Genomic DNA, 57,671 nt, shown 5'->3' with positions numbered 1-57,671 from the left:
TGATTATTAGGCGAGGGGGCCTTAGACTCTGGCACAGCAGTCGGGGGCGTGACATTACGTTACAGTTCTTCTTTGAGAATCAAATGGTCTCCTCCTTTGAGAGCTTTTACTTGGACCAACCCAGCGGTTTTTCCATTGAAAGCTTTGAAGAAACGGACGTCTTAATGCTGAGCAAAGCAGACTTTCGCCGTATTCAACAGCGTTATCCGACGATTGAGCCGGCCATTACGCGGTTTGTTTGCGAACGGTTCATTGCCTATCGGAATATCTTTTTCACCCAGCTACAAGACTCGCCGGTTGAACGTTATCAGCGGCTTGCCACGGATGAGCCGGAAATCTTGGATCGGGTACCGCTGCGACTAGTGGCGTCCTATCTGGGGATCACGCCGGTATCGCTTAGTCGGATTCGCACGCGGTTGAAGGCGGCCCAATGGACTGCTGGCGAAAATGGAGAGATCTAAGGCGTGAAAAATTGAGTGCCTTACTAATTACTAACGAAATTTTTGCGAGAATGGTCTCATTTATTTTTCAATCTTTTGAAAAAATTTCACAGCTGGCCCGAGGCTAAGGCTGATAGCGCCTTTAAAAGTTCAATTAAGGAATTCAATTTACAAGCGCTGGAAATTACTGTGAATATTGGAGGGCTAATATTCACAATTGAAATTATGTATGAAACATGTTATACCTAGAGTAGTCACTATGAAAGCGAATACATAATTTTGACAAGTCTAATGAAAGTTGGAGGTCAACACCATGCAATTTGATGACTTACTTACAGAACAGAGAAATCACCGGTCAACACACATTGACCGCGAGTCAACGTTGGAGATGGTCGGCACCATCAATCGGGAAGATCACCGGGTAGCACGAGCTGTCCAAAAGCAATTGCCTCAAATTGCGGCAGCCATTGATGCGGCCTATCCCAAGTTTGACCAGGGCGGGCGTTTGATCTATGTGGGCGCGGGGACTTCCGGCCGGCTAGGTGTGATTGACGCGACTGAGCTCCAACCCACTTATGGTTTAACGGAAAAGCAGACGTTTGGCTTGATTGCGGGGGGTAATCAGGCGTTGACGCACACGTTGCCTTCCGTGGAAGACTCGCCGGAGTTAGCCCAAGACGACCTCGCCGCGGTTCAACTCACTGCGAACGACGTGGTGGTCGCCAGTGCGGCTTCAGGTCAGACCCCCTATACGGTAGCTGCCTTGAAGTTTGCTCAGGCTCATGGCGCGACCGGCATCGGTTTTTCCTGTATCGAGGACAGTCCACTAGCCCAGCTTGCCGACTATCCCATTACGCCAGTAGTTGGGCCCGAAGTGATTACCGGGGCGACGCTGCTGAAAGCGGGGACGGCAGAAAAGATGGTACTCAACATGCTGTCGACGGGGATCATGGTCAAGTCGGGTAAGGTCTATCAAAACCTGATGATCAACGTGGTGCCAACCAATGGCAAAACCTTTGAACGGGCCAAGAAGATCATTGCTGAGGCGACTCAGACGTCAACCTTGGCGGCAGAACGGGCCTTGGATCGGGCTGGAAATAATGTGCCGTTGGCGATTGTTCTGATTGAAACCAAGGGGACCATTGCCGAAGCCAAGAAGCTGTTGGATGCGACTGGCGGTCACGTTTCTCAGGCCGTTAAGTTGAGTGACGACGTGCAGCATGCCTAACGCAAAACTTGACTGGTCCACACCAATTCCTTTATACTCGTAAGGAGGCATAAAGGGAAGGAATGTGGCAAATGTATTTAGCAGATGAACATCGTTATGAAAAGATTCCAGTGCGGCGCGCCGGAAATACTGGTTTTCAATTACCAGCCATTTCTTTTGGGATGTGGCACAAATACGGGGAACACGCGAACTATGGTGATACCCGTGATATTATCTTAAAGGCGTTTGACGCCGGTATCTTTAGTTTTGACCTGGCGGCTAACTACGGGCCGGGTTCCTACGAAGCAGAACGTCTTTTTGGTGAAGTTCTGGAACGCGAATTGAAGCCTTACCGTGACGAACTGGTTATTAGTAGTAAGGCTGGTTTCCACATGTGGCCTGGGCCTTATGGACAAATGAGCTCTCGCAAGGCGCTGATGGCGTCACTAGACCGATCCCTGAAGTGCATGGGGTTGGACTACGTGGACATTTTCTACAGTCACCGTTACGATGCAGAAACGTCACCAGAGGAAACGGCCGTGGCTTTGGACGACATGGTACGCCAAGGAAAGACGCTCTACGTGGGAATTTCCAACTACACGGCACCTCAGGCTGAAGCGATGATCAAGATCTTTAAGGATCTGCACACACCATTCGTTGTGGATCAAGTGTCCTACAACATGTTGAATCAAACGGCGAACGATGATGGCCTCTTTGAGATGTTGCAGAAGAACAACGCTGGTGCGATCGCGTACGGGCCACTGTGCGAAGGCTTGTTAACCGACAAGTATTTGGACGGGATTCCTGAAGATGTTGACATCCATTGGTCCAGTGAATTTATCCTGGATGAAGGTCGGGATAAGATGCTGCAAAAATTGCAAGGACTGAACAAAATTGCACACAGCCGCGGCCAGAAGTTATCGCACATGGCCTTGGCTTGGTTACTGCACAATCCCGTGATTACCAGTGTCATCACCGGTGCTTCCAAACCTGAACATTTATATGAAAACGTAAAAGCCGTTCAAAACCTCGAATTCGACGATGAAGAGTTACAAGCCATCGACCGGATTTTAAAGGCGTAGGACAATCTGAAGACTAACCTACGAGTGGAGATACTCGCCGTTAGTCTTTTTATTTAGCTTTCAAGCGACTACGCTTTTTGAAAAGAACGCGTGACTGATTAGTTAATTGACTGTTAAAACCCAAATGTCACCGGTGTTATTCCTCATAATTTTTTCAATAACGAATGCAATTATGATAAATAACGAAAATTGTTCAGCAAATGATGGCGGTGATAGGGTATAATCAAGTTAGTCGTGTGTGGCGGATCTTGAAAGAGGGAACTGATCACATACGTTAGAGACTTAGACAGATTGGTGTGGAGGATGCTATGACACGGAAAGTAACAATTCGAGACCTGGCAGAAGCCGCCGGGGTTTCAGTCACCACGGTTTCGCAGATTTTAAATGGGAAGGGTGAGCGATTCAGCATTGATACGCGCACCCGTGTGCATCAACTCCAAGAAGAGATGGGTTACGTGCCTGACTTCAATGCTCGGAACTTAATTATGCGCTCGGCGCAGACGATTGGGGTTATTGTGCCCAATTTGGGGAACCCCTTTTTCAGTATGTTTATTAAGGGAGTGCAATCAACCAGTCGTGATCGGCACTTTATTCCGCTGATCTTTGGGGCCAATTACGATGAGGACCTAGAAGGTTATTACCTGCAAGAATTGATCAAACGGGCCGTGGATGGGTTGATTATCGCCAGTTCGTCAATCACGGTGGATGCCATTGATAATATCCTAAAGAAGAATGGCATTCCATACCTGCTAATTGATCAAAACGGCGGTCCCAGTCTGGATAGTGTGCGGATTGACGATCAACGAGGTGGCCAGATTGCGGCAGAGTATCTGCTATCTTTAGGGCACCGCAAGATTGCGGTCGTGATGCCGGCGAATCCCACCGATAATTTGGTCGTTCGACTGGAAGGCTTTAAGCATCATTTAGCGCAGGCGGGAGTTGCGCTTCCCGATGAAGCGTACATTATCTCCCCGATGACTAAGTTGGGCGGTTATCAGGCAACGGCGGCCGTGATTAAGCAGGCACCAACGGCTGTGTTCGCGGTCAACGATGAAATGGCCTTGGGCTTAATCCGTGGCCTACATGAACAGGGCGTACGGGTGCCGGAGGACATCTCAGTGTTGGGTTATGATGACATTGATTTGGACGATTATGTTGTGCCCAAGCTCAGTACCGTGCACCAGCCAGTGGTGACCATGGGTGAGCAAGCAACCACGTTACTGATCAATCGGATTCAAAAGCGGCAATTGGCGCCGCAAACGGTTGAATTGCCCGTCGAGTTGCAGCAGCGAGAAAGCACGGCGCCGGTAAGTAAATAAACCAGCAAATGTTAAAAATTATCTGAAAAAAATTTCAAGTTTTACTTGTAAGCCTTTTCGAATCATGATACGCTAGTAGTAATCTGAAACGGGTTGCCGGGTGTGTCGGTAATACGTAAAACGTTTTACGAACGGATAAATGGTTAAGGAGTGGAAGTTAATTATGGCAAACAAAGTAACTGTTCTTGGAAGTCTCAACGTGGATACAACCTTACGGGTTCCCCGGATGCCTTTACCGGGTGAAACGCTGTCAACTGAAAACAAGAGTAGTGCCGCTGGTGGTAAGGGTGCGAACCAAGCCGTTGCAGCAGCCCGTGCTGGCGCTGAAACGCGCTTCATCGGTAAAGTTGGTAACGACGATGCTGGTCGCTTCATGGTTGAATCTCTGCAAGAAGATAAGATCGATACGAGTGCCATCGTGACCGATAAGACGGTTGGTACCGGTTCTGCCTTCATCTTATTGGATGAAGAAGGCCAAAACAGTATCTTGGTCTACGGGGGATCTAACCAACAGATCAAGGAGGCTGAAGTTTTAGCTGTCGAAGATGACATTGCTAAGGCCGACTTCTTGATTGCCCAATTTGAAACGCCACAAGCTGCAACTTTGGCTGCCTTTACGGTTGCCAAGCAACATGGCGTCACGACGATCTTAAACCCAGCGCCAGCTGCTAAGATTGACCCAGCTATCTTGAAGGTGACTGATTTAGTGGTTCCTAACGAAACGGAAAGTGCCGTTTTGACTGGGATTGAAGTCACTGACCGCGCTTCCATGGACGCTAACGCGGAAAAATTCCGCGAAATGGGTGCCAAGAACCTGATCATCACGGTTGGGAGCAAGGGTGCCTACTATGCCACTGAAAAAGAATCTGGCTTTGTGTCAGCTTTCAAGGTAAAGGCCGTCGACACGACTGCCGCTGGTGACACGTTCATTGGGGCTTTAAGCTCACAATTGAAGAGCGACTTGAGCAACGTGGAATCTGCTTTGACCTTTGCGCAACGTGCTAGTTCATTGACGGTGCAAGGTTTAGGTGCTATGCCATCTATCCCAACTTACGATGAAATCATCGCTGCTAGCAAAAAGTAAGCTTTCTGAAAATATCAATTAACTTGGCAATCTTTTCCGAAATTTTCGGAAAAGATTGCTTTTTTTTTACACTTTTGAGACAACCGGTTGCAACATCAACAAATCGGTATATTTGATAATACAGACATCTTGATATTATAAACGCCGCTAGAATAACTTATAAAAGAGGGGTTGCACTATTTGAGTTGAATTGGTATAGTTAGAAAAGTCAAGGAGATGCCGTTGACGATATCGATTAAATCAACGAATGCATGCGCCAAACAAAAATAGCAGCCGTGAATGGTCCGGCCGCTCAAAGTGAGGTTATTTACTAATGTTGAATGAACAGGTTGTTAAAAAAGCAGATTTTGATGAAATTGATACACAAGCCGTTACGGCAGTCCGAATGCTCAGTATGGACATGATTTCACGAGCACGTTCCGGCCATCCTGGGTTACCTTTGGGGGTTTCACCCATGGCATACGTGTTATTCTCTCGGCACTTGCGGATCGATCCTTCCTTCCCACAGTGGTTCAACCGTGATCGCTTCGTTCTTTCCGCCGGTCATGGTTCGGCCATGCTGTACAGCTTGCTTCACTTGAGCGGTTTTGCTTTGAGCAAGTCGGACCTGATGAACTTCCGGCAAATTGGGAGTAAGACGCCTGGTCATCCGGAACATGGGGTTACGCCTGGTGTTGACGCTACGACCGGTCCGTTGGGTCAAGGCATTGGGATGGCTGTGGGGATGGCCATGGCTGAGATGCACCTGGGTGCCGAATATAACCGTGATCAGTTTAATGTGGTTGATCACTATACTTACGCCATCTGTGGCGATGGGGATCTGATGGAAGGCGTGGCTGCCGAATCAGCCAGTCTTGCCGGTCAATTAAAACTCAATAAATTAATTGTTTTGTATGATTCAAATGATGTTTCACTGGATGGTCCCTTAAGCAATGCTTGTCATGATGATGTGGCGGGCCGCTTTGAAAGCTATGGTTGGAACTATCTGCGGGTGGCCGATGGCAATGATTTAGACGCTATCGATGATGCCATTAACACCGCCAAGAACAACCAATCGGGCCCAACCCTGATTGAAGTGAAGACGGTGATTGGTGCTGGGAGCCCTCACCAGGGGACCAACAAGGTTCATGGCGCACCGTTGAATGATGAAGATCTTGCAGCAACGCGGAACTTCTACAACTGGGACAACGATCCCTTCACGGTACCAACAGCAGTGCGTGATCGTTTCCAAAGCACGGTGAAGTCCCGTGGCTGGGCAAGTCACCAGGAATGGTCTAACCTGGTTACCCGTTACTCAGAGGTTGAACCTAAGCTGGCCACCCAATTTGCTCAGGGAATTAGCCAGACGTTACCCGCTGACTACACCAAGAGCTTACCGACGTATTACAAAAAGGATGCATTGGCTTCACGGGCTAGTGGTCATGAAATTCTCCAACGGTTGAGTGCCGCTTGTCCTAATCTGTGGGGCGGTTCTGCTGACCTCTTTAGTTCAAATAAAACCAACGTGGCCGATGAAGACCGCTTTAGCCGTGACAACCCTACCGGCAAAAATTTATGGTTCGGTGTTCGTGAGTTTGCCGAAGCTGCTGCCATGAATGGGATTGCTTTGCACGGGGGCACACGGGTCTACGGTTCAACGTTCTTTGTCTTCTCGGATTACATGAAGCCTGCTATTCGGTTAGCCGCTTTGCAAAAATTACCAGTAATCTACGTCTTTACGCACGATTCTCTGGCCGTTGGGGAAGATGGGCCGACTCACGAACCCGTTGAACAGTTGGCAGCATTGCGGTCAATCCCGGGTTTGGCAGTATACCGGCCAGCAGATGGTAACGAGACGGTAGCGGCTTGGGAACAAGCCATTGCCTCGACGGATCATCCAACGGCGATTATCTTGACGCGGCAGGGGCTACCAACGTTACCTAAGGCGGCTGCTAAGGTTCGCAGTGGTGTAAAGCGTGGCGGTTACGTGGTGACCGATGCGCAAAATGAGGCTGAGGGAATTCTGTTGGCTTCCGGCTCCGAAGTGAAATTGGCTGTGGACGCGCAGCAACGGTTGGCCGAAATTGGTCATGACGTTCGGGTGGTCTCGATTCCTAGTTTTGAAAAATTTGGTGAACAGTCAGCGGATTACCAAGAGAGCGTCCTACCCAAGCACTTGCGGCGGCGAGTGGCTGTTGAAATGGCCAGTGGCGCCAGCTGGTACCGTTACGTGGGCCTGGACGGTGTGGCCTTAACGCAAGAACGTTTTGGGGCCAGTGGTAATGGTTCAGCGGTCGTTGAGATGGCTGGTTTCACGGCTGAAAATGTTGTACAAGCGTACTTGGATTTGCTCTAAGGATAAAGTTTCTTCTATAATATATGGATCTTCGGCCACACTAGGTTTGGACAACTAGTGTGGCTTTTTTTGAAAAGCGGTGTGGTGCAGTCACCGTTTAATGGCTAGAGAAGTCAGAGAAGAAATTCAGAACAATCTAGTAAGTTGCCCGAATTATTGGTAAGATTGGGGTAAAGAAACTGGAGGCGGTTTTAATGGAGATTCGACGGATTAAGGTTCCCACGGCATTAGTGTGGTCCGCACCGACGGCAGCCACAAAGACTGATCAAACGTACTTGAAGGATGGTAATCTAACGGCTTGGTTGGCAGCGCTTCAACCGGCCGATCGGCAGCGTCTCGCTGATAATGATGGGATCGTGACGGAGGCCCTCTTTAATGATCGTGTGATTTTAGATCGGCAGGATGGCGATTGGGCACACGTCTTCGTGACGCGGCAGTCCAACCGGTCGGAACGGCGCGGTTATCCAGGATGGCTGCCGATGGCACAGCTGACTAAGAGTGATGCTGAGTTGGAGTATCCAACCACGACGGTGCGTCTGGTGCGGCCAACAACGACGCTGGTAGATGCCGATCAGCAGCCCATCTTAGATCTCCCAATGGGGACCATTCTGACGACGACCAGCCAAGATAGCACGTGGATTCAGGTCGTCACGCCACTGGGCGCGGGTCAGATTCCAGCAGAAGCCGCCAAGCTGAGTGTGAACGGGGTTGACGACGGTGATCGCATCTTGGCGTTAGGACGGCAGTTCATTGATACGCCCTACCTTTGGGGTGGAATCACGCCGGCCGGATTCGACTGTTCGGGCTTCGTATATGGCCTGCATCGGGCCTTAGGAATTCCGGTACCACGGGATGCTCAGGATCAATTTGCCAATGGTTATCCCGTTGCTCCCGAAGAATTAACGGCGGGTGACCTGGTCTTCTTCGCTACCAATCACGGGACGGGGGATATCCATCACGTTGGTTTGTATGCGGGGGCTGGCCAGATCTTACACGCACCTAAGCCGGGTGGTAAGGTCGAAGAAGTCAGCATGGCGAAGTCGGCTTTTGCTCCTGAATACGCCGGTGCACGGCGCTTTTGGCAGTAAGCAAGTCTGAAGAATTCTCTAAGGTCACGTTGAATTTGGCTACCACGGATTTTCGCGTGCTATACTGATTTTACGGGGGAAGTTAAATTCAAGTGAAGAGAGTGTGCAAACCATGAAATTTAAACGAATTATTTTGAGCTTAGCTGCGGCTGCTTTAGTTGTGGGCATTGGTGGTGGCGTGATTGGCCAGGCTGATACGACAGCAACGGATAGCAGCGCTACCAGCAGTTCGGCGACGAGCGGGAGTACTGTTCAGACTAAGGCGTTATCCAAGGCCTATGTGGTCTATGGTGCCGGCTTAGCCAGTGAGGATAAGGACGCCGTGGCTTCGGCGTTGGGCGTTAAATCTAATTATAGCGAATTAACGGCGACGGGAAGCGACTACGCGAAGTACTTGAACTCGGCGGGAACGACCGACGCCAGTATGATCAGTTCAGTGGCACTAGCACCAGCCGATCCTGGTACGGGTGTGAAGGTCAACATCGCTGATTATAATGGTAGTAATAATATTACGGAAGTTACCTCTCAACAGTATGCCATGGTTGCCACGATGGCCGGGGTGAAGGACGTGATTATTACGGTTACGGCTGACAAGTCGGTTTCCGGTGAATCCGCACTGACCGGGGTTTACAAGGCGTTAGCAGCTGATGGCTTGACTCTGAACTCGGAGAACACGCAAGCTGCTAATGGTGTGCTGGATGCGACTCAACCTGCGATTGATAATAACAGCAGCGATAAGAAGTATCCGGGTAAGTTGATGTCGGCTGTGGGCTCAGTTTCCTCGGATTTAGCTAAGCAACGACAGAATGGGGACGATTTGGCAACCAAGTCAGATATCGAAGCCATGCTAGAAAAGGCGTTGGCTAAGCAGGGGATTGACGGCAAGACGAGTCAAACACAAATCACAAATATTGCGGTTGCGTTGAGTAAAGTTCAACAGGCGCCAGTGTCGACTAGCAAAACTTACATTACGAACGTGACGAATGTGGCAAGCAATTTGGCCAATAGTATTGGTAACAAAATGGCCAATGTGAAAGATTTTGCCAACAGCGCGGATGCTAAAAAAGCAGAAAACTTTCTCGTTCAGATCTGGCACAAGGTTGTTTCCTTCTTCCAAGGGCTCTTCAACTAAAGACAGTCAGAACGGCGAGATTACTAACCAACGGGAGACTTTCTCCCGTTTTTTTGTGCAAAAATTTTTGATTTCACAAAGTCGCAACAAATTTTACCGATTGTAACCTACAGAAAGCGTTGTCAGGGCCAATTTGTATTCTGCAATTATTTTCGGTCAAGCAACTGTTTGAGGCCTTCAACGACTGTGAAATCGCTGAATTTAAAAGTGTCCAGAACAAGGGTTCGTAAAATGTAACCGCTTAAAGGCTTAACACCAGTGCTTTCAGGAGATATGGCTTTTCACAAATTAAAAAATGGGAACAGTCGTTCAGCCTTAAGAATCCGTTATGATTTCCTTAATATTTCACAAGGAACTGGGAAAACGTGTGGTAATATTAATTTGTGATTCGTATTTACTATGAACGACCGGAAGTTAATTGCTTAATGAGCGAAATTTTCGCGTTCATCTGCGTTTGAAAAAAAGTCATAAAAGGACGTGTTGTTGAAAATGAGTACAGGACAACGAAAAACAAAAGCACTGGTTGGGGTTGTTGGGGCCATGGGTGCCTTGGCAGCCGGAGCAACGATTACCGCTAATGCCGATAGTATTCAAGTCAAGCAGGGCGACACCGTTTGGGAACTTTCACAAAAACTCGGGGTTTCGATTGATGACCTCGAAGCGCAAAATTCGATTGACAGTAAAACCGACCTGATTTTCGTCGGACAGAAGTTACAAGTTCGATCTGCTAAGACGACACAGAATTACACGGTTAAGTCCGGCGATACGCTGTGGGACTTAGCACAGCAATATCATCTCACCGTCGCACAACTACAAAAAGCTAATCACATGTCGGGTGATGTCTTGAGTGTGGGCCAGCAACTGACCATTCCACGGGGGAGTGCAGCGGCTTCCGGCAAGGTAGATTCAGGCAGCCAGACCACCACTACGCGTAGCGCAACCCAGCAGTCAACGCAAAAGGCTAATGCCGTTCAGGCTCAGATTGTGGCCCAGCAGCAAGCCGCTGCCAGCAAGCAACAACAAAAACAGAGTGCCGCCGCTACGAGTTCTCAGGCGACGACCGCATCACAGTCAACGACGAAACAGTCCACAAGCTCTTCTAGCACGAGCACCACACGTTCTGCAGCAACGAGCAGCAGTGTTAAGGACAATCACACGAATGCCGGTGTCACGTCTCGTTCAGGCCTGGCAAGAACGGCCACGAACAGTAGCAGTACGGCACAGTCATCTAGCGTGACGTCATCAGCACCAAGCAGTTCCACCAGCACCTCTTCTGCTAGCTCGAACACGACACCAACAACGTCTGCTACGACGTCGACGTCAAGTCAATCGAGTCAGTCGGTGCAAAGCCAACAACGGCCGACACGTTCTGCAACGCCTGCATCGCGTGTATCTGCACAGTCACAATCCAGTACCGCTCAGAGCAGCACCCCATCTGCAACGTCAACGTCGCCGTCTAGCGCTGTGACGAGCAGTAACAGTCAAGCTCAGAAGCAGACGGGTAGCCAGAATGCAACGGCAACCACGACGACCAAACGGATCAGAACCACGACGCAATCTGCCGTTAAGAAGCAAGCTGCTAAGGCAGCGGCGACAAACAATACACAAACGGCAGCAACCAGCTCTTCATCGACGAGTTCTTCAGCAACGGCTACGACCAGCAGCAGTGCTAAGAAGACCACTAATACGGCTGGTTTGACCAGTGGTTCCGTAACCGGTCTGGCATTGAAATTGTCCTCCGCCAATATTCCTTACGTATGGGGCGGCTCTTCCTTAAGCGGGATGGACTGTTCTGGCTTAGTTGCTTACGTGTACAAGAACGCAATGGGCATCAGCTTACCACATAACACGGTATCGCAAGAAGCCTATGTTTCAACCCATTCAGTTGGTTCAGCTAAACCGGGCGACATTCTCTTCTGGGGCTCAAAAGGGGCCACTTACCATGATGCAATCTACTTAGGCAACAATCAATTCGTTGACGCCCCAACCGTTGGGCAAAACGTTCAGGTTCATCAGATCAGTAAGTACTTTATGCCATCCTTTGCTGGGACGGTTAAGTAATCGGTTGCAGTTGAAAAGTTTATGAAATTCGTTGAAAAAGTTTAAGATAATCGTTAACAAATCCGTTAGCAAGTGGTATGATTCCTTTTAGTCGTTTAAGAAACGGGAATCAAAAACTATATTTGTTAAAGGAGTTGTGTAGTGATGAGTAATCGGGTAGAGATTCTGGAAGAGTATCGGCAGGCTAATTCACAGCTAGCCACGTTGAAAGAAAAGGAATCCGCAACTGTTCAAAGTACTAGGGAAACCGTACAGATTGAACCGCGATATGGTGAGGAAATGAACTACCTCAGTAATAAGTGCGCTCAGCTAGACATGATTCTGGAAGCAATGGATGCTTCGGAAGATTAATCATAAACTATTGACGATTACGGTCGTCAGTGAGTCCTATCGTTGAAAATGACGATGGGACTTTTTTTATGGGGTGGGGTCTGCTAGAGTGGCCGGTTACTTGGAAATGGCCTGTAACCCAGCCTTAAATTGGACGACAAAAAGAGCATCGTCACCGGAAAACTCGGGACGACGCTCTTTGATGACACGATGCTTTTCAGAAAGCAGATTGATCTGGTCTAAATAGTCGTATCAAACCAGAATGGATATTGTTTGAGGCCAACGTAGACATCGAAGAAGCGACCACCCATCTCTTCGCCGTCTAATTGGCCGTATTCGATGGCCGGAACGGTAAGGTGGACACTTGATGCCTGATAGTAGTGAACGGCCTTAGACGTCAAATGACGCTTAAATGCGAGACGAAGCGCCAACCACATCAATTTGAAGAAATTTGGCTTCTCAATGACGACTAGGTGAAGTTGATGATCGTCGATGGTGGCATCGGGAACGATCCCCACACCGCCGCCAAAGTAGGGGTGGTTCGTGGTCGTTACCAGGAAGGCATTGGGATAAATATCACGCTGATTACCCACGTGAACCGTCAGGGTAAAACCGGTCTGGTTGTAATAAACATCGAGTGCTGAGGCCAGGTAGGACAGCTTACCCATGTGGTGTTTGTTGAGCCAAACCTTGGCCTTGGATTGATTGGCCTGTGAAATGATGGCAGCATCAAAGCCAATTCCCAGGTTATTCGTGAAGACACCGCGTTCTTGTTTAATGGTTTCATCGTAGCTGCCGATGTCATAGTCGGTGGCATGGGTACACTGAACGACTTGTTTGAGCGCGTCCTGCCACTTGAGTGCCATACCGGCTCCCCGGGCAAAATCGTTGCCGGAACCAATCGGTAAGTAGGCGACCGGAATGGGGTAAGTCCGTGGTTGTTTGGTGAGCCCATTAATGGCTTCATGCAGGGTGCCATCGCCACCAACGGCGAGAACCACCCAGTTTTGATGGGGTTCATCAGGTAATTGTTTTGCAAATTGCTCGCTTAAAAGAATCGCATGGTTGGCGTATTCTGAAATGGCGAGCTGGTAGGAGACTTGGGCGTCATCGAGCTGTTGCTTGATTTCAGGCCACAAGACCTTAGCGCGACCACTCCCCGCGTGCTCGTTTAAGATGATATAGAACTGGACACTCACCATACTTCTCCTCTCAATTATTAATCCTCACTATTATAAACGAAATCGACGAAACTGCCTAGTGATTCTAGCGTAACTTTGCCGAGTCGTAAGATTCTCCCGAAAGAAAAGGCTTACACTGCTAGATGAGCGTCACCCTTGGGTCATTAGCCCCTATCTGGAAGAGTGGTCAGCGGAAAAAAGATGCGGGGAAGGGGCGGTTATGGGGCCTGAGTGGAAATCGGTTAGGGCGGATTTCACGTTTCAACAATCGTTTGTTAGAAGTGGAGGAAAATGCCGTGCCAAATCAAAAGGGATGCCAGCGATGGCATCCCTTTAAAATCAGATTTACTTGGTCATAATGAACATTGGCAGGATCATTGGGTGACGTTCCGTCTTCGCAAAGAGGAAGTTTTGGAGGTCATCAATGACCGCGTTACGGATTGAAGCTTCAGTTGCCTTCGGATTCCGCATTGCCCGCCGGATCGTCTGGAAGACGCGCCGACGACCTTCATTTAGAAGCTCACCGGATTCGCGCATGTAGACGAAACCACGGGACAAGAGGTCAGGGCCAGCCTTGATTTCTTGGTTCTTGAGATCAATGGTGGCAACGACGACCACGAGGCCTTCTTCGGAAAGCAGTTGGCGATCGCGTAAGACCACATTGCCAATATCACCGATACCAGAGCCGTCGATGTAGACATCGCCAGCGGTGAAGTGACCGGCAACCCGTGCAGAGTCTTGGGTCAGGGCCAGAACATCCCCATTTTGCAGGATGAAACTGTGGTCCAGTGGCACGCCACACTGTTCAGCCAACTCGGTGTGAATCTTCAACATCCGGTATTCCCCATGAATAGGCATAAAGAACTTCGGTTGCATCAGCCGGAGCATCAGCTTCTGTTCTTCTTGACCACCGTGACCGGAAGTATGGATGTTGTTGACCTTACCGTGAATGACGTTCGCGCCGGCTTCTTCCAATTCGTTAATGACCCGATTAACCGAGATGGTGTTCCCAGGGATTGGGTTACTGGAGAAGACGACCGTGTCGCCAGGTTGGATCGCAATTTGCCGGTGGGTCCCGTTCGCGATTCGTGACAAGGCAGCCATGGGCTCACCTTGCGAACCGGTACAGAGGATCATGACTTTTTCGGCAGGGAGGGAACGGATCGTGTTGGCATCCACCAAAGCATCATCGGGGATGTTCAAGTAACCCAGTTCACGACCGTTGACGATAGCCGCTTCCATTGACCGTCCAAAGACGGCAATCTTACGACCGTGAGCCAAAGCAACCTCGCAAGCCGTCTCGATACGTGAGATGTTGGATGCGAATGTCGCAAAGATGACGCGGCCTTCAACTTGGTCGAAAATCTTGCGAATGGATTTACCAACCCATTTTTCTGATTTGGTCCAAATTGGACGTTCGGCGTTGGTACTGTCAGACATCAGACATAACACGCCTTCATCGCCCAGCTTCGCCATCTTTTGCAGATCAGGCGGCTGGTTGGTAACGGGAGTTAAGTCGAACTTATAGTCACCCGTTTCCACAATCGTGCCGACTGGTGTGTGAACAGCAACCCCCAAGGTATCGGGAATTGAGTGGGTCGTCCGGAAGAAAGTCACACTCATCTTCCGGAATTTAAGCACAGTATCATCGTCAATTGCGTGTAGTTCAGTCGATTTAAGTAATCCGTGTTCTTCAAGCTTGTTCTTGATTAATGCTAAGGCCAGGGGACCAGCATAGACTGGTACGTTCAGGGCCTTTAACAAATACGGGATACCGCCAATATGATCTTCGTGGCCGTGGGTAATCACTAGCGCCTTGATCTTGGCTTGGTTTTCAACGAGGTATTGATAATCAGGAATAACGTAGTCGATCCCTAATAGTTCGTCTTCGGGAAATTTAATCCCAGCATCAATCAGAATAATTTCGTCCTGAAATTGAATGCCGTAAGTGTTTTTTCCGATTTCGCCAAGTCCACCCACGCCAAAGATAGCAGTCTCGTTATTTTTGACGTTTAACTTGTTCATTCATTAAACTCCGTTAATTTGTAATTCGGATTCTGTTGTTCGTAAGCGAGCGTGTTCCCCTCGATTGCTTCAATGAATTCGATATTGTGTTCCGTGTGTGCCTCTACTTGGGCCCGAGCTTCAACTTCGGTGTCCGCTTCCAAGTAAAGAGAATGGGTATCCTCGCGCTTAGGATTCCGTTTTTGATCGTTTTGGTAATAAACTTTATAAATCACTGACAAAACTCCTTTAACAAAATAATTTAACTCGTCAGCATTGCGGCGAGTCATGGGTCCTTCCGAACTGCGGGTTGCTTACACAACAATTAGCACAATTTTAGCATAGTTTCAGGCGATTGTATAGAATTACCACTGGCCGGCAAAACATGCTATGATTAAGCTAACGCAAAGTGAACGGAGGAGACGCCATGGCATTAATAGTAGAGATCATCATTGGGATTATCATTGCCATCGTGATATATGAAATGATTCACCGCACCATTGTCCAGCGGGCGACCCGAATTGTTCGGCGCTCTGCCCAGGATGAGACAGATGTGGCGGTCAAGGCGGCCCTTCAGCGGTTAGTTAACGAGGACGTCCTGACCGAACCGGAATGTCAGATTGAAGCGGCCGAGACGGTTGCCGATGTTTGGGGGCGGGGTGTCATGTCGTTTGAGTATAGTTTTCCTGCTGGACTGGATACGGAACGCCGGTTGCCAGAGTTGGAGCGGGCGTTTAATCAGGCCTTAGCGGATTTCTGTGCGGATCACGAGGTTAAGTCGGTGACCACCGGCTCTGCCTTTATCGTGAGTGACATCTGGGTCTATACCGGAGAACTCCACCTTGACGTGGCCTATCTGATGAATGAATCCACCGTTGAATATTTGAAAGATCTTAAAAAGTTGGATGATCCCGTAGTTAAGTCAATAAAATAACTAAAAAAAGTGGTGTGGCCTTCGCAAAAAAATTGTGAAAGCCACGCCACTTTTTTCAAAAAATTACTCAATCATAATGGTATCTTCAGCACGACTGAACGGTTGGTCCTTGTCGATGTGGTCGTAGAACAAGGTCCCATGCAAGTGGTCGATTTCATGTTGACACACAATAGCAGGGTAGTTCTTTAACCGTAGCTGGTGCTTTTCACCGTTGACGTCGTAGTACCGCAACGTGATGCGGTCGTGACGAGGCACGAAACCAGGCACATCCTTATCGACGGAAAGACAACCTTCTCCTTCGGTCAGGGCACCAAGTTGAACGGATTCCGAAACGATGACCGGGTTGATAATCACATCAGTGAAGGGGGATTTACCGTTATCTTCTGCTGGTGGAACCAATACGGAGGCCATCTTTTTGGAAACGCCCACTTGAGGTGCTGCCAGGCCAACGCCGGCGCGCAAGCCATACTTCTTACATTGTTCGGGGTCTTGGGAGACCACCAAGTATTCCATTAAGTCTTTAGCGAGTTGCTGATCCTCTGCGGATAGAGGGAAAGTGACTTCTGCCGCTTCCTTACGCAGTACGGGATCGCCATCTCTGACAATATCTTTCATGAGAAACAAGAGCATTACCTCCGCAAATTATTCATAACTAGTCTATATTCTAACATATCACGGCGACAAAATGAAATGAAAGAAAACGTTTTCCATACATTAAAATTGACGAAAGCGGGTAATCACAAGCACCATCAAAGTTTTATCCTAAAACCTTTATTTACGTTAATGAAAGGGCTTGCAACGGTTGTGAAAAAATGGTACTTTAGGGGTGTAGTCAGGAAACGCAACGTTAACTCACTCTTGTTAACAATTTCATATCAAGTGAAAGGAAAGTGTTACTTATGGCTAATGGAAGCAAACAGATTGTAGACTTTGCCAAAATCAAAGCTACGATGGCCGACCCATATAAGCACCCGGTGCAAGTCATTGACCGGGAAGGGAAGGTTGTTGATCCAGACACGTTGGCAAAATATTCAGATGACCAACTTGTTGACTTCATGAAGAAAATGGTTTGGGAGCGTACGCTACACGAACAAACAATGAACTTCTCCCGTCAGGGTCGCCTCGGTTTCTATGCTCCAACTGCCGGTGAGGAAGCCAGTGAAATGGGAAGTGTTACAGCATTTAAAGAAAATGACTTCCTATTACCTGCTTACCGTGATTTACCACAAATGATTCAACACGGTACAACTGTTGCAAAAGGTTTCTTATGGTCCAAGGGTCACGTTCAAGGAAATCAACATGAAAATCCTAACATGCTCTTCCCACAAATTATTATCGGTGCCCAATACGTTGAAACTGCCGGCGTTGCTTTGGGGATCAAGAAGAATGGCGACGAAGACCGCGTTGCCTTTGTTTACACCGGTGATGGTGGGACATCACAAGGGGACTGGTACGAAGGGGTTAACTTCACCAGTGCCTTCCAAGCACCAGCCGTATTCTTCGTTCAAAATAACGGTTGGGCAATTTCCGTACCACGTTACAAGCAAACTGGTGCTGAAACCTTAGCTCAAAAAGCGGTTGCCATGGGTGTTCCTTCCGTCCAAGTAGATGGGATGGATATCGTGGCCGTTCACGAAGTTTCTAAAGCTGCCCGTGACTTTGCCGCTGCCGGAAATGGTCCAGTCGTGATTGAAACCTTGACTTACCGTTACGGTGCGCACTCCTCAGCTGGGGATGATCCTTCACGTTACCGGACAAAGGAAGAAGAAAAGCCTTGGTTCGATGCTGACCCATTGATTCGGATGCGGAAAGTCTTAACGGACAAGGGTGTTTGGTCTCAAGATCAAGAAGACAAATTAGTCGACGAATACAAAGACGAATTTAAGGAAGCAATGAAGGAAGCGGAAGCAGCACCAGCACAAAAGGTTTCCGACTTCCTGAAGTGGACTTACAATGTTCCTACTCCAGCGGTTAAGAAGCAAATTGCAGAATTCGAAGCAAAGGAGTCGAAGTAATCATGGCTAAAATGACGTATATTAAAGCGATCACTTCTGGTCTGGATCAAGTCTTAAACGACGATCCCAAGACTTTGATCTTCGGTGAAGATGTTGGTAAAAACGGTGGTGTCTTCCGGACCACGGTTGGTCTGCAAGACAAGTATGGTGAAGACCGGGTTTTCGATACCCCATTGGCTGAATCAGGAATTTTAGGTTTGGCAATTGGTTTATCACTGACCGGTTGGCGGCCAATTCCAGAAATCCAATTCATGGGCTTTACGTTCGAAGCCATGGATGGGATTGTTGGCCAATTAGCACGTGACCACTACCGGTTTGGTGGTCAAAAGAACTTCCCAGTTACAGTACGGACACCATTTGGTGGGGGGACACATACCGCCGAAATGCATGCCGATAACTTGGAAAACTACTTTACCAGCACACCCGGGTTACGGGTAGTTACCCCAGCTAATCCATATGATGCCAAGGGCTTGATCATCTCCGCTGTAGAAAGCGATGATCCCGTTCTGTTTATGGAAAACCTGAAACTTTACCGTTCAATGAAGGATGAAGTTCCCGATGAAAAGTACACGGTTCCGCTAGATTCTGCTAAGGTGGTTCGCGAAGGTACGGATATTACCATCGTGGCCTACAGTGCAGAAGTTAACGAATCATTGACGGCTGCTGATGCTTTGGCTAAGGATAATATCTCGGCTGAAGTCATTGACCTGCGTTCCTTGTCACCAATTGACACGGACACCATCTTTGCTTCCGTAGACAAGACCCACAAGGTCGTTGTTGTTCAAGAAGCACAACGGATGGCCGGTGTTGGCGCTGTTGTGGCTTCCGACATTGCCGAAGAAAAGATCATGTCCTTGGACGCCCCAATCGGCCGGGTAGCTGCACCAGATAGCATTTACCCATTCGCCCAAGCTGAAAATGATTGGATTCCAAATGCCGATGACATCGAAGCCAAGGCACGCGAAATCTTTAACTACTAAAAACGCATCATCCAAAAAGAAAAGATAAAACTCGATGTGGGAACATCCTGCATTAAATGAAAGAAAGGAAGTTTTCCCATGGCTTATACGTTCAAACTCCCTGAGCTTGGTGAAGGAATGGCCGAAGGTGAAATTTCTTCATGGCTTGTTAAAGAAGGAGACGCAGTTAAGGAAGACGACACGTTAGTCGAAATCCAAAACGATAAGTCTGTTTCGGAATTACCATCACCCGTTGATGGCACGATTTCTAAGATTGTTGCACAAGAAGGGGACACCGTTGAAATCGGTGATCCACTGATCGTGATCGATGACGGTTCAGATACCCCACCTGACTTAGGTAAGGGTGGCGATGCGGCACCTGCTGAAGAAGCTGCGCCTGCACCGGCTGCTGAACCTGAAGCCGCCGCACCAGAAGCTCCAGCTGCTGCACCAACCGGTGTCCCAGCCGCTTCTGATCCTAATAAATTAGTCATGGCAATGCCTTCTGTACGGCAACACGCTCGTGACAAGGGTGTTGACATTACTCAGGTCACCCCAACCGGGAACCATGGTCAAGTCTTAAAGGCTGATATCGATAACTTTAATGGCGCCGCTGCACCAGCACCAGCTGCTGCCGCCGCACCAGAAGCACCAGCCGCTGCTAAGGCGACGGGTCAAGCCATCAAGCCTTGGAACGCAGACCGTCCTGAACTTGAGACGCGTGAACCAATGTCACCAATGCGGAAGATCATCGCGAAGAGTATGCGGGCTTCTAAGGACATTGCGCCACACGTTACCTCGTTCGATGAGGTTGAAGTTTCAGCACTGATGGCTAACCGGAAGAAGTACAAGCAAGCCGCTGCCGACAAGGGCATTCACTTGACCTTCTTACCTTACATCGTGAAAGCATTGGTTGCCGTTATGAAGGACTTCCCAGAATTGAATGCCTCCATTGACGACACCACCCAAGAAATTGTGACGAAGCACTACTATAACATTGGGATTGCAACGAACACGGATCACGGTCTGTATGTACCAAACATTAAGAACGCGGATTCCAAGGGTATGTTCGAAATTGCCAAGGAAATTAGTGAAAACTCACAAGCGGCTTACGATAACAAATTGTCACCAGCTTCCATGGCCGGTGGGTCCATGACGATCAGTAACGTTGGGTCCATTGGTGGTGGCTGGTTCACACCAGTTATCAACCAACCTGAAGTTGCCATTCTGGGGGTTGGCCGGATTGAAAAGGCACCTTACGTCAATGAAGATGGCGATATCGTCGTTGGCCGGATGTTGAAACTTTCCATGAGTTACGATCACCGTTTAATCGACGGGGCCTTAGCTCAAAATATCTTAAACGAAATGAAAGCATTGCTTCATGATCCAGAAATGCTCTTAATGGAAGGATGACAGAAATATGGCAGATGTTGAAAAAAAGGATACCGTCATCATTGGTGCCGGCCCCGGTGGCTACGTTGCCGCAATTCGGGCTTCTGAATTAGGCCAAAAGGTTACTTTGGTTGAAAAATCCGATACGCTGGGCGGTGTCTGCCTGAACGTTGGTTGTGTCCCTTCCAAAGCATTGATCCAAGCGGGTCATCGGTTAGAACAGGCCAAGAATGGGTCCACTTACGGGATTTCAACCAGTTCGGCTGAAATTGACTTTAAGAAGACCCAAGAGTGGAAACAAAAGAAGGTCGTTGACCGGATGACCAGTGGGGTTAAGATGCTGATGAAGAAGCATCACGTTGACGTGGTCAATGGTGAGGCTGTCTTCTTGAGCGACACCCAATTACGGGTAATGCCAACTGGTGAAAAACAATTCATGTCCACGGATACGGGCCAGACTTTCGAGTACAATAACATTATTATTTCTACCGGGAGTCATCCCATTGAAATCCCTGGGTTTAAGTTTGAAGGTCGGGTTATCGACTCGACCGGTGGGCTCAACTTACCAGAGATTCCTAAGGAACTCGTGGTCATCGGTGGTGGTTACGTTGGGACTGAACTGGCGGGCGCATACGCTAGCTTAGGTGCTCACGTGACGATCATTGAAGGAACGCCATCCATTCTGCCTAACTTCGAAAAGGACATGGTTTCCGTTGTGCTGAAGAACTTGAAGAAAAAGGGTGTTGATGTCATTACCAGCGCCATGGCTAAGGGTTCTAAGCAAGACGATAACGGAGTCGATGTGACCTACGCCGTTGATGGTAAGGAAACCACAATCAAGGCAGACTACTGCATGGTTACGGTTGGCCGGAAGCCAAACACGGATGACTTGGGCTTGGAATACACCAAGGTTAAGTTGAACGATCATGGTCAAATCGAAGTTGACAATCAAGGTCGGACGGCTTCAGAGCATATTTGGGCCATTGGTGATGTCGTTCCTGGTGCAGCGTTGGCTCATAAAGCCTTTGCTGAAGCCAAGACGGCCGCTGGTGCCATTGCTGGTAAGAAGACGGCTAACGATTGGCTGAGTGTCCCAGCGGTATGTTTCGCTGATCCAGAATTGGCAACGGTAGGTTACACGCAGGCCGAGGCCAAGGACAAGGGGATCAAAGTAAAGACGGCGAAGTTCCCATTTGCTGGGAATGCCCGGGCCGTTTCCTTGGATTCTCCTGAAGGATTTGTCCGCTTCGTCTACACGGATGATGACAATAAGAACATCGTCGGTGCCCAAGCGGTTGGTCCAGAAGTCAGCACGATGACGGGTGAATTATCACTCATTGTTAATGGCGGTCTGAATGTGGAAGACGTGGCTTTGACCATTCATCCACACCCAACGTTAAATGAACCAATCCAAGAAGCTGCGGACATTGCTTTAGGGTTCCCAACCCACGTCTAAAGCGACTTGTGACAACTCTAATTGACGAAAAGGGTCTGAGACTGAAAAGTCTCGGGCCCTTTTTGCGCGCCAGAATAGGGCTGAAACGGGTGTCAAAAGGTAACGGGTGCCGCTTCAGATTCACCCGCCAATCGCCTTTTGGCCTACTCTTTTTTAGGGGGGATGGAGCGTTCTAACTTGCTATCCGACAAGGTTCACTTATAATGGGACTATGTGGTTATTTTCGAATGAAGATAGGCGTCTGAGACGATTGCCGGCGACGGACATTGACGTTTGGGTGTTGTCAGTCGTCTGAGATGAAAGCGCATCACCAATTTTCGTTTTGGTAAAAGGAGGGTCACCCATGAAACCAACGTTACTGATTCAAGGGAACTTTGAACAAGCTAGTCAGCTGTTACATCAACTACTGGTGACTGACTTGCCACTTGACTGTGTGGTTATGCCCAATACAACGGACGACACCCCACGCTATCAGCCGCTGGTGGTGGCTAGTGCCTTGTGCCCCCGGTTGACGATTCGGGTCGGGACGGCTGCTGATTACGGGCAAGCCACTTGGCTGGTTGTGTTGGACCGCTATGTTGCGGAGACGCCAGTAATCACCATGGTTGCTGAGCTACGTTTGCTGATGAAGCAGATTGTTGAGAACGGGTTTAAGGGGCAACTGATTTTTTCTGGAGAACAGGATGAATTGTTAACTTATTTTGCTTGGAAATTTTCTGGACTGGCGGCCAGTCAGATCTGGGGTCTCGGCACGTACCCGTTGACGCGGTTGTTAACTTACCGTTTGGCTGAACGACTGGGTGTCGGCGCCACCATGATTCAAGCAACGGTTGTCGGTGCGGCTAAGTCACCGATTGTGGCCTGGAGCCGCACCTACGTGGGACCCGCACCGATCTTGATGTACCTGGCCAATGCGGATGCGGACTTTGATGCTGATGATCTGGGTAAGATGAGTACGTGGCTGGAACGTGAAGCGGCAGAACAACAGGCCACCTTGCGTTACATGGCTATTATCCGACTCATTCGCGCGACCTTGTCGCAGCAACCCTTGATTGCGCCAGTCGCTAACATTCATGAGGAGACGCCTGCGTTTGCGGCGGCTTCTCCCGTATTGGTGGGCGTTAAGGGAATTCAACATTTAACGAATCTGGTCCTATCTGAAGATGAGCAGCAGGCTTATGCCGCACAGATTGCGGCGATTAGAGAACAAATTACGACGATTGAAAATCAACAAACGGAGGGGAAGTAACTCGTGACCCAATCATCAAGCAATTATGAATATCCATTACAGGCCGACTGGTCGACCGCTGACATTGTGGCGGTGACCACGCTTTATCAACGCGTAGAAGATGCCTATGAACTGAATCAAGGGGTGCCGGCAGAAGTCTTGCTGGCAGCTTACCGTGAATTTCAAAAGGTTGTTCCGCAAAAATTCGAAGAAAAACAATTGGGACGTGAGTTTGAGCAGGCTTCCGGTTACAGCATCTACCGGACGGTGAAACAGGCCCGTGAACAAAAAGGGCGTATCAGGATGAAAGGGGTACATTAAGACGATGAGTGAAGATTGGCAGCAGGTAGCACGGGACGTTTCATCATTATTACGTGAGGGTCGCAGACAGGTTATTGCCAAAATGGCAGGACCGATGACGGTCAGTGAAAAGACGAATCGTAAAGATTTAGTGACCAATATCGATAAAAGTAATGAACAATTTTTAATTGAAGGTATTCGGCAAATGGATCCCACGGCCAAGGTGCTGGGTGAAGAGGGCTTTGGCGATAAGTTGACCAGCTTAGAAGGTCGAGTGTGGATCGTGGACCCCATCGATGGGACCATGAACTTTGTGAAGCAACATGACAACTTTGCCATGATGATTGGGATCTATCAAGATGGTAAGGGACAGCTCGGGTTCATCTATGATGTGATGAACGATGTCTTGTATGCTGGTGGCCCTGCTGTTGACGGTGTTTGGGCTAATGACCAACAGCTGAGTGCCCCCGCTAATTTGGCCTTATCGGAAGGCTTAATTGGGGCCAGTGCACCACTCGTTGTTCATGATACGGCGCACATGCAGAAGATCGTTCATGATAGTGCCGGCATGCGGATCTATGGGAGTGCCGGCATTGAAATGATCAATGTTCTCTTAGGAAAGACGCTGGGGTACATTTCATACTTGAAGCCGTGGGATATCGCGGCCGGGCAAATTCTGCTAAACTTTTTGGGTGTTCGGGTCTCAACCATTGACGGCCAGCCGCTCAATATGCTATCATCTAACCTTGTACTAGTAGCGACGGAAAAAGCGCAACGTGATATTCTCCAAATTGAAGAAGATGACGTCTCACTGTGACACGGTCACAGTTTTTTTATGCGGCCGGTCGGTACAGATGGACTTTATTAATCAATCACGCTACAATAAGCGTACTTACTAACGACGTAAGCATGCCGTGATCCATCTAATTCAACAAGCACGAAAGGAAGAAATACACTTGAAATTCAGAGATGATATCCGTAACATTGCCATCATTGCCCACGTTGACCACGGGAAAACGACCCTGGTTAACGAAATGCTTAAACAATCCGATACGTTAGACGAACATACGTCCATTGGCGACCGCGCCATGGATACTAACGCAATCGAAAAGGAACGGGGCATCACGATCCTGTCCAAGAACACCGCTGTTCGTTACGGTGACAAGCAAATCAACATCTTGGATACACCAGGACATGCCGATTTCGGTGGTGAAGTTGAACGGATCATGCGCATGGTCGACGGTGTTCTGTTGGTTGTCGATGCCTATGAAGGAACGATGCCACAAACCCGTTTCGTTTTGAAGAAAGCTTTGGATCAACACTTGACCCCTATCGTGGTTATCAACAAAGTTGACCGTGAAGGCGCTCGTCCTTCCGAAGTTGTTGACGAAGTCTTAGACCTCTTCATCGAATTAGGTGCTGACGAAGACCAATTGGACTTCCCAGTGGTTTACGCTTCAGCTATGAATGGGACTTCTAGCTACGATCCAGAATTGGACACGCAAGAACATACCATGAAGCCTGTCTTTGACACCATTGTTAAGCACATCCCAGCTCCAATTGACAACACTGACGAACCTTTACAGTTCCAAGTTGCCATGTTGGACTACAACGACTTCGTTGGTCGTATCGGGATTGGCCGGATCTTCCGTGGGAAGGTTAAGGTCGGCGATAGTGTTACCGTTATGAAGCTTGACGGTTCTAAGCAAAACTTCCGGGTTACCAAGTTATTTGGTTACTTCGGTTTGAAGCGTTTGGAAATCAAGGAAGCCCAAGCCGGTGACCTGATTGCCGTTTCCGGGATGGATGAAATCAACGTGGGTGAAACTGTGGTTGCACCTGATACGTTGGAACCACTTCCAATCTTACGGATTGACGAACCAACGCTGCAAATGACTTTCCGGACCAACGACTCACCATTTGCTGGTCGTGAAGGTAAGTTTGTTACGTCTCGTCAATTGGAAGAACGTTTAAAGCGTGAACTCCATACCGACGTTTCCTTACGTGTTGACGACACCGACAATCCTGGTGCCTGGGTCGTTTCTGGTCGTGGTGAACTTCACTTGTCCATCTTGATCGAAACGATGCGTCGTGAAGGTTACGAATTACAAGCTTCTCGTCCAGAAGTTATCTACAGAACAGTGGACAACGTTCGTTGCGAACCATTCGAATCTGTTCAAATCGATACGCCTGACGAATATACCGGTTCAATCATTGACACGCTTTCCCAACGGAAGGGTGAAATGAAGAACATGGAAGCCGTAGGTAACGGTCAAACGCGTTTGACTTTCTTGGCCCCATCACGTGGATTAATCGGTTACTCAACTGAATTCTTATCCTTAACTCGTGGTTACGGGATCATGAACCATACCTTCTCCAAGTACTTGCCAGTTATCAAGAACTGGAACCCAGGTCGTCACAACGGGACTTTGGTTTCCATTAACTCTGGTAAGGTAACGACGTACGCTATCATGGCCGTTCAAGACCGTGGGACCATCTTCACTGAAGCTGGGACTGAAGTGTACGAAGGGATGATCATTGGTCAAAACAGCCGTGACAACGATATCTCCGTTAACATCACCCGTGGCCGGAACCAAACCAACGTCCGTGCCGCCGGTTCTGAAGATATTGCCAAGGTTAAGACGCCATTGAAGATGTCTCTGGAAGAATCACTGGAATTCATCAACGAAGATGAATACTGTGAAATCACCCCAGAACACGTTCGTCTGCGGAAGCAAATTCTGAACACCAGCGAACGGGAAAAGGCTGCCAAGAAGCGGAAGACCGCTGCGCGGAAGTAATTTCTAAACTTTAAATTAATGATGAACCGGTAACGACTGCAGGAGACTGTGGGCGTTACCGGTTTTTTGTGTTGCTGCTGGAAAAGGCGAACATTCAGTTGGGTAGGTCACATACCGATTCTGTGCGAAGCCAATTTGTGTGAGCGAGATTGACTGGGATTGCGAGTGTCGGCTGGTAATGGCAGGTAGACCGGTTGGTTTGGACAATCCGCCTTAGGTTTATCACAATTTTAAGGAGAAGCTATGCTATAATATAAACATTCGATTACCGTTTACGGACGGCAGGCTTGGAGCGAGCAAAACGTATGCGAAAGTTAAAATATTTAGATTATTGGCTATTTGTGCCATATTTAATTCTGAGCTTATTTGGTATCGTCATGGTGTACTCTGCCAGTGCGGATATCGGTGCTCAAAATGGGGGTAGTCCTGGCAGTTATCTGGTTAAACAGCTCATGTATGTCATCTTAGGGCTGGCAATTTATACCTTCATGGTGCTCATGAATCTTAATAAATTACGAGATAAAAAAATTCTCAAGTATGCTAGTATCTTGGCCGTGGGCTCGTTATTATTCCTGCTAGTGGTAGGAAAAACCATTAACGGGGCCGCTGGTTGGATTCGGCTGGGACCGATTAGTATTCAGCCGGCTGAATTTGTTAAATTTTACCTGATTGTGTGGCTGGCGCACGTGATTGATCGTCGTCAGGATGCCATTGCCCTGGAAGGCTGGTGGGCGGTGATGCTGCGACCGGTCCTCATCAGTTGTGGTTTGATTGGCCTGATTCTGATTCAACCCGATTTAGGGGGGGCCACCATTAACGCCACCATCGTCTTTGTCATGTTGTTGTCGAGTGGCTTTAATTGGAGACGCGCCGTGGTGTACTTCTTAGGCGCCTTTCTCTTGGTCGTCGGGATTATCTTCCCGTTAGCCATCAAAGTCTCGGAACTGGGATTTGCTAAAAACGTCTACCAACTCCAACGGGTGGTTGCGTTTGTGGACCCATTCAAACACTCCCAAGGGGTTGGCCAACAGCTGGTAAATTCCTACTATGCCTTGAGTAATGGCGGAATCTTTGGGGTCGGTTGGGGCAATAGTATCCAAAAAACGGGATATTTGCCCGAGCCAAACACCGACTTTATCATGGCCATCTTGGCCGAAGAGTTGGGATTAATTACGGCTTTGGCAGTGATTAGCCTGTTGTTTTTGATTATTACCCGAACCGTATTGGTTGGTATTCGTAGCAATTCGGGCTATCATACGTTGATTTGCTACGGCGCGGCCACCTATTTGACGGTGCAAACCCTGTTTAATCTAGGTGGGGTACTGGGCTTACTTCCGATTACTGGGGTGACCTTCCCCTTTATTAGTTATGGGGGATCCAGTACCTGGACACTGGCCTTAGTGATGGGGGTCGTCATGAACATCAGTGCACGGCAGAAACGGTACCGTGCGACACATTAATTAAGGAGGTCATCCGATGGCATTTGAAATTCAACCACGACAGAGTCTGATCGTGTATACCTATAGTTTGAAGCAGACCCGCCAACTGAAACGATACGGAACCGTGATGTATGTATCTAAAAAGATGCGGTACGTTGTGCTTTACGTGGATTGCGCGGATGTCGCTTCGCTGACGGATCAGTTGAATCATTTACGATTTGTAAAACGGGTAGTCGCTTCTCAACGCCCAGAAATTAACGAAACTTTTAACGGTGTCGCTGAAGAAATGGCGGCGGCAAAGGATGATGATGAATGAGAATTGTAGCAGGTGATTTTGGTGGTCGACGGCTGAAAGCAGTGCCAGGCATGGCGACACGTCCCACCACGGATAAAGTTAAGGAAGCCTTGTTTAACATTATTGGTCCGTATTTTGATGGGGGTCGCAGTTTAGATCTGTTTGCGGGGTCTGGCGGATTAAGTATCGAAGCCGTTTCGCGGGGCGTTGCGCAAGCCGTTTTGATCGATAAGCAGTATGCGGCGATTAAGACGATTAAGGACAATGTGGCTGTGACCAAGGCGCCGGAACGGTTTGAAATTTTGAAGCGGGACGCCAATCGGGCTTTGAAAGAATTAGCCGGTCGGGGGGACCAGTTTGATCTGGTCTTTTTTGACCCGCCTTATGCGTTGCAGAAGATTGCGGATCAGATGGCAACACTGCGGGAGCTGAATTTGTTGGCCCCCGGTGCGCGGATCATCTGTGAGACTGATCAGCAGGCCCAGCTCCCGGATGATCTCCCTGGCTTTGACTTTATTGAGCGGCGCGACTACGGGATCACGGAGTTGACAATTTATGCGTTAGGAAGTGACGCGCAATGACCATTGCCGTATTTCCTGGCAGCTTTGATCCTTTGACGAACGGACACTTAGACCTGATTGCACGCGCCAGCCGGATGTTTGATCAGCTGGTCGTTGCGGTGGGACAGAACACGTCGAAACGGGGAGTCTTCACGGCAAGCGAACGGGTGGCGTTCATTGAAGCAGAAATTAAGAATTTGCCCAACGTGACAGTGCAGGTCGAAACGGGCCTAACCGTTGCCTTCATGAAGTCGATTCACGCAACGGTGCTGGTTCGAGGCCTGCGCAATAGCACGGATTTTGAGTTTGAACAAGGCATTGCGGGCATGAATCGCACGCTGGATGCCCATATCGACACGGTTTGCCTGATGGCAGCACCGAAGTATCAGTTCGTTTCGTCTAGTCTTCTTAAAGAAGTTGCCCAATTCGGTGGTGACCTGACGCAGTTGGTCCCACCGGCTGTGGCTAAGGGGCTACGTGAACGATTGGAGCGTGAGTAGTTCATGTGGAAATTAACCCGGCGACAGTGGCGGCAAGTGATTGGGACGGCGATTGTCGTTTTGGCTATTTTGGCGTTCTTTTTCTTGCCACTCCCCAAGTATATTGAGGGTCCTGGTGAAGCCGACAATTTGAAGACTTTTGTGAAAATGCCCGGTCATCCGGATAAAAATAGTGGCAAGTATATGATTACATCGGTCGCCCTGGCGCAAGCCCGGCCCGCAACCTATCTGTATGCTAAGTTGAATTCGTATTACAGCATTGAAAGTGTGGATGCCGTGACGGGTGGCGAGAGCAATGCCACCTATGATAAGGTGCAGGATTTTTATATGCAGAGTGCCATTAACGAATCCATTTACACGGCTTACAAGGCGGCACATAAACCGGTTACCCGGCAGTACCTGGGCATTTACGTGCTGAGCGTGGATGCGAAGTCGCCCTTTGCTCATCAACTTAAGGTGGGAGATACGGTGACTGAGGTTAACGGTCGTCATTTTAATTCGATGGTGGGCTACCAGAAGTACATTCAGAGTCAAAAGGTGGGGGCTAAGGCGACGATTACGTATCGCCACAATGGCAAGACGCGTTCCGCCACGGCTAAACTGATGCGCTTACCGACCAAAAAAGCCGGAATTGGGATCACCTTGACCGACAACGTTAAGGTGAAAGCCCAACCCAAAGTCTCCGTGGATGCGGGGAACATTGGCGGTCCTTCCGGTGGGCTGATGTTTAGTCTACAGATTTATACGCAGGTGACGGGGCAGAACCTCCGTCACGGCAAGAAGATTGCCGGAACCGGAACCATTGATGCCGATGGAAATGTCGGCGAAATTGGGGGCATTGATAAAAAGATCATTGCCGCCAAGCGGGCCGGTGCAACGGTTTTCTTCGCCCCATACGTCAAGCCAAGCAAGCTCCTCCTAAAATACGAGGAGCAGCATCAGACCAACTATCAATTGGCCAAAGCAACGGCGAAAAAGTATGCGCCAAAGATGAAGGTGGTTCCCGTTAAATCCTTTGATGACGCGGTTCATTACTTGAAGACCCATTAAGCGAGAATTCCTCTTTTTTGAAAAAAGGGGAATTTTTTGGTATTTCCAAAAATATTTGGCGAAAAATTACGGAGTTAAGAGTAAAGGGGGCAGAGAAAATTGCAGCGAATGATGGAATGGTGGTTCAGTTTATCGCGTCAACGACAGCTGGTTTGGGGTGGCGTACTGGGCGTACTGGCGGTGGTCTGCTTGGGTGGTTGGCTGGTCATCCATCGACCAACGCCAGCAGCCCTGCCAGCGGCAATACCGCCGGCACAGTCCCAGAGTCAGGCGATTAGTCACGTTGCCACTAGTGGGGCCAAGACGGGGAACCAGGTGAGTAGCCACGACACCCGAGTTTTCGTGGATGTGCAAGGCGCGGTGGCCCACCCGGGTCTCTACGAGTTCACCGCTGAGATGCGGGTCGCAGATGCCATCAAGGCGGCTGGTGGGTTGACGGCCAAGGCCGATCGGCGCCAGGTGAATCTGGCCAGCCGGTTGACCGACCAGCAGCAGTTGACGATTCCACAAAAGGGCGAGCATGTCGCTAGTGCTGGTAGTCAAGCCGCGACATCGGTAGCGGGCAAGACATCACCCGCCGCTGAGAGTGGTGCAACTAAGAGTGGTAGTGGCGGGACGGTTGTTAATTTGAATACGGCCACGGTTAGTGATCTTCAACAGTTGACGGGGATTGGCGAGAAGAAGGCCAAAAAAATCGTGGACTACCGAACGGCCCACGGGTCCTTTCAAACGGTGAAGGATCTCGCCCAGGTTCCCGGTTTTGGCGAAAAGACGGTTGCGAATTTGCAGGATCAACTCACCACTTAATTAGGGGAAACAGGATAGTTAAATTTAGACGTAAGGTGTAAGCTAGTTAGGGTTATGATGGTGTTTTGGGCACCGTCAATAAGCAGACTAAAAATTAATGAAATGAGGACTTTATTATGCAGCGAGAACGAATTCCTTGGGATCAATACTTCATGCTTCAGGCGTTGGTGATTTCCACGCGTAGCACCTGCAATCGCCTTTCGGTAGGGGCAACGCTAGTGCGCGACAAGCGGATCATCGCCGCTGGTTATAATGGGTCCGTATCGGGTGATGATCACTGCCTTGATGAGGGCTGTTACCTGGTCGATGGTCACTGTGTCCGTACGATTCATGCTGAAATGAATGCGATCTTGCAGTGTGCCAAATTCGGTGAAGCCACGGACGGTGCAGAAATCTACGTGACGGATTTCCCGTGTCTGCAGTGTACCAAGATGTTGCTGCAGGCGGGGATTCGTAAAATCACCTACATGCGTAATTATCACAACGATCCGTATGCCCAAAAACTCATTGCGTTAAAGCACGTAGCACTCAATCAGGTCACGGTAGATCCGGAATTGCTGACCCATCTGTCGTTCGAACAACCTAAGCACGATTAGTGGCCAATCACTGGCTATTTGTGAGCTTACCATTAGCTGCGTTGAGCGTCATTCTGGGCGGGCATCCGGTTGCAGGAAGCGTATTGCTGGTGTTGACGTTAAGCCGGGTCTGGGTGTTACGTCATCGCCTGACTTTCGTCGTGACCATTCTGTTGTTATTGGTGGCTGGTGGCTACCTGTTTTGGACCCAGCAGCAGGTTAAATTGCGCCGCGTCTCGCCGCAACAACCCACGAACGTGGCGCTAACGATTCAGTTCCAACCGGATGCGCTAGTCTTTCGGGGCGCCAGTTATTATTTTGTGGCGAAGAATCAGACAAATGGTGAGCCACTCACCGTTCACGGGTGGGCGGACTCTGCCGCAACATTGGCACGACTGAAGGCAATTCGGCGAGCACAAACTTGGCGGATCAAGGGCCAACAGATCGGCATTTTGCCGGCGACTAACTTCAATCAATTTGATGCGGCGAGCTACTGGGCTCACCGTGGCGTGACCAAGTCGATTAAGATCGATCAGGTGACGCGGCAACAAAACGTCCCAGCCACGCTACTGACGTGGTTTCAGAATGGGTGGCATCTGCAGCGAACTCGGTTAATTCGTTACTGTGATCGTCTGCCAGGGGCCTTACGGGTCTATGCATTGGGCTTGCTGCCAGGAACTCGGGCGGCTGAAGCCGTTCAAGAGCTTCAGGGCATGAAACAACTGGGATTACTGCATTTATTTTCGATCTCGGGCTTACATGTCGCCCTGTTGTTAACGGCGGTGGAATGGCTGTGTGTCCACTTACGTATTCAGCGAGAACATTGGGAATGGGGGCTCTTATTGGGTTTACCGGGGTACTTCATCCTGGCTGGTGGCGGTAGTGGCGTTCTACGTGCCTGTTTGATGCGTGGCCTACAACTTGGTGGGCGTAAGTTACGCGTCAAAATGAGTGGACTCGATGCGTGGGCTGGAGCCCTGATCGTCGGTCTTCTACTGAATCCGGGACTCCTATTTGATCTGGGCAGCCAACTGAGCTACGGCCTGTCCCTCGGGCTGATCTTGCTGGTACGGGAAACGACTTGGTGGCGGCAGATCGGGTTGACCTTGCTGGGATTGCCCAGTCTCCTTAACGGGATTTTTCAGTGGCATTTATTGACGCTTTTAGCAAATATGGTCTTGGTTCCCCTGTTTCCGGTCGTCATGTTACCGGTGACGTTGGTTGGGGTATTCAGTTTTACTTGGCTGCCTGGTCTTAGCAGCAGCTGCGCATGGCTATTGGGAACCATGGACGTGGGACTCGCCAAGGTTGCGGCTTTGCCTGGTAATGTGACCTTTGGCAAACCCTGGTGGTGGGTGAGCTGGCTGTGGTTGGGCCTCAGTTGGTGGCTGTTTAGTCGACCGCCCCAACAGCGTCAACGGTGGCTGATTGGGCTACTGGCGAGCTATGGCGTGGTCTATGGCTTGATTCATTTTCCCATTCAGGGTGAGGTGGCTTACTTTGATGTGGGGCAGGGAGACAGTATTCTCTTGCGGGAGCCGTTTAATCGGCGTATCTCACTGATTGATACCGGCGGGCGGTTAGCGCTGCCACAGTCGCGTTGGGTGCCCGCTACGCCGCCCAGCTATGGGGCCGTGCAGACGACGATTAATTACTTGCGTAGCTTGGGCATCGATCACGTGGATGACCTCTACTTGACCCATCACGATGCGGACCACATCGGTGATTTGCCGGCCGTCTTGCGGGAATTGCGCGTCACCCGGATTCTTGTTCCAGTGGGGATGGAAAATGAGCCCGGCTGGCAACACTTAATCAGGGGAAGTCGCTATCCGGTGGTCGTGCAAGCCATCAAATTAGGCAGTCGCGTGCCCCTAGTTGTGCGCCATCCGTATGAAGCCGCACCGGCCGAAAACGGCAATTCGTTGGCTTTGCAGGGGGATTTTGGTGGCTTGAACTTCCTTTTTATGGGGGATTTGGACCAGGCGGGTGAACAAAAAATACTGGGGGATGACCCACAGCTGCGAACGGACGTGTTAAAATTAGGACATCACGGGAGTAAAACGGCGAGCGCACCGGCCTTCATTGCGCAGTTGCGACCGCGTCTGGCCGTTATTTCGGCAGGACGGCGCAACCGGTATGGTCATCCTCACGCTGACACGTTAGCAACGCTACGGGCAACCCATACACCAGCGGTTAGCACGCAGACGGCCGGGATGATTCGCTACCGTTATACCGGGGCCCATGGGGTCTGGCAGACTAAATTAAAAGGGGAACGGGATTCTTGACGATTAATGAACTTTTAAAAACCTTGGCCACGGGTGGCCAATTGGCACCGGTTTATCTGATTATGGGACGGGCCGATTACCTACAACGGCGGCTAAAAGCGGCATTTAAGGCCACCGTTCCTGACGAAGAGCAGACGATGAATTATGCAAGCTATGATATGGATACGGTGCCGTTAGCCGTGGCGTTAGATGATGCGATGGCCGCACCGTTTTTCGGTGAACGACGGGTCGTGTGCATTGATAATCCACAATTTCTCACGGGTGAAACCAAGAAACAAAAGGTTGAGCACGATGTGGCTAGCCTACAGACCTATTTAGGAGCGCCGATGGAGAGCACGGTGCTCGTGTTCTTTGCGCCCTACGAAAAATTAGATGGTCGTAAGAAAGTGTCTAAGCAACTCAAAAAGGTGGCCACGAGCATTGAAATTGGCAACTTTTCTGAGCGCGATGTCCGGCAGTTTGTGACGACACAATTGAAGCAGGATGGGTACACGATGGATCCGGCTGCCCTAGGGGAGCTGATTCAACGGACGGATGCCGACCTGACCCTCATGATGGCGGAACTGCCCAAATTGGAGTTATTTGCCTATCCAGAAAAGACCATCCAGCCGGATGCGGTGACCGGTCTGGTTGCCCAAACGCTGACGCAAAACGTCTTTGATTTGGTTAACCAGGTGCTGGCAAAGGATACGGCCAAGGCCGTTACCTTGTATCGCGAATTGTTGTTGGCCAAGGAAGAGCCCTTGAAGATCAATGCCATTCTGCAAGGACAATTCCGATTGTTGATTCAAACCAAGGTTTTGGCGAAGCAGGGCTATAGCCAGGGGAAGCTAGCAAGTCTACTGAAGGTTCATCCGTACCGAATCAAGCTGGCATTGCAATCACAACGCCGTTTTCGGCTGACGGATCTTAACCAGGCCTACTTAGGCTTGTTCCGGGTGGAAAAACAGATGAAGTCGACCTCGATGGAACCAGAGATGTTGTTTTCACTGTTTATGACGCAATTCGCCGGGGGCCAAACCGCATAGCAGACACAAAAAAGGGGGTCGACCGTGATGGTCGACCCCCTGAATTGCATCATCTAATCTGATTGATTAATTGATTACTTAGCTAAACGTGCAGCCATCCGTGACTTGTCACGGGAAGCCTTGTTCTTCTTGATCAAGCCCTTGGAAGCGGCGCGGTCAACAGCAGCACTAGCTAAACGGTATAATTCTTCCGCGTTGTCGGCACCGGCCGTCTTGGCTTCTTCGAAGCGCTTAACGGCAGTCCGCATCGTGCTTAATTGTGCTGAGTTACGTTCGTTGGCCTTGACGTTGGTCTTGGCACGTTCGATTGCTGATTTGATAATTGGCATGAAAATTTCACCTCCGAATGAGAATTCCTGTACCGGAAATCTTAATTTCAACGTATGTAATTATACAGAACCCACCGCTCGAATGCAATACTTTCACACGATAAATGTAAAGCAATTTTACTTGATAGGTAATTGTGAAGAAAAACTTGCTATTTCGCCGGGAGTTCAGTATGATAGGTAACTGTGCAAAAGCACAAACCCTTAACTTAGTTGGCTCGACAACCACCGTCGACTTACTCAGTTTAGGGCAATTATATGAAGGGTGGTACATTTACCATGGCTATTAGTCCAGAAAAGAAAAACGAAATCATCAAGCAATACGCACGTCACGAAGGCGACACGGGTTCTACTGAGGTCCAAGTTGCTGTTTTGACCGCTGATATCAACGAAATCAACGTGCATATGCAAAATCACCGTAAGGATTTCCATTCCCAACGTGGTTTGATGAAGAAGATTGGTCACCGTCGTAACCTTTTGGCTTACTTACGGAAGACTGATGTTCAACGTTACCGTGAATTAATCAAGAGCTTAGGCCTGCGTCGTTAATTCGCCGCACCTGCGAGTCCATTTCCCTCTGGGAGATGGACTTTTTTTGCGTGGCGTACCTTCGTAGTTCAGTAATTGCCCAAAGTATGGTAGACTGGAGAAAGTTTAATCATGGACGAATCTAGGTAGCGATACCTATAAGAAAAGACTGGTCGGTTGTGATCAGTGATTAACTTAAAACTAGTAAAGATACTTGAGGTGAACTTATGAGTGCGAAGATAAAAATTGTGCCGTTCGGTGGTGTCCGAGAGAACGGAAAGAACATGTACGCCGTTGATGTTAACGGAAGTATTTATATTTTAGATTGTGGGTTGAAGTACCCGGAAAATGAGTTGTTGGGGATCGATGTGGTGATTCCTGACTGGAGTTACTTACGCGAAAACAAAGACCGTATTGTTGCGGTCTTCCTTACCCACGGTCATGCTGATGCGATTGGGGCCTTACCTTACTTCTTAAGTGAGTTTAATGTGCCTGTCTTCGGGTCAGAAATGACGATTGCCTTGGCTAAGCTCAACGTAGCTGACGAACCTAAGGTCAAGAATTATGATGATTTCCACGTAGTTGACGAGAAGACGGAAATTGATTTCGGCGACGTGGTCGTTTCCTTCTTCGCGACGACGCATTCAATTCCCGAATCTTTGGGGATTGATTTGAAGACAGATGAAGGTCAGATTGTTTACACGGGTGACTTTAAGTTTGACCAAACGGCTAAGCCTGGTTACCAGACGGATTATGCGCGGTTGGGAGCCATCGGTCAGGCCGGCGTGTTAGCCGTTTTGAGCGACTCTGCCAATGCCGAGAATCCTAATATGAATGCTTCCGAACAAGCCATTGCAGAATCTATCGAAGAGACCTTCAGTTACCGTGATGGTCGTGTCGTGGTAGCTTGTGTGGCGTCTAACATTTTACGAATTCAACAAGTCTTTGATGCGGCCGCTAAGACGGGACGCAAGGTCTGCTTAACGGGCCAAGACCTGGAAAAGATTGTGAATACGGCGATGAAGCTGGGCAAGCTGTCCTTTGACGATGACTTACTGGTCACACCTGAACAACTGGACAGTTTAAAACCAGCCGAAACGGTGATCTTACAGACGGGTAAGATGGGTGAACCCATCAAGTCCATTCAACGGATGGCCAACAAGCAGGAAAAGACGCTCAACATTCAAGAGGGCGACTTGGTATACATTACAACGACGCCATCACATGCAATGGACACTACGGTTGCCCAAACGCGGGACATGGTCTACCGTGCCGGCGGTGAAGTGAAGGCCATTTCTGATGAAATGAATTCATCCGGTCACGCCTACAAGCGCGACCTGCAATTGATGTTAAATCTGCTTAAGCCAAAGTATCTCGTGCCTATTCAAGGCGAATACCGGTTGCTGAACGCGCATGCGAACGCCGCGATGGAACTCGGTATGCCAGCAGACCATATCTTCATCTTAGCCAAGGGTGACGTATTGACCTATGCCAAGGGCACCATGGGCTTAGGTGAAGGCATTGAGGTTAGTGACACCATGATTGATGGGATCGGTGTCGGGGACATTGGGAACATTGTCTTACGGGATCGGAAAGTCTTAGCCGATGATGGGATCTTCATCGCAGTGGTCACGATTGATCGAAAGAAGAAACAGATCGTTGCGGAACCTAAGATCACGTCACGTGGTTTCGTCTACGTTAAGGCCAACAAGGACTTGATGCAAGAAAGTGGCCAGATCATCCAAAAGGCAGTTCAGAATAATCTGGACAACAAGGAATTCGATTGGGGTCATTTGAAGCAGGACGTGCGTGAGCATTTAAGCCACTACCTGTTTGAACAGACCCACCGACGTCCCGTGATCTTGCCGGTCATTATGGAAGTTAACCAACACCATCGTCGCTCCAGCAGCAAGGACAAGGCGACAACCGGTAAGGCACAGGCTAAGGATACGAAGGCCGCAGCCAAACCTAAAGCCAAGGCTAAGCCAAACAAAAATAATCAGCCGAAAGCCAAAAAAACCCAGGCAACGACGGCTAAGGATGGTCAGGGAACGAGTAAGCCCCGGCGGAACCGGAAACGGCGACCACGAGCTAAAAAGCCAGCAACGACAACTGATAAAAAAGATTAATTAATAGAGGCGGACCGAGACCAGTTTTGGCGTCGGTCCGTTTTGATTCGCTAAAATTTTGAGAAAAGGGAGGCCTCTGTGATGGGAGAATTTACGAGTCCCGCAGCCCGTGAACAAGCGATTGTGAAGGCGCACCAAGCCTTTTCGGCGGGAGAATGGTCAACGGCGACAACGCTCTTCGAAAAGCTCTATACGGACCAGCAAACGGCTGAATTTAACCGCTATTTGGTCGCGAGTCTCTACCATGATGAAAAGTATTTGATGGCTGAGCAATATGCAGCTGAGCAGGATGCCGTTTATTTAGAATCGACTGACACTTTTCAGTTGCGGCTAGATGTGGCTTTAAAGAATCAGCAGTTTATTTTTGCTCGGGAATTTTGTGCATTGCCGGCAGCTCAAGAATGGCGTAGTGACGGGCTAGCACAGATTGAAGCAGCCGAAGTAGCCTCGCGTCAAACCTTGGGGGAAACCCAACGCGTTTTGGCGAGACAGTTTTATCATTTAGGGGATGGCGATTTCACGGAGCAGCAGCAACGCTTGCTACGGGCACGTCAACTGCCGCTACAGGAATTCATGCAGGGCGTTCAGTACTTGCTGGTCGATCCCTTCCTACATCCACTGATGCGGGCAACGTTGCTTGAGGAGCTTCTTCGATTAAGGGTTTCGCAAACGGTGCAGTTGCACTGGTTGGATGACCAGACGTATTCGGTTGACACGCGTCAATTAAAACCGGTAGGGGCCAGTCGAGCAGCCCAGATGATGCAACAATATTTACATGAAAATTTAGAACAGCAAAATCCGATGCTTATGGCTAACATTTCCCAAACAATTACGTTACAATTGATGATGTTGTACCCGTTTATTGATAAAATTATCAAGAATCCAGTGGCTTGGGTTCAAATCGTGGCGCAACAATCGGTGACAGATCAGGCCGATGACGCAGAATTAGAAGAAATTAAGATGTGGCAAGACCGCTTAAATCGCTTCATGACGGCTTTATTCGGTTCGATTGACGATAAAAATCATGAAAAACCGTAAATTCGGCAAGATTTTAGTTTACAAATAATTCCGCAGCATATATACTGGTCAAGGATTCTTTTTTGGGAGGGTTCCAGCTTTCCCTTTCTGAAAAGAAGTAGTATAATTTTACGCAAAGGGTGATTAATTTTCGTCAGAAATGCGATTATCCTTGCGATAAAATACAGGAGGGTTTCATTAATGGCTGAAAAAGAACATTATGAAAGAACTAAACCCCATGTAAATATTGGTACTATTGGCCATATTGACCATGGGAAAACGACGTTAACTGCTGCAATCACTAAGGTACTTGCTGACAAAGGTTTAGCAAAGGCCGAAGATTACGCTGATATCGATGCTGCTCCAGAAGAACGTGAACGTGGTATCACGATCAACACTGCCCACGTTGAATACGAAACTGAAAAGCGTCACTATGCGCATATCGATGCCCCAGGACATGCTGACTACATCAAGAACATGATCACTGGTGCTGCCCAAATGGACGGTGCTATCTTGGTTGTTGCCGCTACTGATGGCCCTATGCCACAAACGCGTGAACACATTTTGCTTGCTCGCCAAGTTGGTGTTAACTACATCGTTGTCTTCTTAAACAAGACCGACTTAGTTGATGACGACGAATTGGTCGACTTAGTTGAAATGGAAGTTCGTGAACTGTTGTCCGAATACGATTACCCTGGTGATGATATTCCTGTTGTTCGTGGTTCCGCTTTGAAGGCTCTTGAAGGCGACGAAGAACAAACTAAGGTTATCCTTCACTTGATGGATATCGTTGATGACTACATCCCAACTCCAGAACGTGAAAACGACAAGCCTTTCTTGATGCCTGTTGAAGACGTCTTCACGATCACTGGTCGTGGGACTGTTGCTTCCGGTCGTATCGACCGTGGGATGGTTAAGGTTGGTGACGAAGTTGAAATCGTTGGTTTACATGACGACGTATTGAAGACGACCGTTACTGGTCTTGAAATGTTCCGTAAGACGTTGGACCTTGGTGAAGCCGGGGATAACGTTGGTGCCTTACTTCGTGGGATTAACCGTGAACAAGTTGTTCGTGGCCAAGTTCTTGCAAAGCCAGGTTCGATCCAAACCCACAAGCAGTTCAAGGGTGAAGTCTACATCTTGAGCAAAGAAGAAGGTGGCCGTCATACGCCATTCTTCTCAAACTACCGTCCACAATTCTACTTCCACACCACTGATATCACTGGTGTTATCGAATTGCCAGATGGCGTTGAAATGGTTATGCCTGGTGACAACGTGACGTTCACTGTTGAACTGATCCAACCAGCTGCCATTGAAAAGGGTACTAAGTTTACTGTTCGTGAAGGTGGCCACACTGTTGGTGCCGGTACCGTTACGGAAATCGACGACTAATTAAATTCATTTAATTAGCGTACCTAGAATGAAGGACTGAAAAGGTTAACTTTTCGGTCCTTTTTTCGTACCTTAATCATGAGCGTTCTTAAGTGACTGATCGGTAAATGGGCAACGTGATTTCGCTGATTCGGGCACATGAGTTTGAGATCAGTGGCGTGACGCGAAAAGAAGCCGGATTACGGTAATGACCATTTTTATGGGCAAATTAGGTTTCTACGAATCGTTAGGAGGACGGCTATTTTTGCGATAGCGCTTTATTTTCTTAACGTTTTGACTGGAAACTTCTAGGAAAGCCGCGTCATTCACGGTATTTGGACAAAAATCATTTTACAATTTGGATGGCATAAGGTACACTTATACAGTATGCAATTGATAGAATTGTAAATAGTAATATCTTTCATTTCGGAGGGAAAATAATGGCTGCAAAATGGGAAAAAAAGGGCTCTAATCAAGGCGAATTAACCTTTGAAATTGCTCCTGATATGATCAAAGATGGTCTGGACAAGGCCTTCAAGCGTACCAAGAAGAACTTGGCTGTACCTGGTTTCCGTAAGGGCCGTGTACCACGTCAAATCTTCGACCAAATGTACGGTGAAGAAGCATTGTACCAAGATGCTTTAAACATTGTTTTACCAGATGCTTACGAAGAAGCTATCAAGGATGCTGGTATCGAACCAGTAGACCAACCCCAAGTGGATGTTGAATCCATGGACAAGGGTAAGGCTTGGGTTCTGAAGGCCGTTGTTACGGTTAAGCCAGACGTTAAGTTGGGCGACTACAAGGGTCTTAGTGTAACGAAGCAAAACACGCGGGTTTACCAAAAGGACATCGACGCTGAATTAGAAAAGCAACGTCAACAACAAGCTGAATTAGTGCTTAAGGAAGACGAAGCCGCTGCTAAGGGCGACACTGTTGTGATTGACTTCGACGGTTACGTTGATGGCAAGCAATTCGATGGTGGTAAGGCTGACAACTACTCCCTGGAATTAGGCTCTAACTCCTTCATCCCTGGCTTCGAAGACCAATTAGTTGGTCACAAGGCTGGCGAAGATGTTGACGTTAAGGTCACTTTCCCTAAGGACTACCAAGCCGAAGACTTACGTGACAAGGAAGCCACTTTCAAGGTTACCATCCACGAAGTTAAGGAAAAGCAATTACCAGAATTGGATGACGAATTCGCTAAGGATGTTGACGAAGATGTTGACAGCTTAGAAGAATTAAAGGCCAAGACGAAGGACAGCTTGAAGGAACAAAAGACGCATGCTGCCCACGATGCTATCGAAGACGAAGCTATTAGCGAAGCCGTTGATAACGCCGAAATCGCTGACATCCCAGAAGCTATGCTGAAGGATGACATCAACCGTCAAATGGACCAATACCTGGCTAACATGCAACAACAAGGTATCGAACCAAAGATGTACTTCCAATTGACTGGAACGACTGAAGACGACTTACGGAAGCAATTTACTGATGGTGCCGAAAAGCGGGTTAAGACTAACCTGGTTCTTGAAGCCGTTGTTGCTGCTGAAAAGATCGAACCTTCAGAAGACGAAATCAATGCTGAAGTTAAGGACTTAGCTGGTCAATACGGCATGGAAGAAAGTGCTGTTCGTAGTGCCCTTTCCGATGACATGTTGAAGCATGACATTGCTATCAAGAGCGCTGTTGACTTGATTGCTGATTCTGCAAAGCAAGACAAGAAGAAGGACTCAGAAGACAACGACTAGTTCATTGTTTGAGTGCTTGACCGGGACGACAGTCGCTGTTGTCCCGGTTTTTCTTTTAGAATTGGGTTTTCTGCTCGTGCGAGACAAATTGATTTTCTCGCGCGCTTATCTGTGGTATAGTACACGATTGATAGGGAAAACCTGGTTAGTTCGACAGGTTTACTGACCGAAAAAGCTTTTTGTAATGAGTTAGGCTTAAGCCTGGAGAGAAAGGGTGAAGTTTATTGTTTGAAAACACCGAAACAAATGGCCCAGTAACTTGTTCTTTTTGTGGAAAATCACAAGATCAAGTTAAGAAGATTGTTGCCGGCCCAGGTGTTTACATCTGTAATGAATGTATTGACCTCTGTAAAGAAATTATTGATGAAGAATTCAGCCAAGACAGCGCTCAAGAAACCTTAGAAGTCCCAACGCCTGCTGAAATCGTCAACACGCTCGACCAATACGTTATTGGCCAAAATGAGGCTAAGCGGACGTTATCCGTTGCCGTTTACAACCACTACAAGCGGGTTAATGAAATGGCTCAGGCTGACGACGAGGGTCCTGAATTGCAGAAGAGTAACATCGCGGTGATCGGACCGACTGGTTCTGGGAAGACTTACTTGGCACAAAGCCTGGCAAAGATCCTGAACGTACCTTTTGCAATTGCTGACGCGACGACTTTGACTGAAGCCGGTTATGTGGGTGAAGATGTTGAAAACATCCTCTTAAAGCTCCTGCAAAATGCCGACTACGATGTTGATCGTGCTGAAAAAGGCATTATCTACATCGATGAAATTGATAAGATTGCTAAGAAATCCGAAAACGTGTCGATTACGCGGGACGTTTCCGGTGAAGGGGTTCAACAAGCCTTACTTAAGATCTTGGAAGGCACGATTGCCAATGTGCCGCCTCAGGGTGGTCGTAAGCATCCGCAACAAGAGTTCATTCAAATCGATACCACGAACATCTTATTCATCGTTGGTGGGGCGTTTGATGGCATTGACGGCATCGTTAAGCGTCGTCTCGGTGATCAGACCATCGGTTTTGGGGCTGACAGCAAGGAACAAAATGTGCTGGCATCCGGTGATAGCTTGATGCAACACGTGATTCCTGAAGACTTGCTCCAATTCGGATTAATTCCAGAATTTATTGGACGGTTACCGATTTTAACCGCCCTTGAAAAACTGGATGAAAATGATTTGGTCCGGATCTTAACTGAACCAAAGAATGCCTTGGTTAAGCAATATGAAAAGTTATTGTCACTCGACGATGTTCAACTGGAATTCCAGCCAGCTGCCTTACGTGAAATGGCCAAGTTAGCCATTGCGCGGAATACAGGGGCCCGGGGTTTGCGGTCGATCATTGAAGATGTGATGCGTGACATCATGTTTGACTTGCCAAGTCGTGATGACGTGGCTAAGGTCGTGATTACGGCGGACACCGTGACGGATCATGCAGAACCTGAAGTTATCTTAAAGGATCAAAAAGCTTCATAATTACCACAGTATGTGGTGTTGCGACCGGCCTTCGGGTTGGTCGTTTTTTTGTTGCGCGCAAATGGGCGCTGTCACGGGCGTTAACCGCTTTATTGGGAATGACCGTGTGGAGAAAGTCTCCAGTCGCGTGACGTTCTGTGTTAAAATGATGAAAGATATTTGGAGAGGATGGCATTAACCAATGGAAGTCAATCACGTGGAATTAGTCATGAGTGCGGTTGACCCCGCACAGTACCCAACAACGGGGTATCCAGAAATTGCGTTAGTCGGTCGGTCTAACGTGGGAAAGTCGTCACTGACGAACGTTTTAATTAATCGGCGGTCGTACGCTCGGACCTCTAGTCAACCCGGCAAGACGCAGACGCTGAATTTCTACAATGTGGAAGATCAGTTATACTTCGTCGATGTGCCTGGCTACGGTTACGCCAAGGTTTCCAAGTCAGAACGCGAAAAGTGGGGGCAGATGATTGAAACCTACCTGACCCAACGCGATCAATTAAAGGGTGTTGTCTCACTGGTTGACGCACGTCATGCACCAACCGAAGATGATATTCAAATGTATAAGTACCTGGCTTACTTTAATTTACCAACGCTGATCGTTGCCACTAAGAGTGATAAAATCGCCCGTGGCAAGTGGAATCAAGCCGTTAGTCAAATTAAGAAGGCCATGGATTTACCGAACACCGATAATATTATTATGTTCTCAGCACCCAAAAAGATCGGTAAGGATGCCGTCTGGAACTGGATCGAACAACAAGCCTTTGGGGGGAATTAACATGGAATTTAATGATTATCAAAAAGCCGCAAACCGGACGTTATATGGCAACGAGCAGGTCTTAACGAACTGTGCCTTGGGTTTGGCGGGTGAGTCTGGTCAGGTCGTTGATCTGGTTAAGAACTACACCTTCCACGGTCAGGACATGGATCATGAAGCCATCGTTAAGGAGATGGGTGACGTGCTATGGTACCTCAGTCAGATTGCCCAGTGGGCCGATATTGACTTTGATGAGGTGGCTCAAGATAACATTAAACGTCTGAATGAACGCTATCCCCACGGTTTTCAACCCGAACGCTAGAATGACGGGTCACCCCGTGCATTATGCCTGACACAAAAAAAGGACCCACGGCGGTTGCCGTGAGTCCTTTAACTTATACCGTTAGTCTTGACTGTGATCCTGTTCGTGTTTAGATTTATCAGATTTGATCAAGCCTTTTGCACGCTTGTTATCCTTGTGGGCGTCATCGCGCTTCAAAAACTTGTCACGCTTAACGTCCGTGGGGTCCATCTCAGCAAATTTACCGAACATGGAGTCAAGGTCATCCTGGCGTTTTACTTTAAGAGCCATTCAAGCCACCTCCTTGTCTTTAGCAGTAATCATAGCAGAATTGCGTGAATTTGTCATTTATCAGGCTGAAGCTTGGCAAAAACCAAATAAAATCCGTTGTTTTCAGGACGACTTGGCGGAATCCGAGAACCAGCGCCGCGACGGGGTAAATTGCTTGCACCAAACAGGTATTCGGCTTATACTTTATTAGCTAATTCGAGAAATGAACGGGAGGTTAGGCCCTTGGCATCGGAATATTTGGAACACAAACTGGCACTATTGCCGGGCCTTCCCGGCTGTTATTTGATGAAAAACATCAACAGCCAGATTATCTATGTGGGGAAGGCTAAAAACCTAAAGAACCGGGTACGGTCCTACTTTAAGAGTAGCCATACCGGTAAGACGGCGCAACTGGTCAGCGAAATCGTTGACTTTGAGACGATTATTACGTCAACGGACAAGGAAGCCTTTCTCCTTGAAATCACGTTGATCCAAAAGCATCAGCCCTACTTTAACATCAAGTTGAAGCGGGGGACGGGTTATCCTTACATTAAGATTACCAATGAACGCGATCCACAGTTGATCCTGGTCAGCGATATCAAGAAGGACGGGGCCTATTACTTTGGCCCCTATCCCAACGTGTATGCGGCGGAGGAAACGATTCACTTCTTGCAGAAAGTCTATCCCTTACGCCGGTGTACGGGCTACCAGGGTCGCCCGTGTCTCTACTATCACATGGGCCAGTGCTTAGGTGCCTGTTTCAAAGAGGTACCCCAAGCGGAATACGATGAACAGATTAAGAAGATTAAGTCCTTCTTAAATGGCAATGTCGGTCACGCTGAGAAGGAGTTGACCGACCGGATGACGGCTGCGGCCGCTGACATGGCTTACGAGCGGGCAGCGGATCTGCGTGACCAGATTCGTTACATTGAAGCGACCGTTGAGAAGCAGAAGATTATTTCCAATGACAGTACGCCGCGGGATATCTTTAACTTTTATCTGGATAAGGGCTGGCTGTCCATTCAGGTCTTCTTCATTCGGCAAGCCCGTTTGATGAAGCGTGAAAAACGGTTATTCCCGATTGTCAGTACGGCTGAGGAAGAATTGGCGAGCTTCATTGTGCAATTCTACCAACGAAAGAATACGGTCTTACCGCGGGAAATCTTAGTACCGGCTAGTATCGATGGTGAGACGATTGAATCCATCCTTCACGTGCCCGTTAGAACGCCGCAGCGGGGCACCAAACGTGATCTGCTTGACATGGCGGGTAAGAACTCTCGACTGGTCTTAGAAGAGAAGTTTCGGCTGTTAGAGCTCGATGAGGGCAAGACCACGGGTGCCATGAAGGAAATCACGGATGCTTTGGGAATTGCCCCGGGGCATAAAATCGAAGCGTTTGACCATTCTCACATTCAGGGGGCTGACCTGGTCTCGGCAATGGTGGTCTTCGTTGATGGTCAACCGAATAAAAAGCTTTACCGGAAATACAAGTTACGAACCGTGGATCATGCTGATGAAACGGCTAGCACGTTGGAAGTTATTCGTCGGCGCTATGGCCGATTGCTTAAGGAGCACGCGCAGATGCCCGACCTGATCTTAATGGATGGGGGCGACATCCAGATGAATGCCGTCAAGGAAGTTCTGGCGGATGAATTTGACCTGCACATCCCGGTAGCGGGGATGGTGAAGAACGATCACCATAAGACGGCCGACCTGTTGTTTGGTCCCGATGACCATCACGTGCATCTGGATCCCAAGAGTCAGGGCTTCTACCTGGTGCAGCGGATTCAAGATGAAGTGCACCGGTTTGCCATTACCTTCCATCGTCAGGTTCATAGCAAGCATTCACTGAGTTCCCGCCTCGATCGAATTCCGGGTGTGGGGCCCAAGACACGAAATAAACTGTTGCGTAAATTTGGGTCAACCAAGAAGATTGGGGAAGCGAGCGTGGATGATTTGCGCGAAATTGGGATTAGTAAGACCGTTGCACAAACGATTCGGCTAACGCTTCAGGCCGAGACGGCGGAAATTAAAAGTCCCCGAACGCCAACGAAGCTTTGACGTGGCGGCCGTTTGCCGGTATACTGGCTAGCAGGATACTTACGAAGAAAGCAGCGCGGGCTGGCTTAGAAAACGAGGAATATAAAATATGTTTGTAGATCAAGTTAAAATTAGTGTGAAGGCCGGTAAGGGTGGCGACGGAATGGTTGCCTTCCGTCGGGAAAAATTCGTCCCGAATGGTGGACCAGCCGGTGGTGACGGTGGTCGCGGTGGAAACATCGTATTTGCCGTAGACGAAGGGTTACGGACTCTGATGGATTTCCGGTACCAACGGAAATTTAAGGCCAAGAGCGGTGGCAATGGTGCAATCAAGTCAATGACGGGCCGTGGGGCAACTGACACAATTATCAGTGTGCCACAAGGAACGACGATTTATAATGATGAGACCGGTGCCGTCATTGCGGACCTGGTGGCCAGTGACGACTCCGCGATTGTGGCGAAGGGTGGCCGTGGGGGTCGAGGCAACATTCATTTTGCCTCACCCAAGAACCCCGCCCCAGAAATTGCCGAAAATGGTGAACCCGGGCAAGAATTTGAAATTCGTTTGGAATTAAAGGTCTTGGCCGACGTTGGTCTGGTTGGTTTTCCTTCAGTTGGAAAATCAACCCTGTTATCAACGGTTACGAGCGCTAAGCCAAAGATTGCTGAATACCACTTCACCACGTTGGTTCCTAACCTGGGGATGGTGCGGCTACCCGATGGTCGTGATTTCGTGATGGCCGACTTACCCGGATTAATTGAGGGTGCGGCTAACGGGGTTGGCCTGGGCTTCCAGTTCTTACGCCACGTTGAACGGACGCGGGTTATCCTGCATCTGATTGACATGAGTGGGTTGGAAGGTCGCGATCCTTACGATGACTTTGAAAAAATCAATGAAGAATTAAAGATGTATGATCCAGATATCTTAAAGCGCCCACAGATCGTGGTTGCTAACAAGATGGATATGCCAGATTCTGCTGACAACTTGGCCAAGTTCAAGGAAGACTTGAAGCAGGATGAGTTATTGGCAACTGCACCTGAAGTCTACGCGGTTTCAGCGTTGACGCATGACGGCTTGACGCCACTCTTGCAACGGACGGCTGACATCTTGGCCGCAACGCCGAAGTTCCCAGTCAAGCAAGAAGAAGTGGTTGAGAAGGCTGAGTATGACTTTACGCCAGAACCAGACTTTGAAGTTACTCAGGATGCTGACGGGACTTGGGTCTTGACCGGTGATAAGCTATTGAAGCTCTTCCGGATGACGGATATCAACCATGATGAAAGTTTGTTGCGCTTTACGCGGCAGATGCGGGGCATGGGTGTCGACAGTAGCCTGCGTGATCACGGTGCTAAGAACGGTGATCTGGTTAAGATCGACGACTTTACCTTCGAATACATGGCCTAATTGATTGGCAAAGAATCAACCTAACTAATCAAAAATGCCGTTTTAGGATTAGAAAAAACGTGATCAATCAGGATTAGAGTCTTGATTGATCACGTTTTGATTTTTCGGGAATGGCGGTTACAGGGACAGCTTCAACCAGCTGGTTGGCTTGACGACCTGTTTCTTATCCGCGAAGGCACCAGCAAATTTGATGGTGACGGTCTTAAATGTGGGCTTCGTCTTTTCACTGACGAGTCCCGTGGCAAAGGTTGCCAGTTGGCCTTTAGCCGGGATCGCTTTCCCGGCACTGGCGTCACTCAGCTGATTGGCCGCGTTCAGCTGTCGGTTACCGCTGAGCCGGATGGCTTGGATACCATCGGTCGTGACGGTCTGTTTACCCCGATTGTAAATGGTAAACTTGACCTGCAGCGTGTAATAAGGACTCTTGATCTGAGCCAGATTCAACGCCTGAGCAGCCATTCGCTTGGCAGCAGCCGTTTTGGCCGTGTTCTTAATGATCCGGACGGTTGTGACCTTGTAAGTCAGGTTGCCGGATTTTACGATGGTCTGTGGATGACTGACCTTGGCTAGCGTGAGCTGGGTGCCCACTTTATCAAAGGTATATTGACCAGTCTTCTTTAAATTACCGGACTTGATGTAGTGGGCACTCTTGGTCTGTGCCGCTTTAGGATGATAGGTTTGCGCTTCTTCCTTCTGTGAAGACGACGAAGACGCGGTCACCGCCGCATCGGGTTCCTTGGCGCTATAGCTGCTAGATTGGCTGCTACTGTCCTTGAAACTGGCCGTACTCTTCTGACCGCTTGACTGGCAACCGGCCAATCCTAACGCCAGAAGGCTCAGACTGAGAAGCAATGATGCTTTGATGTAACGCATGGTAAAACTCCTTTCAACCAAATAAAATTTGATGGGGCACTAGACGATAGCCGTAGAGCCGTTGGGGTGGATCCTGAGCGACAAAGAGGGCCGTCTGTGGGTCAACCTGCTGACTACGCGTGCGCAGTTGGTCAAGCGTTAAGGGACGCCCTGCACCCGTTAAGAGGCGAAGCTGGTGGTTTTCAGTTTGTAGGTCGATCACCGGGGTTTGCTGCCCGTCATGCTCCCAATAGAGGCGCAGGGCGGGGTGCAGATCGATGGTCGAGAGGTTAAAGTCAATGAGCCGCATGTTTGATTCCCCCGATCACAAGCTTAGTTTAATTATACCGAATTTTGGGGGAGAACCCTAGTGATAATCCCGTTTCTCAGGAAGCGGTCAGTTTTGAGAGTTGCGAATTCAGCTAAAATCCCCTAAAATAGTGGACGGACTTTAATTATAGAATAGGAACGAAAAAAATATGGAAATTCAATTTTTAGGGACGGGCGCCGGGTCACCCGGAAAGTTTCGGAATGTGACCAGTACGGCGTTACGCTTGCTAGACGAGCGTAATTCAGTGTGGCTGTTCGACGTGGGTGAAGCCACCCAGCATCAGATTCTGCGGACCACGTTAAAGCCGCGGAAAATCGATAAAATTTTTATTACCCACTTGCACGGGGACCATATTTTTGGGTTGCCGGGCCTGCTCAGCAGTCGGTCGTTTCAGGGCGGTAATGAGCCACTGACGATCTATGGGCCAAAGGGCATCCGGGACTTTGTTGAGGTCAGTATGCGGGTTTCCGAGACCAAATTATCTTACAAGATCCATTACCGTGAGTTGTCGGCGGATGGCATGATCTTTGAGGATGGTAAGTTTCGGGTCTATGCCCAACATCTGGATCACCGGATCGAGTGCTTTGGCTACCGAGTGGTTGAAAAGGACCACCCTGGTGAACTGCAAGTCGATAAGCTGCGAGAAGCACAGATCCCATCCGGTCCGGTCTATGGTGAATTGAAGGCGGGTAAGACCGTCACGCTTCCCGATGGCCGAACGATCAATGGGCAAGACTTCTTAGGGCCCAGTCAACCTGGGCGAATTGTGGCCTTCTTGGGTGATACGCGGCAAACGCCTAATGCGGCGCGATTAACCCAGGATGCCGATGTGCTGGTTCACGAAAGCACCTTTGCTAAGGGTGAGAGTCGGTTGGCACGTTCCTATTACCATTCAACCAACATTCAGGCGGCTGAATTAGCCAAACGCACGAATGTGAAGATGCTTTTACTCAATCACATCTCGGCACGTTACACGGGCAAGCTGGCCCTGGAATTACAGCATCAGGCACGCGAGGTCTTTAAGAACACGCGTGTGGTCAAAGATTTTGATGAGATTAACGTTCCATTTCAGAAGACGACACAGGAGGGTGCTCAACAATGAAAAATCAATGGCGAATCGTCCTTACCATTCTATTAGTGATCATCGTGGCAATTTTTGCCATTTTGAACGTGGAAAGTGTGCCGGTTTCATTTGGCTTTACGACGGTTCACTGGCCATTGATTTTGATTTTGTTGGTGTCCATTCTGATTGGGGCCGTTCTGATGATTCTGTTCTCGACCATTACGGTCTTCCAGCACAATCGGGCCTATAAGGACTTGGAACAGACCAGTAATGACCGGATTGCCGCACTTACACAGGATAACGAGCGCTTAACCAAGCGGTTGCAAAATTCCAAGAGTAAGCAGATTGCGGGACAACAGGAAAAGCAATTACAAGATTTAGAAAAAGAAAACGCTGAATTAAAAGCAAAGTTGGCTGCTAAGTAAAGAGTCAATGATGCCTTGAATCAAAGAACTCGTAGAGGGGAGCGGTGCCACTGACACCGCTCTTCTCCCGTTTAGAAAGGATGATTTGCTGGTGATTGCCGCACAATACCAATGGAATATAAAGAATGTTGATCAGCCATCGGCCGAGGCACAACAGTTGGCGCAACAGGAAAAGATTTCGCCGATTGTCGCCCAGATTTTATGGAATCGGGGCTACCATACACCGGCTGCCGCGCATGACTTTTTGAATCCTGGGCCGGAGCAACTACATGATCCGAACCTCTTACACGATATGCAAAAGGGTGTCGATCGGATTGAAGAAGCAATCGGTAGTGACCAGCAGATTACGATTTACGGGGATTACGATGCTGATGGCGTCACCAGCACGTCGATCCTGTATGAGACGCTCAATGAAATGGGCGCTAAGGTGAACTATTACATCCCCAATCGCTTTACTGATGGTTATGGGCCAAATGTTGCGGCGTTTAAGAAATTAATCGCGGCCGGCACCCAGCTGCTAGTGACGGTGGATAATGGGGTCGCGGGTAACGAAGCGATTGCGGCTGCCAATGAGGCAGGCGTTGACGTCGTTGTGACGGATCACCATGAGTTGCCGGCGGAGTTACCTGCGGCATACGCCATCATTCATCCCCGGTATCCTGGAGCCGAGTATCCCTTTGGGGGATTGTCCGGCGCCGGCGTGGCGTTCAAGGTCGCTCAGGCCTTACGTGAAGAGATTCCCCAGGATGTTCTGGACTTAGCTGCGATTGGAACCGTTGCGGATCTGGTGCCCCTGGTTGATGAGAATCGGGTTCTAGTTTACTTCGGTTTACAGTTGTTAAAGCAAGACGAACGCCCCGGGCTGCAGGCGCTCATGACGGGTGCGGGAATCAAGCCTGAAGAATTGACGGAACAGTCGATTGGGTTTGGGATCGCACCACGGTTGAACGCCCTGGGACGCTTGGAGGATGCTGCACCGGCAGTTGAGTTACTGACGACCCCTGATTTTGCGGTGGCGAAGGACTTAGCCCAACAGACGGAGGATAAGAATCGTCATCGTCAGGAACTCGTCCAGCAGATCAGTCAGGCGGCCTTAGCACAGGCGGAGGACGCCGATCATCGCGATCGCCATGCCCTGATTATCAGCGGCCATGACTGGCATGAAGGTGTCTTGGGGATTGTGGCCAGCAAGGTCGTTGAGACGACGGGGAAACCCGCCTTGGTCTTAAACGTGAACGCGGATGGTCGGGCCAAGGGCTCGGGACGAAGCGTGCCCGCATTCAACCTATTTGCGGCCTTAGACCCTCATAGAGACCTGATGACGGCGTTTGGGGGTCATCACATGGCCGTGGGCTTGACCGTACCTAGTGAGCAGCTAGCGGCCTTGGCGGATGCCCTTGATCAGGAGGCTGACCATCAGCATCTCGCGGAGAGTGGTCCGGCTGAGGTGCCGGTTGCGGCAGCCTTGGATGTGGCGGCGGTAACGCCAACCCTGTACCAGGAGCTGGCCCAGTTGGCGCCATTTGGGACGGATAATAGTCAACCGCTGTTTGCTTTTGAATCAGCCACGCTAACCCAGATTAAGGCGATTGGTAAGGATAGCTCACACTTGAAGTTCCAGCTTCAAGAGGGCCCGCATCAATTGAATGCCATTCAGTTTGGCGCCGGCAAGTATGTCCCTGCGCTGACCGCGGCACCGAATGATGCGGCGGTTCTGGGAGCGATTGAGGACAATGTTTGGCAGGGCCGGCATTCCTTACAATTGATGGTGAAGGATTTAAAGCTGACCGAAAGTCCAATTCGGGATGAACGAACGACGCAGCTTCACCAAAGCATGTTCCAAGAACCCGGCACCTACGTTTTCTTTCATCAAAACGTGTTCCGGCAGTTAGCTAACCAACTGCCGGAAACCGCGACACCGCTCCTTTACGACGGGAGTGCGGTAACCCCATTGTCAGCGAATACAACCGTGTTTATCGTGGATTGCCCCGATGCAACGTCGGATCTGGAGACGGCATTGCGTCAACTCCAACCGGCAAAAGTTGTCGCTTATCTCTATAAGAAAGAAAGTCTTTCGCAATTAGGGATGCCAACTCGCTCGCAATATGCTAAACTATTTAAGTTCGTTGCAACACATCAACAAGTAGATGTGGGGCACCAGCTGGCGCAACTGGCCACTTTCTTGCAGATTCCACGGACGCAGTTAATCTTCATGATCCAGGTGTTCTTCGAATGCGGCTTCGTCACGATCGACCATGGGTTGATGACGGGGGTGACTCATCCGGCGCATAAGGATCTCACAACGGCCCCGAGTTACCAGCTTCGGCAACAGCAAATGCAGACGGAGACGGCACTCTTGGCCTGTCCGACTGCGGCTTTAACGGCGCGTCTCGCCCCATTGATATAAAATAAAGGAGCTACTTCAATTATGGCAACTGATTTTTCAAAATATATTGCTTCCGTTCCGGACTACCCAGAAAAGGGCATCATGTTCCGGGACATCTCCCCATTGATGGCGGACGGTGAAGCCTTCCACGCCGCAACCGACGAGATCGTCGCTTACGCAAAGGACAAGGGCGTTGAAATGGTCGTTGGCCCAGAAGCTCGCGGATTCATCGTGGGTTGCCCGGTCGCTTACCAAATGGGTATTGGGTTTGCCCCTGCCCGTAAAGAAGGTAAACTTCCTCGGCCAACGGTCAAGGCTTCTTACGACTTGGAATACGGGACTTCTGCCCTGTACCTGCATAAGGATGCCATCAAGCCTGGCCAAAAGGTCTTGGTTACCGATGACTTATTGGCAACCGGTGGGACCATTGGCGCAACCATTCAACTCGTTGAAGACTTGGGTGGTATCGTGGTTGGGACGGCCTTCCTGATCGAATTGAAGGACCTGCACGGTCGCGATAAGCTTAAGGGCTACGACATCTTTAGCTTGATGACTTACTAAGATAAAATAAAATGACGTTTTCAGCGGTTAAAAGCTGGAAACGTCATTTTTATTTGTTGTCAGAAAACACGACTGGGTTTGCCTGGTCCATTAATTTTTAAGCATCCCGTGGCGCTGGACAATGATGCCGGTTGTGGTCAGTGCGGCGGCTAGGATGGCTAGTAGCCAGATGACCGGCACCCAGGACTGACTGAACTGTTGCAGATAACCGAAAAGAATTGGGCCGACTGCTGCTAGGAGATAGCCGGCAGATTGGGCCATACCGGAAATAGCGGCCGTTTGGTAGGGATTGGTCGTTTTCTCCGTGAAGAACATGATGGCCAGGTTAAAGGCAACCCCAGATCCCAGTCCGGTTACTAACGAGATCAGGGTTAAGAACGGCACGGAGTTGGTGTTGATCAGCCACGTGAGGGGAGCAACGACGTAGCCCAAGGACATGATCCCCAAAAGGATGGCCACCCCGTGACGCTTGTTGAAGAGCAAGGGGACCATGAAGGACAGGGGGAGACCACTAATCTGAAGTAAGGTAAGTAAATTACTTGAGGTGATGGTCGAGACACCATGGGCGGCCAAGATAGCGGGCATCCACGTGATAATGGCGTAGTAGACCAGGGATTGCAGGCCGAAGAATAAGGTAATCAACCAACCCAGTGATTGGTGCCAGACACTTTGATAGTGAGGGATGTGGGTGCGTTGTTCGTCGGTCAAAGGCGTCTCGCGTTTGGTACGCACGTTAGGGAACCAGGCGATGATGGCAATAATGCTAATGATCCCTAAGTAAGCTTGCGTGGCGGCCAGACTGGTCCGAGAAATCAGGATCCCAGAAACGGCCGTCCCGATGGCTCCGACTAGCAGCATGGATAAGGTATAGAGGCTGGTCCCCAGGCGAATCTTATAGGGCATATGCGCCTTGATCAGTGCGGGCACCAGAACATTGCCACTGTCGATCCCGATGCCGATCAAGAATGTCCCAAACAGGAGGGCCGGTAGCGTCGGAATAATACGCAGGTAGGTCCCGGCGATCAGTAAGAGAAACAGGGCAAAGACGGTGCGTTCATTTCCCCATCGTTGCGCCAATTTGACGATAATCGGTGAAAAAATAGCAAAAGTGACTAAGGGAATTGACGTGATTAAACCAGCCATTGAGCTGGGCAAGTGTAAGGCCTTCTCAATGCTGGGTAGCAGTGGCGGAATAATGGTGATCGGTAAACGGAGGTTGGCTGCGATTAGCATCATACCAATCAGAAACCAACGAGGTTTAGGTTGTTTCAAAATAAATACCTCCTAAAAAGTTCATCCACTCATTATAGCCCGGGCAGCGGTGGGAAAAAAGAGGTAGACCGTTTTTTTTTCATGAAAATAGCAGCGAAAAAAGAGAACTTTTCTGAAATATAGCGATCCTTTTGAAACACAAAAAAGCAGAGAGGGGAGGACCTCTCTGCAGGGTTTAACTGACAACTTAAGGTGAAAAGGACTTAGTCATGTGGTGCGGGACGATCATTGACCACGATAACAGCGGGTTGAGCATGCTGGACAACGTGGTTGGTGGTGGATCCAACAATCATGCGGGAAAAGGCGTTGGTTCCGGATTTTCCCATCACGATCAAGTCAATTTCGGCATCTGGTGCATGTGCAATCTCGACAATGACTTGTTTCGGTGCGCCTTCCCGAACCACCATGACGGGTGCCAGGCCGGCTTCTTCGGCGGCGTCCCGAGCCTCAGTGAGGATTTCCTGACTGGTGTCTCGAAGACTCTTAATGACGGCGGCGTAGCCACCACCGAGTCCCTGTGGTGAGAACTGGGTAATGTCGATCACGTGAAGTAAGACCAATTTGGCATGCCAGTCTTGTGCGAGGGCAATTGCCGTCTTAAGCGCTTCATTAGCGTTGCTGGAACCATCGAGTGGAACGAGTAGGCGTTTATACATGATGTTACCTCCTTCATGCGGTTGGGGGCAGCAAACAATATGTGGTGAAACCTGGCCAGTGGAACAAGTTACCTGGCGTCAAGTACTTCCTGGGAGTAACGCCAGGTAGTTTATTAACTAATATAATATATTAGTTAATAATTATATTATGCCTGAAAATAATCAACTTGGCAAGCAAAATGCCAGCAAAAAAGCCAGTCTGATGAAAGAATGGCTTGGGTGGTCAAAAAGGTCAACTGACTATTGATTTTTGCGGGAGAGGAAGTAGCTGTAAAGCGCCATTCCGAGGGCAATGACCAGAATGATCAGCCCGATGAGTTTAAGCACGGGAGAGGCCTTCTTTCATGAGAATTGGTTAGGTTCAGTATAAGGGGATTTGGGAGCGGTGTAAATTGGTTTCTTGTTAAGGACAGTTATAGACAAGCTCCAGGCTGCTTATTCTGGGTGCAGTTTGTCAGGGCGTTATCATTGCTAACTAGGGGTTCCGGAAATTCAATTTAATTATAGTGTATTAATTTATTGATTTGTGGCTTAATCGGGATCATTTAGGCTGGAATTGAGGTAAAAGCCGTTTAGAATTGGTAGCTCTGTTATATACTGGCTGTGTTACAGAATGGAGGAAGTGAAATGAAAATTAAACGGTTTATGTTTGCCTTGGTGTTGCCCTTATTGGGCGTAGGATTGGCAATGCCGGTAACGGCTCATGCGTCGGGATGGAAACGGGGAACCCCGAAAGCTGTTAGGGGAAGTTGGTTCAATAAAGGCGTTCACAACAAAAAGAAAAATATAGGCTGGACGGCATTTGGCGCAGACAAACATTCTTTTGGTGTTGGCCATATGGGAATGCCGTCAGTGACGGTGTACCATCCATTTTATAAATATGCACATCATACATACTTCTTGAAAGGCTATGCGCCTAAAAATGGCCTGTGGCTTGGCAGCAATTTATTATTTAAGGTCGTGAAGAAGGGAAAACACCTGCATCTCGTTTCTAACAAAGGCACTTATGAGAATGTGACGCTGTATAGAGATAAGGTTAGGCGTTAAAGTAAAATGGATGCGCAAAATGGATACAAATGATAGTGTTTTTCTATGGATTCAAAAAATGAGAACCTCACCAAGCGTTGATCTGGTGAGGTTCTCATTTTTAAAAGTTCCTATCGATTAATTAAAAGGAGAGTACAGGATTTGAACCTGCGCGCCGGTATTAGCCGGTTCGACGGATTTCGAGTCCGTTGCATTACCACTCTGCCAACTCTCCAAGTCACTACTTAATATATTTTACCAATAATGACTATAAATGCAAGCGTATTTTTAAAAAGTCGTCTGGGTTAGAATCTCGGGATCGAATGGTTCAATCCAAGCGGGGTCCGCCGCTAACAACTCAATTGGCGAAATATTGGCACTATCCAACTTGGCGGCTAAAACTTGTTTATCGGCTTGCCGGGCCGTTGCAATTTCCCAATCGGCCCATTCCGATTGCCAGGTCTCACGGCTGATAATGATCAGAATGCGGTGGGACCGTTTGATTTCTCTGCGGAGACGGCGTTTGGTACTTGCCGCCCGTAAACCCATAAACTTTTCGGGCAAACGTTGTTCATGGAAACTGAGGGTTGGAAATTCCCAGTGTTTGGCTGCCCACTCGCGGAGTTGCACCTGAAAGGACAGCGCTAATGGATCGGCTGACTGATAGCTGATAAATAAATCACTCATAGGGCAAACTCCCTTTCTGCATATCAACAGTGTAGTCCGTCAAGAAGACAAAGCCATGACAAAAATGTTTATTTCTTATGAATTCAATATAACAGAACTAATCCTCAATTGTCAAATCAAGTGCAACACTAAGAATCTATTCTTAGAAGTGGTCT

General features: G+C 48.9%; 54 protein-coding genes and 1 tRNA gene (1 of these 55 running past the window's edge). 43 read left to right on the top strand and 12 right to left on the bottom strand.

From position 1 onward, the window contains the following. The 10 genes from FD28_RS06405 to FD28_RS06360 form a co-directional block, all read left to right on the top strand. A protein-coding gene (locus tag FD28_RS06405; RefSeq protein WP_057733747.1) for a Crp/Fnr family transcriptional regulator crosses the window boundary here: on the top strand, positions 1-461 show its 3' portion. Its footprint begins 139 nt before the window's first position; the window shows 461 of its 600 coding nt (coding positions 140-600); its start codon lies beyond the left edge, outside the window; its stop codon occupies positions 459-461. Positions 462-753: 292 nt separating this feature from the next. Then, a complete protein-coding gene (gene murQ / locus FD28_RS06400; RefSeq protein ID WP_057733745.1) occupies positions 754-1,668 on the top strand; it encodes an N-acetylmuramic acid 6-phosphate etherase in 915 nt (304 codons plus the stop codon). Between the two features lie 71 nt (positions 1,669-1,739). After that, entirely contained in the window at positions 1,740-2,729 is a 990-nt protein-coding gene (locus tag FD28_RS06395) for an aldo/keto reductase (protein ID WP_057733840.1), read from the top strand. Positions 2,730-3,037: 308 nt separating this feature from the next. Further along, positions 3,038-4,048 (top strand): ribose utilization transcriptional repressor RbsR, encoded by a 1,011-nt coding sequence (rbsR, locus tag FD28_RS06390; protein WP_057733743.1) that lies wholly within the window; start codon positions 3,038-3,040, stop codon positions 4,046-4,048. 163 nt (positions 4,049-4,211) lie between these two features. After that, on the top strand, positions 4,212-5,132 hold the full coding sequence (gene rbsK / locus FD28_RS06385; RefSeq protein ID WP_057733741.1) for a ribokinase: 921 nt from the start codon (positions 4,212-4,214) through the stop codon (positions 5,130-5,132). Positions 5,133-5,445: 313 nt separating this feature from the next. Further along, complete coding sequence (gene tkt / locus FD28_RS06380) at positions 5,446-7,467, top strand: transketolase (RefSeq protein WP_057733739.1); 2,022 nt, start codon at positions 5,446-5,448, stop codon at positions 7,465-7,467. A 194-nt stretch (positions 7,468-7,661) separates the two neighbouring features. Continuing rightward, positions 7,662-8,555 (top strand): C40 family peptidase, encoded by an 894-nt coding sequence (locus FD28_RS06375; RefSeq protein ID WP_057733737.1) that lies wholly within the window; start codon positions 7,662-7,664, stop codon positions 8,553-8,555. A gap of 112 nt (positions 8,556-8,667) precedes the next feature. Beyond that, entirely contained in the window at positions 8,668-9,687 is a 1,020-nt protein-coding gene (locus FD28_RS06370; RefSeq protein WP_083478133.1) for a DUF1002 domain-containing protein, read from the top strand. A 489-nt stretch (positions 9,688-10,176) separates the two neighbouring features. Next, positions 10,177-11,748 carry a LysM peptidoglycan-binding domain-containing protein gene (locus FD28_RS06365; protein ID WP_235806859.1) on the top strand — a complete coding sequence of 524 codons (1,572 nt, stop codon included), beginning with the start codon at positions 10,177-10,179 and terminating at the stop codon, positions 11,746-11,748. A 144-nt stretch (positions 11,749-11,892) separates the two neighbouring features. After that, positions 11,893-12,099, top strand: a complete 207-nt coding sequence (locus FD28_RS06360) for a hypothetical protein (RefSeq protein ID WP_057733735.1) — start codon at positions 11,893-11,895, stop codon at positions 12,097-12,099. 218 nt (positions 12,100-12,317) lie between these two features. Here FD28_RS06360 and FD28_RS06355 read toward each other — a convergent pair whose 3' ends face one another. The 3 genes from FD28_RS06355 to FD28_RS06345 all read right to left on the bottom strand — a co-directional run bounded on the left by FD28_RS06355 (position 12,318) and on the right by FD28_RS06345 (position 15,499). Beyond that, entirely contained in the window at positions 12,318-13,280 is a 963-nt protein-coding gene (locus FD28_RS06355; protein WP_191982160.1) for a diacylglycerol/lipid kinase family protein, read from the bottom strand. A 324-nt stretch (positions 13,281-13,604) separates the two neighbouring features. Then, positions 13,605-15,284, bottom strand: a complete 1,680-nt coding sequence (rnjA, locus tag FD28_RS06350) for a ribonuclease J1 (RefSeq protein ID WP_057733733.1) — start codon at positions 15,282-15,284, stop codon at positions 13,605-13,607. After that, entirely contained in the window at positions 15,281-15,499 is a 219-nt protein-coding gene (locus FD28_RS06345) for a DNA-directed RNA polymerase subunit epsilon (protein WP_057733731.1), read from the bottom strand. The genes rnjA and FD28_RS06345 overlap by 4 nt, the downstream gene beginning before the upstream one ends. A gap of 191 nt (positions 15,500-15,690) precedes the next feature. Here FD28_RS06345 and FD28_RS06340 point away from each other — a divergent pair, with 191 nt between their 5' ends. Beyond that, positions 15,691-16,197, top strand: coding sequence for a hypothetical protein (locus tag FD28_RS06340; RefSeq protein WP_057733729.1), 507 nt, complete (start codon positions 15,691-15,693; stop codon positions 16,195-16,197). 63 nt (positions 16,198-16,260) lie between these two features. Here FD28_RS06340 and def read toward each other — a convergent pair whose 3' ends face one another. Beyond that, entirely contained in the window at positions 16,261-16,821 is a 561-nt protein-coding gene (def, locus tag FD28_RS06335; RefSeq protein WP_057733727.1) for a peptide deformylase, read from the bottom strand. A gap of 275 nt (positions 16,822-17,096) precedes the next feature. Between def and pdhA the strand changes: the two genes are divergently transcribed. The 17 genes from pdhA (at position 17,097) to holA (ending at position 34,887) form a co-directional block, all read left to right on the top strand. Then, the gene (gene pdhA, locus FD28_RS06330) at positions 17,097-18,212 is read left to right on the top strand and encodes a pyruvate dehydrogenase (acetyl-transferring) E1 component subunit alpha (RefSeq protein WP_057733725.1); all 1,116 of its coding nucleotides are present in this window, start codon (positions 17,097-17,099) and stop codon (positions 18,210-18,212) included. A 2-nt stretch (positions 18,213-18,214) separates the two neighbouring features. Then, complete coding sequence (locus FD28_RS06325; RefSeq protein ID WP_057733723.1) at positions 18,215-19,192, top strand: alpha-ketoacid dehydrogenase subunit beta; 978 nt, start codon at positions 18,215-18,217, stop codon at positions 19,190-19,192. 78 nt (positions 19,193-19,270) lie between these two features. Continuing rightward, positions 19,271-20,584: a 2-oxo acid dehydrogenase subunit E2 gene (locus tag FD28_RS06320; RefSeq protein ID WP_057733721.1), complete on the top strand. Its 1,314-nt coding sequence runs from the start codon at positions 19,271-19,273 to the stop codon at positions 20,582-20,584. A 7-nt stretch (positions 20,585-20,591) separates the two neighbouring features. After that, positions 20,592-22,019, top strand: coding sequence for a dihydrolipoyl dehydrogenase (gene lpdA / locus FD28_RS06315; RefSeq protein ID WP_057733719.1), 1,428 nt, complete (start codon positions 20,592-20,594; stop codon positions 22,017-22,019). Positions 22,020-22,362: 343 nt separating this feature from the next. Next, positions 22,363-23,268, top strand: a complete 906-nt coding sequence (locus tag FD28_RS06310) for a Rossmann-fold NAD(P)-binding domain-containing protein (RefSeq protein ID WP_057733717.1) — start codon at positions 22,363-22,365, stop codon at positions 23,266-23,268. Between the two features lie 3 nt (positions 23,269-23,271). Further along, on the top strand, positions 23,272-23,568 hold the full coding sequence (locus FD28_RS06305; RefSeq protein WP_057733715.1) for a UPF0223 family protein: 297 nt from the start codon (positions 23,272-23,274) through the stop codon (positions 23,566-23,568). A 4-nt stretch (positions 23,569-23,572) separates the two neighbouring features. Then, positions 23,573-24,364, top strand: a complete 792-nt coding sequence (locus tag FD28_RS06300; RefSeq protein ID WP_057733712.1) for an inositol monophosphatase family protein — start codon at positions 23,573-23,575, stop codon at positions 24,362-24,364. A gap of 139 nt (positions 24,365-24,503) precedes the next feature. Next, the gene (typA, locus tag FD28_RS06295; protein WP_057733710.1) at positions 24,504-26,348 is read left to right on the top strand and encodes a translational GTPase TypA; all 1,845 of its coding nucleotides are present in this window, start codon (positions 24,504-24,506) and stop codon (positions 26,346-26,348) included. A 305-nt stretch (positions 26,349-26,653) separates the two neighbouring features. Beyond that, positions 26,654-27,808 carry an FtsW/RodA/SpoVE family cell cycle protein gene (locus tag FD28_RS06290; RefSeq protein ID WP_057733708.1) on the top strand — a complete coding sequence of 385 codons (1,155 nt, stop codon included), beginning with the start codon at positions 26,654-26,656 and terminating at the stop codon, positions 27,806-27,808. Between the two features lie 16 nt (positions 27,809-27,824). Then, positions 27,825-28,103: a YlbG family protein gene (locus tag FD28_RS06285; protein ID WP_057733706.1), complete on the top strand. Its 279-nt coding sequence runs from the start codon at positions 27,825-27,827 to the stop codon at positions 28,101-28,103. Then, entirely contained in the window at positions 28,100-28,663 is a 564-nt protein-coding gene (gene rsmD, locus FD28_RS06280) for a 16S rRNA (guanine(966)-N(2))-methyltransferase RsmD (RefSeq protein ID WP_057733704.1), read from the top strand. Before FD28_RS06285 ends, rsmD begins: the two co-directional genes overlap by 4 nt. Continuing rightward, the gene (gene coaD, locus FD28_RS06275) at positions 28,660-29,142 is read left to right on the top strand and encodes a pantetheine-phosphate adenylyltransferase (RefSeq protein ID WP_057733702.1); all 483 of its coding nucleotides are present in this window, start codon (positions 28,660-28,662) and stop codon (positions 29,140-29,142) included. The genes rsmD and coaD overlap by 4 nt, the downstream gene beginning before the upstream one ends. Positions 29,143-29,145: 3 nt before the next feature. After that, positions 29,146-30,192: a SepM family pheromone-processing serine protease gene (locus FD28_RS06270; protein ID WP_057733700.1), complete on the top strand. Its 1,047-nt coding sequence runs from the start codon at positions 29,146-29,148 to the stop codon at positions 30,190-30,192. A gap of 108 nt (positions 30,193-30,300) precedes the next feature. Further along, a complete protein-coding gene (locus tag FD28_RS06265; protein WP_235806861.1) occupies positions 30,301-30,999 on the top strand; it encodes a helix-hairpin-helix domain-containing protein in 699 nt (232 codons plus the stop codon). Between the two features lie 116 nt (positions 31,000-31,115). Beyond that, entirely contained in the window at positions 31,116-31,595 is a 480-nt protein-coding gene (locus FD28_RS06260; protein WP_057733696.1) for a ComE operon protein 2, read from the top strand. Positions 31,596-31,615: 20 nt separating this feature from the next. After that, the gene (locus FD28_RS06255) at positions 31,616-33,859 is read left to right on the top strand and encodes a DNA internalization-related competence protein ComEC/Rec2 (protein WP_235806858.1); all 2,244 of its coding nucleotides are present in this window, start codon (positions 31,616-31,618) and stop codon (positions 33,857-33,859) included. Beyond that, the gene (gene holA, locus FD28_RS06250) at positions 33,856-34,887 is read left to right on the top strand and encodes a DNA polymerase III subunit delta (RefSeq protein WP_057733695.1); all 1,032 of its coding nucleotides are present in this window, start codon (positions 33,856-33,858) and stop codon (positions 34,885-34,887) included. Before FD28_RS06255 ends, holA begins: the two co-directional genes overlap by 4 nt. A gap of 74 nt (positions 34,888-34,961) precedes the next feature. Here the strand turns inward: holA and rpsT are convergent, their stop codons facing one another. Continuing rightward, positions 34,962-35,216, bottom strand: coding sequence for a 30S ribosomal protein S20 (gene rpsT, locus FD28_RS06245; RefSeq protein ID WP_057733693.1), 255 nt, complete (start codon positions 35,214-35,216; stop codon positions 34,962-34,964). Between the two features lie 276 nt (positions 35,217-35,492). On the opposite strand from rpsT, the gene rpsO reads away from it, so the two are divergent. The 8 genes from rpsO (at position 35,493) to FD28_RS06205 (ending at position 44,563) form a co-directional block, all read left to right on the top strand. Beyond that, positions 35,493-35,762: a 30S ribosomal protein S15 gene (gene rpsO / locus FD28_RS06240; RefSeq protein WP_057733828.1), complete on the top strand. Its 270-nt coding sequence runs from the start codon at positions 35,493-35,495 to the stop codon at positions 35,760-35,762. Between the two features lie 206 nt (positions 35,763-35,968). Next, positions 35,969-37,870 (top strand): ribonuclease J, encoded by a 1,902-nt coding sequence (locus FD28_RS06235; protein ID WP_057733691.1) that lies wholly within the window; start codon positions 35,969-35,971, stop codon positions 37,868-37,870. Between the two features lie 81 nt (positions 37,871-37,951). Beyond that, positions 37,952-38,908 carry a hypothetical protein gene (locus FD28_RS06230; protein WP_057733689.1) on the top strand — a complete coding sequence of 319 codons (957 nt, stop codon included), beginning with the start codon at positions 37,952-37,954 and terminating at the stop codon, positions 38,906-38,908. A 180-nt stretch (positions 38,909-39,088) separates the two neighbouring features. Beyond that, a complete protein-coding gene (tuf, locus tag FD28_RS06225; RefSeq protein WP_057733687.1) occupies positions 39,089-40,279 on the top strand; it encodes an elongation factor Tu in 1,191 nt (396 codons plus the stop codon). Between the two features lie 419 nt (positions 40,280-40,698). Then, entirely contained in the window at positions 40,699-42,009 is a 1,311-nt protein-coding gene (gene tig / locus FD28_RS06220; protein WP_057733685.1) for a trigger factor, read from the top strand. Between the two features lie 224 nt (positions 42,010-42,233). Next, positions 42,234-43,487, top strand: coding sequence for an ATP-dependent Clp protease ATP-binding subunit ClpX (gene clpX, locus FD28_RS06215; RefSeq protein WP_057733683.1), 1,254 nt, complete (start codon positions 42,234-42,236; stop codon positions 43,485-43,487). A 181-nt stretch (positions 43,488-43,668) separates the two neighbouring features. Next, a complete protein-coding gene (gene yihA / locus FD28_RS06210; protein WP_057733681.1) occupies positions 43,669-44,262 on the top strand; it encodes a ribosome biogenesis GTP-binding protein YihA/YsxC in 594 nt (197 codons plus the stop codon). 1 nt (position 44,263) lies between these two features. Beyond that, positions 44,264-44,563, top strand: a complete 300-nt coding sequence (locus tag FD28_RS06205) for a nucleoside triphosphate pyrophosphohydrolase family protein (RefSeq protein ID WP_020090261.1) — start codon at positions 44,264-44,266, stop codon at positions 44,561-44,563. An 81-nt stretch (positions 44,564-44,644) separates the two neighbouring features. Here the strand turns inward: FD28_RS06205 and FD28_RS06200 are convergent, their stop codons facing one another. Further along, positions 44,645-44,833 (bottom strand): SPJ_0845 family protein, encoded by a 189-nt coding sequence (locus FD28_RS06200; RefSeq protein WP_057733679.1) that lies wholly within the window; start codon positions 44,831-44,833, stop codon positions 44,645-44,647. A 222-nt stretch (positions 44,834-45,055) separates the two neighbouring features. Between FD28_RS06200 and uvrC the strand changes: the two genes are divergently transcribed. Both uvrC and obgE read left to right on the top strand, forming a co-directional pair. Beyond that, the gene (uvrC, locus tag FD28_RS06195; RefSeq protein WP_057733677.1) at positions 45,056-46,873 is read left to right on the top strand and encodes an excinuclease ABC subunit UvrC; all 1,818 of its coding nucleotides are present in this window, start codon (positions 45,056-45,058) and stop codon (positions 46,871-46,873) included. An 88-nt stretch (positions 46,874-46,961) separates the two neighbouring features. Further along, entirely contained in the window at positions 46,962-48,257 is a 1,296-nt protein-coding gene (obgE, locus tag FD28_RS06190; RefSeq protein ID WP_057733676.1) for a GTPase ObgE, read from the top strand. A 117-nt stretch (positions 48,258-48,374) separates the two neighbouring features. Here obgE and FD28_RS06185 read toward each other — a convergent pair whose 3' ends face one another. Together FD28_RS06185 and FD28_RS06180 are read right to left on the bottom strand one after the other, a co-directional pair. Then, positions 48,375-49,130 carry a hypothetical protein gene (locus FD28_RS06185; RefSeq protein ID WP_057733674.1) on the bottom strand — a complete coding sequence of 252 codons (756 nt, stop codon included), beginning with the start codon at positions 49,128-49,130 and terminating at the stop codon, positions 48,375-48,377. Between the two features lie 13 nt (positions 49,131-49,143). After that, positions 49,144-49,419 carry a hypothetical protein gene (locus FD28_RS06180; RefSeq protein ID WP_057733672.1) on the bottom strand — a complete coding sequence of 92 codons (276 nt, stop codon included), beginning with the start codon at positions 49,417-49,419 and terminating at the stop codon, positions 49,144-49,146. A 169-nt stretch (positions 49,420-49,588) separates the two neighbouring features. Between FD28_RS06180 and rnz the strand changes: the two genes are divergently transcribed. From rnz to FD28_RS06160, 4 genes are all read left to right on the top strand, one after another. After that, positions 49,589-50,542, top strand: a complete 954-nt coding sequence (gene rnz / locus FD28_RS06175; protein ID WP_057733670.1) for a ribonuclease Z — start codon at positions 49,589-49,591, stop codon at positions 50,540-50,542. Further along, entirely contained in the window at positions 50,539-50,928 is a 390-nt protein-coding gene (locus FD28_RS06170; RefSeq protein WP_057733668.1) for a LapA family protein, read from the top strand. Before rnz ends, FD28_RS06170 begins: the two co-directional genes overlap by 4 nt. A gap of 91 nt (positions 50,929-51,019) precedes the next feature. Further along, positions 51,020-53,335: a single-stranded-DNA-specific exonuclease RecJ gene (gene recJ, locus FD28_RS06165; RefSeq protein ID WP_057733826.1), complete on the top strand. Its 2,316-nt coding sequence runs from the start codon at positions 51,020-51,022 to the stop codon at positions 53,333-53,335. A gap of 21 nt (positions 53,336-53,356) precedes the next feature. Beyond that, positions 53,357-53,875 carry an adenine phosphoribosyltransferase gene (locus FD28_RS06160; protein ID WP_057733666.1) on the top strand — a complete coding sequence of 173 codons (519 nt, stop codon included), beginning with the start codon at positions 53,357-53,359 and terminating at the stop codon, positions 53,873-53,875. A gap of 90 nt (positions 53,876-53,965) precedes the next feature. Here the strand turns inward: FD28_RS06160 and FD28_RS06155 are convergent, their stop codons facing one another. Beyond that, the gene (locus FD28_RS06155; RefSeq protein ID WP_057733665.1) at positions 53,966-55,147 is read right to left on the bottom strand and encodes an MFS transporter; all 1,182 of its coding nucleotides are present in this window, start codon (positions 55,145-55,147) and stop codon (positions 53,966-53,968) included. Between the two features lie 203 nt (positions 55,148-55,350). Beyond that, positions 55,351-55,803, bottom strand: a complete 453-nt coding sequence (locus FD28_RS06150; RefSeq protein WP_057733664.1) for a universal stress protein — start codon at positions 55,801-55,803, stop codon at positions 55,351-55,353. A 627-nt stretch (positions 55,804-56,430) separates the two neighbouring features. Here FD28_RS06150 and FD28_RS06145 point away from each other — a divergent pair. After that, the gene (locus FD28_RS06145) at positions 56,431-56,850 is read left to right on the top strand and encodes a hypothetical protein (RefSeq protein ID WP_057733662.1); all 420 of its coding nucleotides are present in this window, start codon (positions 56,431-56,433) and stop codon (positions 56,848-56,850) included. 126 nt (positions 56,851-56,976) lie between these two features. Here the strand turns inward: FD28_RS06145 and FD28_RS06140 are convergent. After that, positions 56,977-57,064 (bottom strand) — tRNA-Ser (locus tag FD28_RS06140). 53 nt (positions 57,065-57,117) lie between these two features. Then, positions 57,118-57,516 (bottom strand): TIR domain-containing protein, encoded by a 399-nt coding sequence (locus FD28_RS06135; protein WP_057733659.1) that lies wholly within the window; start codon positions 57,514-57,516, stop codon positions 57,118-57,120. Between the last annotated feature and the right edge of the window lie 155 nt (positions 57,517-57,671).

This window comes from Levilactobacillus hammesii DSM 16381 (genome assembly GCF_001434395.1).
Taxonomy (GTDB): domain Bacteria; phylum Bacillota; class Bacilli; order Lactobacillales; family Lactobacillaceae; genus Levilactobacillus; species Levilactobacillus hammesii.
The sequence above is the reverse complement of the archived record's forward strand: the minus strand, read 5'-3'. Positions and strand labels throughout refer to the sequence as shown.

What these genes read in the sequence shown, in the direction of transcription:
- murQ (WP_057733745.1), top strand. Translation starts at nt 754, where the DNA reads ATGCAATTTGATGACTTACTTACAGAACAGAGAAATCACCGGTCAACA.
- FD28_RS06395 (WP_057733840.1), top strand. Translation starts at nt 1,740, where the DNA reads ATGTATTTAGCAGATGAACATCGTTATGAAAAGATTCCAGTGCGGCGC.
- rbsR (WP_057733743.1), top strand. Translation starts at nt 3,038, where the DNA reads ATGACACGGAAAGTAACAATTCGAGACCTGGCAGAAGCCGCCGGGGTT.
- rbsK (WP_057733741.1), top strand. Translation starts at nt 4,212, where the DNA reads ATGGCAAACAAAGTAACTGTTCTTGGAAGTCTCAACGTGGATACAACC.
- tkt (WP_057733739.1), top strand. Translation starts at nt 5,446, where the DNA reads ATGTTGAATGAACAGGTTGTTAAAAAAGCAGATTTTGATGAAATTGAT.
- FD28_RS06375 (WP_057733737.1), top strand. Translation starts at nt 7,662, where the DNA reads ATGGAGATTCGACGGATTAAGGTTCCCACGGCATTAGTGTGGTCCGCA.
- FD28_RS06370 (WP_083478133.1), top strand. Translation starts at nt 8,668, where the DNA reads ATGAAATTTAAACGAATTATTTTGAGCTTAGCTGCGGCTGCTTTAGTT.
- FD28_RS06365 (WP_235806859.1), top strand. Translation starts at nt 10,177, where the DNA reads ATGAGTACAGGACAACGAAAAACAAAAGCACTGGTTGGGGTTGTTGGG.
- FD28_RS06360 (WP_057733735.1), top strand. Translation starts at nt 11,893, where the DNA reads ATGAGTAATCGGGTAGAGATTCTGGAAGAGTATCGGCAGGCTAATTCA.
- FD28_RS06355 (WP_191982160.1), bottom strand. Translation starts at nt 13,280, where the DNA reads ATGGTGAGTGTCCAGTTCTATATCATCTTAAACGAGCACGCGGGGAGT.
- rnjA (WP_057733733.1), bottom strand. Translation starts at nt 15,284, where the DNA reads ATGAACAAGTTAAACGTCAAAAATAACGAGACTGCTATCTTTGGCGTG.
- FD28_RS06340 (WP_057733729.1), top strand. Translation starts at nt 15,691, where the DNA reads ATGGCATTAATAGTAGAGATCATCATTGGGATTATCATTGCCATCGTG.
- pdhA (WP_057733725.1), top strand. Translation starts at nt 17,097, where the DNA reads ATGGCTAATGGAAGCAAACAGATTGTAGACTTTGCCAAAATCAAAGCT.
- FD28_RS06325 (WP_057733723.1), top strand. Translation starts at nt 18,215, where the DNA reads ATGGCTAAAATGACGTATATTAAAGCGATCACTTCTGGTCTGGATCAA.
- FD28_RS06320 (WP_057733721.1), top strand. Translation starts at nt 19,271, where the DNA reads ATGGCTTATACGTTCAAACTCCCTGAGCTTGGTGAAGGAATGGCCGAA.
- lpdA (WP_057733719.1), top strand. Translation starts at nt 20,592, where the DNA reads ATGGCAGATGTTGAAAAAAAGGATACCGTCATCATTGGTGCCGGCCCC.
- FD28_RS06310 (WP_057733717.1), top strand. Translation starts at nt 22,363, where the DNA reads ATGAAACCAACGTTACTGATTCAAGGGAACTTTGAACAAGCTAGTCAG.
- FD28_RS06300 (WP_057733712.1), top strand. Translation starts at nt 23,573, where the DNA reads ATGAGTGAAGATTGGCAGCAGGTAGCACGGGACGTTTCATCATTATTA.
- FD28_RS06290 (WP_057733708.1), top strand. Translation starts at nt 26,654, where the DNA reads ATGCGAAAGTTAAAATATTTAGATTATTGGCTATTTGTGCCATATTTA.
- FD28_RS06285 (WP_057733706.1), top strand. Translation starts at nt 27,825, where the DNA reads ATGGCATTTGAAATTCAACCACGACAGAGTCTGATCGTGTATACCTAT.
- rsmD (WP_057733704.1), top strand. Translation starts at nt 28,100, where the DNA reads ATGAGAATTGTAGCAGGTGATTTTGGTGGTCGACGGCTGAAAGCAGTG.
- coaD (WP_057733702.1), top strand. Translation starts at nt 28,660, where the DNA reads ATGACCATTGCCGTATTTCCTGGCAGCTTTGATCCTTTGACGAACGGA.
- FD28_RS06270 (WP_057733700.1), top strand. Translation starts at nt 29,146, where the DNA reads ATGTGGAAATTAACCCGGCGACAGTGGCGGCAAGTGATTGGGACGGCG.
- FD28_RS06265 (WP_235806861.1), top strand. Translation starts at nt 30,301, where the DNA reads ATGATGGAATGGTGGTTCAGTTTATCGCGTCAACGACAGCTGGTTTGG.
- FD28_RS06260 (WP_057733696.1), top strand. Translation starts at nt 31,116, where the DNA reads ATGCAGCGAGAACGAATTCCTTGGGATCAATACTTCATGCTTCAGGCG.
- rpsT (WP_057733693.1), bottom strand. Translation starts at nt 35,216, where the DNA reads ATGCCAATTATCAAATCAGCAATCGAACGTGCCAAGACCAACGTCAAG.
- rpsO (WP_057733828.1), top strand. Translation starts at nt 35,493, where the DNA reads ATGGCTATTAGTCCAGAAAAGAAAAACGAAATCATCAAGCAATACGCA.
- FD28_RS06235 (WP_057733691.1), top strand. Translation starts at nt 35,969, where the DNA reads ATGAGTGCGAAGATAAAAATTGTGCCGTTCGGTGGTGTCCGAGAGAAC.
- FD28_RS06230 (WP_057733689.1), top strand. Translation starts at nt 37,952, where the DNA reads ATGGGAGAATTTACGAGTCCCGCAGCCCGTGAACAAGCGATTGTGAAG.
- tuf (WP_057733687.1), top strand. Translation starts at nt 39,089, where the DNA reads ATGGCTGAAAAAGAACATTATGAAAGAACTAAACCCCATGTAAATATT.
- tig (WP_057733685.1), top strand. Translation starts at nt 40,699, where the DNA reads ATGGCTGCAAAATGGGAAAAAAAGGGCTCTAATCAAGGCGAATTAACC.
- yihA (WP_057733681.1), top strand. Translation starts at nt 43,669, where the DNA reads ATGGAAGTCAATCACGTGGAATTAGTCATGAGTGCGGTTGACCCCGCA.
- FD28_RS06205 (WP_020090261.1), top strand. Translation starts at nt 44,264, where the DNA reads ATGGAATTTAATGATTATCAAAAAGCCGCAAACCGGACGTTATATGGC.
- FD28_RS06200 (WP_057733679.1), bottom strand. Translation starts at nt 44,833, where the DNA reads ATGGCTCTTAAAGTAAAACGCCAGGATGACCTTGACTCCATGTTCGGT.
- obgE (WP_057733676.1), top strand. Translation starts at nt 46,962, where the DNA reads ATGTTTGTAGATCAAGTTAAAATTAGTGTGAAGGCCGGTAAGGGTGGC.
- FD28_RS06185 (WP_057733674.1), bottom strand. Translation starts at nt 49,130, where the DNA reads ATGCGTTACATCAAAGCATCATTGCTTCTCAGTCTGAGCCTTCTGGCG.
- FD28_RS06180 (WP_057733672.1), bottom strand. Translation starts at nt 49,419, where the DNA reads ATGCGGCTCATTGACTTTAACCTCTCGACCATCGATCTGCACCCCGCC.
- rnz (WP_057733670.1), top strand. Translation starts at nt 49,589, where the DNA reads ATGGAAATTCAATTTTTAGGGACGGGCGCCGGGTCACCCGGAAAGTTT.
- FD28_RS06170 (WP_057733668.1), top strand. Translation starts at nt 50,539, where the DNA reads ATGAAAAATCAATGGCGAATCGTCCTTACCATTCTATTAGTGATCATC.
- FD28_RS06160 (WP_057733666.1), top strand. Translation starts at nt 53,357, where the DNA reads ATGGCAACTGATTTTTCAAAATATATTGCTTCCGTTCCGGACTACCCA.
- FD28_RS06150 (WP_057733664.1), bottom strand. Translation starts at nt 55,803, where the DNA reads ATGTATAAACGCCTACTCGTTCCACTCGATGGTTCCAGCAACGCTAAT.
- FD28_RS06145 (WP_057733662.1), top strand. Translation starts at nt 56,431, where the DNA reads ATGAAAATTAAACGGTTTATGTTTGCCTTGGTGTTGCCCTTATTGGGC.
- FD28_RS06135 (WP_057733659.1), bottom strand. Translation starts at nt 57,516, where the DNA reads ATGAGTGATTTATTTATCAGCTATCAGTCAGCCGATCCATTAGCGCTG.